General features: G+C 68.8%; 49 protein-coding genes, 1 tRNA gene and 3 pseudogenes (1 of these 53 cut by a window edge). 19 read left to right on the top strand and 34 right to left on the bottom strand.

All coding sequences use genetic code 11. The features are described from left to right. Positions 1-12 precede the first annotated feature (12 nt). From ACGFIO_RS36015 to ACGFIO_RS36025, 3 genes are read left to right on the top strand one after another with little or no spacing between them, the layout of a single operon-like run. Positions 13-510, top strand: coding sequence for a SigE family RNA polymerase sigma factor (locus ACGFIO_RS36015; RefSeq protein ID WP_392833678.1), 498 nt, complete (start codon positions 13-15; stop codon positions 508-510). A 6-nt stretch (positions 511-516) separates the two neighbouring features. Further along, the gene (locus tag ACGFIO_RS36020) at positions 517-1,716 is read left to right on the top strand and encodes a hypothetical protein (RefSeq protein ID WP_392833680.1); all 1,200 of its coding nucleotides are present in this window, start codon (positions 517-519) and stop codon (positions 1,714-1,716) included. 37 nt (positions 1,717-1,753) lie between these two features. Continuing rightward, the gene (locus tag ACGFIO_RS36025) at positions 1,754-3,319 is read left to right on the top strand and encodes a phospholipid carrier-dependent glycosyltransferase (RefSeq protein WP_392833683.1); all 1,566 of its coding nucleotides are present in this window, start codon (positions 1,754-1,756) and stop codon (positions 3,317-3,319) included. Positions 3,320-3,410: 91 nt separating this feature from the next. Here the strand turns inward: ACGFIO_RS36025 and ACGFIO_RS36030 are convergent, their stop codons facing one another. Then, positions 3,411-4,022, bottom strand: coding sequence for a response regulator transcription factor (locus ACGFIO_RS36030; protein WP_392833685.1), 612 nt, complete (start codon positions 4,020-4,022; stop codon positions 3,411-3,413). A gap of 507 nt (positions 4,023-4,529) precedes the next feature. Here ACGFIO_RS36030 and ACGFIO_RS36035 point away from each other — a divergent pair. From ACGFIO_RS36035 to ACGFIO_RS36050, 4 genes are read left to right on the top strand one after another with little or no spacing between them, the layout of a single operon-like run. After that, a complete protein-coding gene (locus ACGFIO_RS36035; protein ID WP_392833688.1) occupies positions 4,530-6,590 on the top strand; it encodes a carbamoyltransferase C-terminal domain-containing protein in 2,061 nt (686 codons plus the stop codon). A 58-nt stretch (positions 6,591-6,648) separates the two neighbouring features. Next, positions 6,649-7,962 carry a GNAT family N-acetyltransferase gene (locus tag ACGFIO_RS36040; protein WP_392833690.1) on the top strand — a complete coding sequence of 438 codons (1,314 nt, stop codon included), beginning with the start codon at positions 6,649-6,651 and terminating at the stop codon, positions 7,960-7,962. Positions 7,963-7,994: 32 nt separating this feature from the next. After that, the gene (locus tag ACGFIO_RS36045; RefSeq protein WP_392833692.1) at positions 7,995-9,644 is read left to right on the top strand and encodes a class I adenylate-forming enzyme family protein; all 1,650 of its coding nucleotides are present in this window, start codon (positions 7,995-7,997) and stop codon (positions 9,642-9,644) included. After that, positions 9,641-10,867 (top strand): hypothetical protein, encoded by a 1,227-nt coding sequence (locus ACGFIO_RS36050; RefSeq protein WP_392833694.1) that lies wholly within the window; start codon positions 9,641-9,643, stop codon positions 10,865-10,867. The genes ACGFIO_RS36045 and ACGFIO_RS36050 overlap by 4 nt, the downstream gene beginning before the upstream one ends. A gap of 57 nt (positions 10,868-10,924) precedes the next feature. Here the strand turns inward: ACGFIO_RS36050 and ACGFIO_RS36055 are convergent, their stop codons facing one another. Continuing rightward, the gene (locus tag ACGFIO_RS36055) at positions 10,925-12,883 is read right to left on the bottom strand and encodes a protease pro-enzyme activation domain-containing protein (protein ID WP_392833697.1); all 1,959 of its coding nucleotides are present in this window, start codon (positions 12,881-12,883) and stop codon (positions 10,925-10,927) included. A gap of 100 nt (positions 12,884-12,983) precedes the next feature. Next, the gene (locus ACGFIO_RS36060; RefSeq protein WP_392833700.1) at positions 12,984-14,615 is read right to left on the bottom strand and encodes a peptidase inhibitor family I36 protein; all 1,632 of its coding nucleotides are present in this window, start codon (positions 14,613-14,615) and stop codon (positions 12,984-12,986) included. A 404-nt stretch (positions 14,616-15,019) separates the two neighbouring features. Here ACGFIO_RS36060 and ACGFIO_RS36065 point away from each other — a divergent pair, with 404 nt between their 5' ends. After that, positions 15,020-16,066, top strand: a complete 1,047-nt coding sequence (locus tag ACGFIO_RS36065) for an FG-GAP repeat domain-containing protein (protein WP_392833703.1) — start codon at positions 15,020-15,022, stop codon at positions 16,064-16,066. A 144-nt stretch (positions 16,067-16,210) separates the two neighbouring features. Here the strand turns inward: ACGFIO_RS36065 and ACGFIO_RS36070 are convergent, their stop codons facing one another. Next, positions 16,211-16,471, bottom strand: coding sequence for a hypothetical protein (locus tag ACGFIO_RS36070; RefSeq protein ID WP_392833706.1), 261 nt, complete (start codon positions 16,469-16,471; stop codon positions 16,211-16,213). Positions 16,472-16,634: 163 nt separating this feature from the next. Then, positions 16,635-16,958 carry a hypothetical protein gene (locus ACGFIO_RS36075; RefSeq protein ID WP_392833709.1) on the bottom strand — a complete coding sequence of 108 codons (324 nt, stop codon included), beginning with the start codon at positions 16,956-16,958 and terminating at the stop codon, positions 16,635-16,637. A gap of 1,135 nt (positions 16,959-18,093) precedes the next feature. On the opposite strand from ACGFIO_RS36075, the gene cmk reads away from it, so the two are divergent. The 3 genes from cmk (at position 18,094) to ACGFIO_RS36090 (ending at position 20,277) form a co-directional block, all read left to right on the top strand. Further along, a complete protein-coding gene (gene cmk / locus ACGFIO_RS36080) occupies positions 18,094-18,774 on the top strand; it encodes a (d)CMP kinase (protein WP_392833711.1) in 681 nt (226 codons plus the stop codon). Then, positions 18,771-20,156, top strand: a complete 1,386-nt coding sequence (gene der / locus ACGFIO_RS36085) for a ribosome biogenesis GTPase Der (RefSeq protein ID WP_392833714.1) — start codon at positions 18,771-18,773, stop codon at positions 20,154-20,156. Before cmk ends, der begins: the two co-directional genes overlap by 4 nt. Before the next feature lie 47 nt (positions 20,157-20,203). Further along, positions 20,204-20,277: transfer RNA gene (locus tag ACGFIO_RS36090), tRNA-Pro, on the top strand. Between the two features lie 80 nt (positions 20,278-20,357). On the opposite strand, the gene ACGFIO_RS36095 is transcribed toward ACGFIO_RS36090, so the two are convergent. The 19 genes from ACGFIO_RS36095 to ACGFIO_RS36185 form a co-directional block, all read right to left on the bottom strand. Continuing rightward, the gene (locus ACGFIO_RS36095) at positions 20,358-21,527 is read right to left on the bottom strand and encodes a tyrosine-type recombinase/integrase (RefSeq protein ID WP_392833825.1); all 1,170 of its coding nucleotides are present in this window, start codon (positions 21,525-21,527) and stop codon (positions 20,358-20,360) included. A 47-nt stretch (positions 21,528-21,574) separates the two neighbouring features. Then, entirely contained in the window at positions 21,575-21,811 is a 237-nt protein-coding gene (locus ACGFIO_RS36100) for an AlpA family transcriptional regulator (protein WP_229716264.1), read from the bottom strand. Positions 21,812-21,992: 181 nt separating this feature from the next. Further along, entirely contained in the window at positions 21,993-23,102 is a 1,110-nt protein-coding gene (locus ACGFIO_RS36105) for an AAA family ATPase (protein ID WP_392833716.1), read from the bottom strand. Further along, positions 23,102-24,202, bottom strand: coding sequence for a bifunctional DNA primase/polymerase (locus ACGFIO_RS36110; RefSeq protein ID WP_392833719.1), 1,101 nt, complete (start codon positions 24,200-24,202; stop codon positions 23,102-23,104). The genes ACGFIO_RS36105 and ACGFIO_RS36110 overlap by 1 nt, the downstream gene beginning before the upstream one ends. Then, entirely contained in the window at positions 24,199-24,564 is a 366-nt protein-coding gene (locus ACGFIO_RS36115; RefSeq protein WP_392833721.1) for an RRQRL motif-containing zinc-binding protein, read from the bottom strand. Before ACGFIO_RS36115 ends, ACGFIO_RS36110 begins: the two co-directional genes overlap by 4 nt. Beyond that, complete coding sequence (locus ACGFIO_RS36120) at positions 24,564-25,271, bottom strand: DNA methylase (protein WP_392833723.1); 708 nt, start codon at positions 25,269-25,271, stop codon at positions 24,564-24,566. Before ACGFIO_RS36120 ends, ACGFIO_RS36115 begins: the two co-directional genes overlap by 1 nt. Continuing rightward, complete coding sequence (locus tag ACGFIO_RS36125) at positions 25,268-25,576, bottom strand: hypothetical protein (protein ID WP_392833724.1); 309 nt, start codon at positions 25,574-25,576, stop codon at positions 25,268-25,270. The genes ACGFIO_RS36120 and ACGFIO_RS36125 overlap by 4 nt, the downstream gene beginning before the upstream one ends. Beyond that, a complete protein-coding gene (locus tag ACGFIO_RS36130; RefSeq protein WP_392833726.1) occupies positions 25,573-25,971 on the bottom strand; it encodes a MazG-like family protein in 399 nt (132 codons plus the stop codon). Before ACGFIO_RS36130 ends, ACGFIO_RS36125 begins: the two co-directional genes overlap by 4 nt. Next, entirely contained in the window at positions 25,968-26,315 is a 348-nt protein-coding gene (locus ACGFIO_RS36135) for a hypothetical protein (protein WP_392833727.1), read from the bottom strand. The genes ACGFIO_RS36130 and ACGFIO_RS36135 overlap by 4 nt, the downstream gene beginning before the upstream one ends. After that, positions 26,312-26,560 (bottom strand): hypothetical protein, encoded by a 249-nt coding sequence (locus ACGFIO_RS36140; RefSeq protein WP_392833730.1) that lies wholly within the window; start codon positions 26,558-26,560, stop codon positions 26,312-26,314. Before ACGFIO_RS36140 ends, ACGFIO_RS36135 begins: the two co-directional genes overlap by 4 nt. Positions 26,561-26,702: 142 nt before the next feature. Beyond that, on the bottom strand, positions 26,703-28,937 hold the full coding sequence (locus ACGFIO_RS36145; RefSeq protein ID WP_392833732.1) for a cell division protein FtsK: 2,235 nt from the start codon (positions 28,935-28,937) through the stop codon (positions 26,703-26,705). 96 nt (positions 28,938-29,033) lie between these two features. After that, positions 29,034-29,333 (bottom strand): hypothetical protein, encoded by a 300-nt coding sequence (locus ACGFIO_RS36150; RefSeq protein ID WP_392833733.1) that lies wholly within the window; start codon positions 29,331-29,333, stop codon positions 29,034-29,036. Beyond that, a complete protein-coding gene (locus ACGFIO_RS36155; RefSeq protein WP_392833735.1) occupies positions 29,330-29,902 on the bottom strand; it encodes a hypothetical protein in 573 nt (190 codons plus the stop codon). Before ACGFIO_RS36155 ends, ACGFIO_RS36150 begins: the two co-directional genes overlap by 4 nt. 11 nt (positions 29,903-29,913) lie before the next feature. Then, a complete protein-coding gene (locus ACGFIO_RS36160) occupies positions 29,914-30,132 on the bottom strand; it encodes a hypothetical protein (RefSeq protein ID WP_392833736.1) in 219 nt (72 codons plus the stop codon). Positions 30,133-30,151: 19 nt separating this feature from the next. Next, positions 30,152-31,864 (bottom strand): type IV secretory system conjugative DNA transfer family protein, encoded by a 1,713-nt coding sequence (locus ACGFIO_RS36165; protein ID WP_392833737.1) that lies wholly within the window; start codon positions 31,862-31,864, stop codon positions 30,152-30,154. Between the two features lie 14 nt (positions 31,865-31,878). After that, positions 31,879-32,094: a hypothetical protein gene (locus tag ACGFIO_RS36170; protein WP_392833738.1), complete on the bottom strand. Its 216-nt coding sequence runs from the start codon at positions 32,092-32,094 to the stop codon at positions 31,879-31,881. 103 nt (positions 32,095-32,197) lie between these two features. Beyond that, on the bottom strand, positions 32,198-32,359 hold the full coding sequence (locus ACGFIO_RS36175; RefSeq protein WP_392833739.1) for a hypothetical protein: 162 nt from the start codon (positions 32,357-32,359) through the stop codon (positions 32,198-32,200). A gap of 12 nt (positions 32,360-32,371) precedes the next feature. Further along, positions 32,372-33,052: a DUF2637 domain-containing protein gene (locus ACGFIO_RS36180; RefSeq protein ID WP_392833740.1), complete on the bottom strand. Its 681-nt coding sequence runs from the start codon at positions 33,050-33,052 to the stop codon at positions 32,372-32,374. Next, positions 33,052-33,297 (bottom strand): DUF6284 family protein, encoded by a 246-nt coding sequence (locus ACGFIO_RS36185; protein ID WP_392833743.1) that lies wholly within the window; start codon positions 33,295-33,297, stop codon positions 33,052-33,054. The genes ACGFIO_RS36180 and ACGFIO_RS36185 overlap by 1 nt, the downstream gene beginning before the upstream one ends. A gap of 444 nt (positions 33,298-33,741) precedes the next feature. On the opposite strand from ACGFIO_RS36185, the gene ACGFIO_RS36190 reads away from it, so the two are divergent. Next, positions 33,742-34,911, top strand: coding sequence for a hypothetical protein (locus tag ACGFIO_RS36190; protein ID WP_392833745.1), 1,170 nt, complete (start codon positions 33,742-33,744; stop codon positions 34,909-34,911). A gap of 3 nt (positions 34,912-34,914) precedes the next feature. Beyond that, positions 34,915-35,463, top strand: a complete 549-nt coding sequence (locus ACGFIO_RS36195) for an isochorismatase family cysteine hydrolase (RefSeq protein ID WP_392833748.1) — start codon at positions 34,915-34,917, stop codon at positions 35,461-35,463. Positions 35,464-35,752: 289 nt separating this feature from the next. On the opposite strand, the gene ACGFIO_RS36200 is transcribed toward ACGFIO_RS36195, so the two are convergent. Further along, the gene (locus ACGFIO_RS36200; RefSeq protein WP_392833749.1) at positions 35,753-36,787 is read right to left on the bottom strand and encodes a DUF6082 family protein; all 1,035 of its coding nucleotides are present in this window, start codon (positions 36,785-36,787) and stop codon (positions 35,753-35,755) included. Between the two features lie 584 nt (positions 36,788-37,371). Continuing rightward, on the bottom strand, positions 37,372-41,484 hold the full coding sequence (locus ACGFIO_RS36205) for a carboxypeptidase regulatory-like domain-containing protein (RefSeq protein WP_392833750.1): 4,113 nt from the start codon (positions 41,482-41,484) through the stop codon (positions 37,372-37,374). Between the two features lie 476 nt (positions 41,485-41,960). Between ACGFIO_RS36205 and ACGFIO_RS36210 the strand changes: the two genes are divergently transcribed. After that, positions 41,961-44,933 carry an ATP-binding protein gene (locus tag ACGFIO_RS36210; protein ID WP_392833752.1) on the top strand — a complete coding sequence of 991 codons (2,973 nt, stop codon included), beginning with the start codon at positions 41,961-41,963 and terminating at the stop codon, positions 44,931-44,933. Positions 44,934-45,249: 316 nt separating this feature from the next. Here ACGFIO_RS36210 and ACGFIO_RS36215 read toward each other — a convergent pair. Further along, positions 45,250-45,582 (bottom strand): annotated as a pseudogene (locus ACGFIO_RS36215) (transposase); the annotation flags it as partial. Between the two features lie 842 nt (positions 45,583-46,424). Here ACGFIO_RS36215 and ACGFIO_RS36220 point away from each other — a divergent pair. After that, on the top strand, positions 46,425-46,769 hold the full coding sequence (locus ACGFIO_RS36220) for a pentapeptide repeat-containing protein (protein WP_392833828.1): 345 nt from the start codon (positions 46,425-46,427) through the stop codon (positions 46,767-46,769). A 239-nt stretch (positions 46,770-47,008) separates the two neighbouring features. On the opposite strand, the gene ACGFIO_RS36225 is transcribed toward ACGFIO_RS36220, so the two are convergent. Next, positions 47,009-47,314: a DUF6283 family protein gene (locus ACGFIO_RS36225; protein ID WP_392833830.1), complete on the bottom strand. Its 306-nt coding sequence runs from the start codon at positions 47,312-47,314 to the stop codon at positions 47,009-47,011. Positions 47,315-47,594: 280 nt separating this feature from the next. Between ACGFIO_RS36225 and ACGFIO_RS36230 the strand changes: the two genes are divergently transcribed. Beyond that, complete coding sequence (locus tag ACGFIO_RS36230) at positions 47,595-48,071, top strand: GNAT family N-acetyltransferase (RefSeq protein WP_392833755.1); 477 nt, start codon at positions 47,595-47,597, stop codon at positions 48,069-48,071. Here ACGFIO_RS36230 and ACGFIO_RS36235 read toward each other — a convergent pair. From ACGFIO_RS36235 to ACGFIO_RS36245, 3 genes and pseudogenes are all read right to left on the bottom strand, one after another. Further along, the gene (locus tag ACGFIO_RS36235) at positions 48,057-48,362 is read right to left on the bottom strand and encodes a transposase (protein WP_392833757.1); all 306 of its coding nucleotides are present in this window, start codon (positions 48,360-48,362) and stop codon (positions 48,057-48,059) included. The two genes, ACGFIO_RS36230 and ACGFIO_RS36235, sit on opposite strands and share 15 nt — an antisense overlap. 294 nt (positions 48,363-48,656) lie before the next feature. Then, positions 48,657-48,854 carry a hypothetical protein gene (locus tag ACGFIO_RS36240; RefSeq protein WP_392833837.1) on the bottom strand — a complete coding sequence of 66 codons (198 nt, stop codon included), beginning with the start codon at positions 48,852-48,854 and terminating at the stop codon, positions 48,657-48,659. A gap of 76 nt (positions 48,855-48,930) precedes the next feature. Further along, positions 48,931-49,086, bottom strand: a pseudogene (locus ACGFIO_RS36245) (transposase family protein); the annotation flags it as partial. A 65-nt stretch (positions 49,087-49,151) separates the two neighbouring features. Between ACGFIO_RS36245 and ACGFIO_RS36250 the strand changes: the two are divergent. The 3 genes and pseudogenes from ACGFIO_RS36250 to ACGFIO_RS36260 form a co-directional block, all read left to right on the top strand. Continuing rightward, a pseudogene (locus tag ACGFIO_RS36250) lies at positions 49,152-50,066 on the top strand (helix-turn-helix domain-containing protein); the annotation flags it as partial. A 286-nt stretch (positions 50,067-50,352) separates the two neighbouring features. Next, positions 50,353-53,427: a hypothetical protein gene (locus ACGFIO_RS36255; protein WP_392833759.1), complete on the top strand. Its 3,075-nt coding sequence runs from the start codon at positions 50,353-50,355 to the stop codon at positions 53,425-53,427. 1,093 nt (positions 53,428-54,520) lie between these two features. Beyond that, complete coding sequence (locus ACGFIO_RS36260) at positions 54,521-55,006, top strand: DUF6924 domain-containing protein (protein WP_392833761.1); 486 nt, start codon at positions 54,521-54,523, stop codon at positions 55,004-55,006. Between the two features lie 4 nt (positions 55,007-55,010). Here ACGFIO_RS36260 and ACGFIO_RS36265 read toward each other — a convergent pair whose 3' ends face one another. The 3 genes from ACGFIO_RS36265 to ACGFIO_RS36275 form a co-directional block, all read right to left on the bottom strand. Next, positions 55,011-55,145 (bottom strand): hypothetical protein, encoded by a 135-nt coding sequence (locus tag ACGFIO_RS36265; protein ID WP_392833763.1) that lies wholly within the window; start codon positions 55,143-55,145, stop codon positions 55,011-55,013. Next, positions 55,126-56,037 carry a hypothetical protein gene (locus tag ACGFIO_RS36270; protein WP_392833766.1) on the bottom strand — a complete coding sequence of 304 codons (912 nt, stop codon included), beginning with the start codon at positions 56,035-56,037 and terminating at the stop codon, positions 55,126-55,128. The genes ACGFIO_RS36265 and ACGFIO_RS36270 overlap by 20 nt, the downstream gene beginning before the upstream one ends. A gap of 673 nt (positions 56,038-56,710) precedes the next feature. Continuing rightward, positions 56,711-57,272: the 3' portion of an alpha/beta hydrolase family protein gene (locus ACGFIO_RS36275; protein ID WP_392833768.1), read on the bottom strand. The gene runs 542 nt beyond the window's last position; the window shows 562 of its 1,104 coding nt (coding positions 543-1,104); the start codon falls outside the window, past its right edge — the gene reads right to left on this strand; it ends in the stop codon at positions 56,711-56,713.

A 57,272-nucleotide genomic window follows, 5' to 3' on the forward strand; every position in this document is an offset into this window, starting at 1 on the left:
GGGAGGTGAGCAGTGGCCGACGACTTCGAGTCGTTCGTCCGTGTCCGCCTGTCCGCGCTGGTCCGCTACGGGTTCGTGCTGTCCGGGAACCCGCACGACGCCGCCGATCTGGCCCAGGAGGCGCTGGCCCGGCTGAGCGAACGCTGGAGCCGGGTGCAGGCCAAGGGCAACCCCGAGGCGTACGTGCGCACGACCATGGCACGGCTGCACATCAGCTGGTGGCGCCGCCGCCGGCGCGAGCATCCGGTGCGCACGCTGCCGGACCGCGGCTACGACGACGCCGGCATCGAGGCCGCGGCCGGGGACACCGCCCTGTGGCGGGCGGTCGGTGAACTGCCCCCACGGCAGCGGGTGGTGCTGGTGCTGCGGTACTTCGAGGACATGTCCGACGACGAGATCGCCGATCGGCTGGGCGTCACCCGGGTCACCGTCCGCAGCCAGGCGGCCCGGGCGCTGGGCAAGCTGCGGCAGGTGGCCGATGTGCGCTTATCCGAACTGAGCAGGAGGTGAGGCGGGATGCGATCCGAGGTTGAGCACGAGCTCGCGCGTACCCTGCAGGCGGTTTTCGACGCCGCGCCCCCGCCGGCGCCGTCCGTCGCCGACGGTATTCAGCGGGTCCGTCGCCGCCGCCGTCGCCGGCGCGTGTCCGGTGCCGCCGGGCTGCTCGCCGTCGTGGTCGCGGCCTTCGGCGCCACGGCCATGATCCGGCCGGTCGGTACGGGCGTGGCTGACCTGGCCGAGGCGCCGGACGCCCGGCAGGTGTGGCCGGAAGCGGTCGTGACGCTGCCGGCGGTGCTGTCCGGCGACGTCGAGTACACGGTCCAGGCGGCGCTGGGCGACGACGTCTTCCTGGTCACGCCGTACGGCCGGGCGCCGGTGCTGCTCACCGGATCGACCGGCGCGACGCGGCCGCTGGACGGCGTCTTCCCGGGCAACGAGCTGACCCAGTTCGACATCACACCCCGCTACCTGTTGTGGTCGAACGTGGTCAAGGACGGCCGGGACGTCTACGCCCAGCCGCGCGACGGCGCCGGGAAGGCCGTACACCTCGGTCTGATCCCGGCCGTGGACGTGGCGGTGGCCGAGGTCGGCGGCGCCTTCTACGCCACCGGCACCACCTACCACGCCACCAATCAGACCCACACGCTCTATCGGCTGAGCGCGGGCCGGGCGCCGGTCGCGGTTCCATCCGGCGCCGGGTACGCACTGACCACCGGGCCGTGGGCGGTGGCCGGCACACCGCAGCCCGGGACGGCCGACCGGCTGCCGTCGGTGGTGCGGACCCGATACCTCTACCGGCCGCTGACCGTGACCCGGGCGGCCCCGTCGTACTGGAACGTGGCCACCGGCGCCCGGGTGACACCGGTCAACCGGGCTCCGATCATCAGCTGCACCCCGACCGTCTGCGTCGGTACGGCCGCCGGCGCGTTGATCTCCTGGGACGCCGACGGGTCGCACGAGCTGCGGGCGACCGGCTTCACGACCGGCCGCGGGGACGACGTGGACGCGTTCTTCAGCAGCTCCGGACGCTTCGTGCAGGTGGTGGCCATGACGGCGCGGGAACCGGCCGAGCCGACCAGCATCCGCCTGTGGGACCGGGCCACCGGGCAGGCCGCCACCGAGCCGTCGCAGGCCTCCCGTCTGGCCTACGACGTGGCCGAACTCGGCACCACCGTGGATCACAAGACGGTCCTCGACCTGACCCGGATCTCTTAACCAGTTCTCTTTTCTCTTCTCTCTCAGGGGTGTGCCTTTGAGTGTCGATGTCGCGCGCCCTCGTACGGTTCGCAGCGGCCTGGTCGTGCTCGTGCTGCTCGGGCAGATGGCGGTGGCCATGCTGGTCACGGCGGTGGGGCAGACCCCGACGATCGACGAGCCGGTGTACGCCGGAACCGCCGTCACCTACCTCGAGTGGCACAGCCTGCGCTACAACCCGGAGCACCCGCCGCTCGGCAAGCTCATCATCGCGGCCGGCCTGAGCATCGCCCGCCCGCAGCTCGACCCCGGCTTCCGCGGCGACCAGACCGAGCTCGGCCGGCACGTCCTCTACGAGTCGGGCAACGACCCCGGGCTGCTGATGCTGCTGGCCCGGCTGCCCGTCATGCTGCTGACCCTGCTGTTCGGCGTGGTGGTGTTCGTGTTCGCCCGCGACCTGACCAACCCGGTCGGCGCCGTGCTCGCCCTCACCGTGTACGCGTTCGATCCCGACGTCATCACCCACGGTTCGCTCGCCACCCTGGACGTCCCGGCGGCCGGGTTCCTGCTGACCGCGGTCTGGCTGACCTGGCGCGCCCACCGCTCCCGCCCGTGGACGTATCTGGCCCTGGCCGGCGCGGCCCTGGGCGCGGCTCTCGCCGTCCGGGCCAGCGTCCTGCCGGCCGTGGCCGTGGTGCTGATCCTGGCCCGGCGCCGGTTCTGGGTTGTGGGCGCGGTGGCCACCGCAGTCGTCTGGCTCAGCTATCTCGCCGTCGACCCCGGGCTCAGCTGGACCCCGCCGCCCGACCTGCCCGACGTCCACGGGCTGCGCGGCGTACTCGTCGACCTGCTGCCGTTCCCGCAGCCCTACCGCGACGGCATGCGCATCCAGTTCGGCTTCGAGGACAACACGTTCAGCGGCTTCCTCTTCGGACATCGGTACGTGGGCTCGCGCTGGTACTACCTGCCGGTCGCGCTGCTGGTCAAGACGCCGCTGGCCCTGCTCGTGGTGTGGGCCGCGTCGGCCGTGGCCATGCTCGTGGTGCCCCGCCTGCGCTCCGCGGCCGGATACGTGCTGGCGGCGCCGGCACTGCTGCTGGTGGTGTCCATGACCGGCGCCCGCAACTACGGCACCCGCTACGTCGTCTGCCTGCCGATCTTCCTGGCCGTCGCCGTGGCCGCCCTGACCGTCGTGGGTCGCCGCTGGGTGGCACCGGCGGCCGGGACGCTGGCCGCCCTGGTGGCCGCCAGCTCGCTGGCCGCGTTCCCGTACTACCTGCCGTACGCCAACGAGGCCTTCGGCGGCCCGGCCCGGACCCACCTCTATCTGCACGACTCGAACGTCGACTGGGGGCAGGACCTGGGTCGCCTGGCCCGCCACCTGCGAACGCGGTACCCCGGCGAGCCGGTGTGGCTGGTCTACAAGGGGGCCGGGGTCCCGTCGGCGTACGGCATCAGCGCCGGTGACCCGCTGCGCGTGCCCTCGTCCGAGGTTCACGGCCTGCTCGTGGTCTCGGACAGCGCGGTGGCCAAGGCGACCGGCCGGCTCTCCGGTCTCCTGGCCACCAGCGGCGAACCCATCGACGAGGTCGGCCATTCGATGAGCATCTACCGCCGGCGTTGACTCACTCCGCGATCGCGGCCGCCTCGAGTTCCACCAGCACGTCCGGTTCGAAGAGGTGGTCGACGCCTCAACCTGACGCGTTACCGGCCGGTCAGCCTGGCGAGTTGCTGGAAGCCCAGAGCGCCACCTCGACGCGATTACGAAGGAGCAGTTTGGCGCGGATGCTGGCCAGGTGGCTGCCCACCGTCCGTTCACTGACCGACAGCGCGCGGGCGATCTGGGCATTGGTTTTCCCGCGGCTCACCTCCACGGCGACCTGGTATTCCCGGCCGGTCAGCAATGCCGCCTGATTCGCGGCGACGTGCGACCGTCCACCGAGGAGGGCCGGCTCAGGCTCCGTGCCGGTCAGCGGGTGGGCCGTCGTCCCCGGGCCGGCGGTCGCGGCCGGCTGTTCCCGCCGTGCGGCCGGTGCCGGTGCCGGGTCGCGCGGCGTCCGGGCCGGGGCGTCGTCGCCGTAGTTCCGGTGCAGTGTGGACACGGGGATGTCCAGCAGTCGCGCCAGATATCGCCAGCTCAGCCCGCTCTTGCGGCCCAGCGCGACGGCGGAGCGCAAGCCTTCGGTGGTCACTCGGTGCGCCTCCGCGAACGCGCCGGCCACCCCGGCCGGCTCGGCCGCCCCGGCGGCGTGCGCCAGCACCACTGCCAGCCTGCGCAGAGACAGCTCGACGGCGGCGGCGGGGTCCGCCTTCCCGGTTTGGGACAACGCGTCTCCAAGGGCTCGGCCGGTCCGGTCGGTGGTTTCTCGGGTTGGAATTCACGGCCCCTTTCTTGCGCTTTGACGTGGCCTCCCGGAGAGGCGAATGCCGGAACGGTAGAACCGTTATCGACTGCCCTGCAATTGTTCGCTCGCCCATAAAGCAGTAAAGGCGAATGTTCCTGCCCTTCGGCACCTTGCGCGGCCGACCGGGGGTCGTTCATCGGGCGCGGCCGGCCCGGGGTGGCAGACGTACGAGTTCGTATCGGGCCGGCGCAGGCGATCAAAGATCGCGCTCTGTCCCGGTTCGGGACGCGAATCCGAGCCGGCGGCGCGACGAGACATCCGTCGCATCAGCGAATATCGCGCAGAGCTATGGACGCATAACGCTCAGTAGCCTCATTTTATGACAATTGTGGGTCGAACCACCGGTCAATACGCTCAAAAATCATGGAAAGCGTGTGATCGAGCGCGGCCGCAGCCCACCTTCTCCGTCTCCTCCATGGGAGCCCCCGCATGAGCCTGATCATTGGCTACAACCTGAGCCACGACAGCAGCATCTGCCTCGTCGACGACGGACGAGTGCGCGCGGCGTCAGCGCTCGAGCGAAGCAGCCGCATCAAGCGTGGCATCGTTCCCCTGCACGCCTACGCCGCCGCGATGGCGGCGCTCACCCACGAGGTTCTCGGCGGCGAGGGTCTGGCACCGGAAGACATCGACTACTGGATCGCCACCTCGACCGAATCCCGCGACGAGCAGGACGAGGCGCATCTGGCCGACGCGCTCGGTCTGCTCGTTCCAAATGGACGCCGGCTCACGTTGCCGCACCCGGGACATCACCTGGCGCATGCCTCCGCCGCCTTCTACACGTCCGGCTTCGACGAGGCGGCCGCACTGGTCATCGACGCGTACGGCTCGCGCGTCGGGGCCGGCCGCGAGCGTGAGTCGGGCTTCCTGTTCCGGCACGGGCAGGTGCCCGAGCAGGTGCTGCGCACGGAGCGAACCTCCGACCGCGTCGCCGGCTGGCCGCGGGCGGCCGGTGGCATCGGTCTGCCCCGCGACCTCAGCGGTGTCGGGGAGCTCTACCGGGTGGTCACGCTCGCGCTCGGGTTCTCCGACGACGGGACCTATGACGACGCCGGCAAGACGATGGGCCTGGCACCGTACGGCCGCCGGATGTCCGAGGACAACCTGTTCATCGACGTGACGCCGGACGGACTCTCGTTCGACCAGGCGGCGGACTCGTTGATCGATCTTGGGCTCGCGGTTCCGGACGGCGACGGCCTGCGCCTGACACCCCGCCGCCGGGGAGCTCCGCTGGAGGACATCCACCGCGACCTGGCCGCACAGATCCAGGCCGAGTTCGAGGAGGCGTGCCTGAGCCTGGTCGACCAACTGGTCTCCACTACGCGGGTACGAACGCTCGTGCTCGGCGGCGGGTGTTTCCTCAACTCGGTGTTCAACGCGCGGTTGCTCGCTGAAGGCCTGGTGGAGCGGGTGTACGTCTTCCCGGCGGCGACGGACGACGGGAACGCGGTCGGAGCGGCGTTGTACGCCCACCACGTGCTCACCGGTCCTCCTCCGGCGCGGCCGTCCCCGCGGTTGACCCACGTCTATCTCGGTCCGCCACGCCTCACCGGACGGGATCCGGAGTCCATCGCGCACGACTGGGGACTGACCACGGTCCGGCATGACTCGTTGCGATCGGCGGCCGCCGCCGCTGCCCGAAGCATCGCGGACGGCCAGATAGTCGCCTGGTTCGGCGATCGGGGCGAGCTCGGCCCGCGGGCCCTCGGAGCGCGGTCCATCCTCTGCCATCCGGGTATCCCGGGCATGAAGGACACCCTGAACCGGCGGGTCAAGTTCCGGGAGACCTTCCGCCCGTTCGCGGGAGCCGTGCTGGCCGAGCAGGCGGCGAAATGGTTCGACATGATCGAGACCGACAGCCCGTTCATGCTCATGGTCTGGCCGGTCGGCGAGCACGTACGCGAGCAGATCGGGGAGATCGTCCACGTGGACGGCACCTGCCGGGTGCAGACGGTGCCCCCCGAACTGCCCGGCGCGTTCCGCCCGGTGATCGAGGAATTCGAGGCCCTCACCGGCATTCCGGTGGTGCTGAACACCTCGTTCAATCTGCGTGGCATGCCGATCGTCGAGCGGATCGAGGAGGCTCTCGACTGCCTCTACGGCTCGAGGCTCGATCGGCTCTTCCTCGACGACCTCGAGATCGACGGTGTCGACCACGCACAGCTGCGCCCGATCGTCACCTCGGAGGGGGCCGGCGGCGTGAGTCCGCACGGCGACGACGAACGTGCGTTGCGGACGCTGGGTGACGGCTCCCGCTCCGTCGAGGAGATCGCCGCCGAGGCCGGACGCGACCCGCGACAACTGGTGGACGTGGCCCTGGATCTCCGGCGGCTCGGGCAGCTCACCTGGGCGGGAGTGCCGTCCGCGCGCCCACCGCGGTACCCGCTGCCCCAGTACGACGCCGGCAACAACGCCCGGGCGGCGCAGGACGTCCTCCGGGCTGTCCAGCGGCGGTGGGCCGGCGCGCGTGGAGCGACCGGCGGTGCCTAGCCCGGGCCCGCACACCGGGACGGACCGCGAGCCGGCAACGGAATCAGGAGGAAGCGGCATGGGCGTCGACGACCGCGAGCCGGGCCGGTGGGCCTGCGTACCAGTAACGGACCAGCAGGACTGGGACTCCCTGCTCGGCCGGACCTCTCGATGTGACCTGATGCAGACCTGGGCCTACGGCGAGGCGGTCAGAGATTGCGTCGGCTGGGAACCGGTCCGCCAGCTCATCTCGTACGACGACACGCCGGTCGCCCTGGCGCAACTGCTCGTCCGGGAGGTCCCTCTGGTGGGGACGGTGGCCCGCGTGCTGCACGGACCGGTCTTCCTGGAAGCCGGGGGAGGCGTGCCGTCGCCGACGACCGCGGGTGTCCTCACGACGCTGCGTGAGCACTGGGTCGAGGGGCGATCCGCGGCATTGCACCTGAGCCCTTACCTGCCACCGGCCGACCAGGCCCCGGCGTGGGAACAGCTGGGCTTCCGCCCGTCCGGCGAGACCGCCTGGGGATCGATTCGGGTGGACGTCACACCGGCCGCGGAGACGCTGAGGCAGAACTTCGGCAGCCGGCAACGACGGGCCCTCGCCCAGGCCGAGTCGTACGGGCTCGAATCCTCGGTCTCCCGTGACCCGGCCGATCTCGCCCGCTTCCTGCGCCTCCAGGAGACTTTCCGGCAGGATCGGGGATTCACGTGGCCGTCCCCCGCGCTGGTGCGGGCCCTCTGGCGGCAGACCGGCGAACGCAGTGAACTGTTGCTGGTCCGGCAGGGCGACACCGAGATCCTGGGCGGCGTGATGGTCACCTCCCACGACACGGCGCTCCTCTTCGCCTACTACGCACGCCCTACGGCCGGTGCGCTCCGCGCCTCCCAGTTCGCCTACTGGAAGGCGATCTTGAGAGCCAAGGAGCGGGGCCTGCGATGGCTGGACGTGGGGGGCGTGGACGACCGGAACCTGCCCGGCCTGAGCTCCTTCAAGCGCGGTCTGCTTCCGTCCGGCGAGGAATACCGGCTGCCCGGCGCGTTCGAGGCGCGCCCACGACGAGCGCCCGCCGGCCAGCTCGCGCACGACGAATCGCTCGACGGCGTTCTGCCCGGCGCCGGTTTTGAGGCCACCGCTCAGGCGCATGAGACGGTCAAGGACCAGGTGCTGACGATGGTCCAGACGTTCCTGGCCGAGTCACTCGACTGGGACGGGCCGGTCGACGAGGAGATCGAGCTCATCACCAGCGGCCTGGTCGACTCGCTCAGCCTGCTCGAGCTCATGGCCCAGATCGAGCGGCGATTCTCGCTCGCCATCGAGCCCGGCGACATCGTTCTCGACCACTTCAATACGCCGAGCGCGATCGCGGACTTCGTCTCGGGCCAGTCGAACTGACCGGCCCATGCGAAGCTGAGGAGCCGTCGCCGATGCGAACGAGCGGCCATCGGGCCATCCTGGAGGCGTTGGCGCGGCATGCCTCCGACCCGGCCCCGGGTGCGGTGCGGAAGGCCGCGGTCATCCACTCCCGCGGTGGGGACAAGGTGGAAACCCTGACCTACGGCGGGCTCGCCACGATGGCGGCCGGCATCAGCCGGACACTGGCGGAGGACGGCGTCGGACCGGGCTCGCTCGTCGGCATCGGCCTGGAACGCTCCACCACCATGGTGGCCGCCCTGGTCGGGGTCCTGCTGCGCTCGGCCAGCTTCTTCACCGTCTCGCCGAAGCTCAAGCCGAGCCGGCTCACCGCGATCCAGGCCGTCACCGACGCCACCGCGATGGTTCTCGACAGCGTCTCGGTGGTCCGGCTCGGGCACAGCGGGATCGAGACGTTGGCCGGCAAGATGATTTACCTGGTCGACGACGGTTCCCCGCTCGCGCGGCACGCGTACACGCTGGTGGAATCCCACACGAAGGTGCGACGCCTCACGATGTCCGTCGTCCCGGCCGGACCGTTCGCCCTGGACGACGTGCCGGCGCCGACGGACAGTTGCATGGTCCTGCTCACCTCCGGATCGACCGGCTCCATCAAGAGCGTGCGCGTCCCCGTCGACGACCTCTACGCGCGAGCGACGGCCGAGACCGAGGCGTACGGCATCACGGCCGCCGACCGCGTTCTCAATCTGCTCCCATTCTCCTTCGACGTCGGGTGCAACCAGTTGTTCAGCACGCTGACGGCAGGCGCGTCCCTGGTCATCTCGCATGCGTGGTCGGCCGCGGACGTCTGCGGGGCGGTCCGGAAGTTCCGGGTCAGCGGCCTTTCGGCCGTCCCGACGATCTGGAGCGCGATTCTGGCGTACGACCCTGACGACGCCGGATCCGCCCTGCGCGGCCTGCGCTACGGCGCCGTGTCCGGAGGCGCGATGGCCCGTCCTCAGATCGAGGGTCTGCAGCGTCTCGCGCCCCGGCTGTCGATCTACAAGACCTACGGGCAGACCGAGACGTTCCGCAGCTCGATGCTCCGGCCCGACCAGGTCTCGGCCAAGGCGGACTCGGTCGGCCGACCGGTGCCGGGAGTCGAGGTCCACGTGCAGAAGGAGGACGGGACGCGGGCCCGGGCGGGCGAGGTCGGCGAGATCCTCCACGCCGGTGCCGGCATCATGCTCGGGTACGCCGGAGACGCCGCCGCGACCCGCGCCCGGCGAGTGCCGAACCCGTTCGGTGCGGGCCTGGTCGTCCGTACCGGCGATCTCGGTTTTCTGGACGACGACGGCTTCCTGCACATCCGCGGACGCATCGACCGCATGATCAAAACACGCGGCAGCCGGATGTACCCGCAGGAGGTGGAGGCGGTCGCGACGCGATATCCAGGGGTCGTCGACGCCGTCGCGTTCGGTGTCACCGGAGCCGGCGCCGAGGTGTCCGTCGGCCTGGCCGTAACCACGAACCAGGGCGTCGAACCGGTCGGCCTGAATCAATTTCTGCGGAAGCATCTGGCGACATTCATGATTCCGCAACGGATCTGGCTGCTCAGTGATCTCCCGCGCACCCTCTCCGGAAAGATCGATGTGCCGGCCACCGAAGAATGGTGTGCGCGGCGGATTCCCTCCTGGCCGGCCGCCCCCGGGACCACCGCATGATGCGAGACGACTTCTACCAGGCCATTCCCGGCGACCAGGTGCGCGCGATCGTCCGCGAGGCCCCAACGCCGAGCTACCTCTATTTCGACACGCTCATCGCGCGGCAGATCGACCAGGTCAGGGAGACCGTGGGCGAGTCGTTCGACGTCCACTACGCCGCGAAAGCCAACTCCCATCCCGACGTTCTCCGCGCGATGGCGTCCCGTGGCCTCGGTGTCGACGTCGCCTCCGCGGGCGAGCTGCGGATCGCCCTGGAGTGCGGGTTCGCCCCCGAGCGCATCTCCTTCGCCGGACCGGGCAAGACCGCCGCGGAGCTCGAACGGGCCATCGACTGCGGAATCGCGAGCATCAGCGTCGAAAGTCTCGACGAACTCACGCTGGTGGGCGAGATCGGTGGCCGGCTGGACCGCACGGCGAACGTGAGCATCCGGGTGGCTCTCGAGGCGGCGCGTTCACGGGCCGGCCTGCGAATGGGCCGCAACAGCCAGTTCGGCATGGCGGTCGAGGAGCTGGATCAGGCCTTCGCCACGGCACGCCGGTACGCCGGGCCGATCGACCTCGTCGGCCTGCACGTCCACTCCGGGTCACAGATCCTCGACAGCTCCGCGGTGCTGGGCAACATCGAGTCGCTCCTCCGGCTCGCGGTCCGCTGCGAGCGGCAGTACCGGGTTCGCTTCCGGCGGCTGAACTTCGGCGGCGGGTGGGGGATCCCCTACTTCGCCGAGCAGCCCGAGCTCGACCTGCCCGGGATCAGGACCGGGATCAGCGACCTGCTGGGCACCCCCGGGATGCGGGAGCTGGCCGCCCGTACCTCTCTGGTGGTCGAACCCGGCCGCTTTCTCGTTGCCGAGAGCGGCATTTACGTCACCGAGGTCCTGTATCGCAAGACGGTGAGGGATCGTGACTTCGTCATCGTGGACGGGGGGATGCACCACAACTACGTGCTGGCGGGAGGAATGGGCCAGGTCGTGCGACGCAACTTCGAGCTCGACGTCCTGCGGATGGCAGAGCCGCATGTCCCCGAGCCGGAACCAGCGCAGCCGTTCGACGTCGCGGGATGCCTCTGCACGCCGCAGGACGTGCTCGCGACGAACGTGCCGAAGGAGCTCTATCCCCGGCGCGGCGACAGACTGGTCTTCTTCAACAGCGGGGCGTACGGCCTCGGCGCGAGCCCGATCATGTTCCTCTCGCACGACCTCCCACACGTGCGATACATCTCGTGAGACCGGCCGGGCGCCGAGGTCGACTCGGGCCCGGCCGGCGGCGCTGTGACCCCTCTCCTATCGCCGGGGCGGAAGGTGCCGGAAGGTGCCTACGAAGGAGGCTGCCGGTGATCCGATGCCGGTTACGTCGTCGTAGCCGGGGGTCACGACCAGCGAACTGTCCAGGCCGAGGGTGACCAGGTACGGGTCCTCGGCGGCTCCGGTGCCGTTCGTGGCGCCGGCCATGATCGGCGGATCGGCGGGGTCCACCGGCAGCACGTCGTGCACAGCCGTGGTGCCGGCCAGCCGGTACAGCGCCGGATTGAGGAAGCCGAGCGCGTGGCCGGTGGCCTGCTTGGCGTCCGCGCTGAGGGCGGCGACCAGCGGCGACGCGGCGCTGGTGCCGGCGCCCCAGGCGACGACGTCGTACCCGCCGGCCGGGTCCTTGGCCCCGGTGAAGCCGATCTGCCACGCGAGTCCGGCATCGGCCGCCAGGTCGGGCACCGTCCGGCGAGCCGGGTGGGCGCCGCCGGCGGTGGCCAGCGCGGCCGGCACCACCTCGCGTTGGTAGCCGGGCTGGTCGATGACGGCGCTGACGCCACCGCCGGAGCCACTGGTGAACCAGCCCGGCGGTGTGGCCGCCTCACCACTGCGGTCGCGGTAGCCGTCCGGGCCGATCAGGACATCGTTGTCGCCCCAGCCGGATTCGCCGAGCACCCGGCCGTCGGGGCCGAGACGCAGGCTGGTCCCGCCGACGCCGGTCGCCCACGGGTCGGAGGCCGGGAAGGTGACCTCGGTCGGCGCGCCCGCACCGATGTCGCCGTCGTCGCCGGAGTCGAAGGTGAAGCCGATCCCCTCGATGGTCCCCTGCAGGAACATCAGGTCCCACGCCGCGATGTCGGCCGGCGTGAAAGCGTTCTGCGAGATCGAGAAGGACTCGCTGGCCACGTCGGCCAGGTGCTTGTCGACGACTCGGAAATGCGCGTCGAGCAGGTTCTGCTGGGTGTCGCCGCCGCAGTCGGCGCCGACGTACACGACGGTGGCGTCGGGCGCGAAGATGTGCGCGCTCTCCACGTCGATGGCCTGCTCGAGCCGGCCGACGTCGGGGAAGGACCCGGGCTCGGGGTGGGCGAAGCGGTCGCAGGTCGACGCGAAGGTGGGCGAGAAGTCCTCGCGGTATTGTCCGGGCCGGAAGCCGGGTACGCCCTGGTCGGCGAAGAACCGGTTGGCGTCGGCTTCCATCGTCGGCGATCCGTTGTCGAGGATGAGTGCGATGGTCGCGCCCTTTCCGGTGTACGGGCTGCCGGTGACGCCGTACGCGGCGCGCATCTGCTTGACCGAGTAGCCGCAGGGCACCGTCGGAGCGCTGGAGTGCCCGTACGCGGGCGGGATGTTGACGCTGTGTTCGCCCCACCAGTGTGAACAGGGGTAGTCGGCGGCTCTTCTGGCCCGCGCCGTTGCCGGCGTGGGGGAGTGGCGGCGCGACGGCTTCCTCCGGGCCGCCGTGGCCCAGGCGTTGAGGCCGGTGACGGTGGCGACGTCGGCGCCCATGGCCTCCGGTACCGAGATGTCGCCGGCCGGGGCCAGGATGCCGTCGTACGCGCGCAGGTCGGTGGCGAACGCGGCATCGAGCTGGGCGACGCTGGCCGAGGCCGCGACGTAGTGCGCATCGGTCGCCGTCACGGTGATGCCCTGCGCGGTCAGCCAGTCGCTGACCCGTCGCGCCTGCGCCGGGGTGGATCCGAAGCGTTCGGCGAACTGGGCCGGGCTCAAATAGTGGGCGTACGCGGCCCCGCCCGGCGTGGAGACCGCGTGTGCGGCGCTACGCCGGTCCCCGGAGTTCCGCCCGGCCAGGTACACCCGCACCGCCAGGACCTGGCCGGGATCCGCCGCCGTTCCGGTGTCCCCGGCAGTCAGGTAGATCGGCCGGGCCGACGGCAGCACGGTACGCCCACCCGCGCGCGCCGAGCCGGGCGTCACCGTCGCGGCGGCGATCCCGGCGACCGGCCCGAGCAGCAGGACGCCCGCGACCAGCACGGCGGAACGGACAGCCCGTTTTGTTGGCTTTCCAGTCATGCCTCTGTAGATGATTCCCGCCGCCCGATTGTTGCGCGGCCGCATGGATTCGCCCCGGGCGTCAGGTCGCTCGTACCCGTACGGATGTGGTCAGGTCGTTGAAGTTGTTTTGGACCAGGCACGGGTTGTCCGCGGTCAGGGTGATGGACGTTCCGGTGAGGTTGTCGCCGTCGTACGCCGTCACCTGGTAGCCGGGGGCCACCCGCATCGAGGAGATGTCGTTGTCGTTGATCCCGCGGGCCTTCAGCTGTGCCAGCGTGTAGTCGCCGACCGGCAGATCCACCGCGCGCGGCCCGGCGAAGTCGCAGTGCTTGTACACGGTCACCGTCGGCGTCACCGCTTCGACGACGATCGAGCCCGCCCTGTCGTTCCAGCCGTCGTCGGCCAGGCAGGAGTCGTCGGCGGTCTTGACCAGGGTGGATCCGGTGAAGTTGTCACCGTCGTAGAACGTCACCCGGTAGCCCGGCTGGACCTTCACCGATGAGACGTCGTTGTCGTTGCCGCCGCGGAATACCAGGTCGGCGGTGGTGTACCGGCCGACGGTCAGGCCCGGGTGCGAGCCACCGTGATCGCAGTCCCTGAACACCCCGACGGGTTCGGGCAGCTTCGCGGTTCCGCCGGGCGTGGTCCCCATCGTGAAGAACGCGCGGGCGACCGACGACTGATACAGAAGCGCGGCGTCACCGGTCGTGCCCCGTGGTGCGCCCCAGTCCTGCGGGTAACGGCCGTTGCCGTCCTTCAGGTTGTCGTGCAGATAGCCGAGATACCCGGCGACCACGTTGAGCCAGTAGACATCGCCGTCAAGCTGGTACAACTCGGTGAAAGCGGCGGTCATGTCGTGCCCGCCCCACTGCCCGGTCTCGTGCAACGCGTGCGTCGTCCAGTCGATGTAGGACGCTTCCATGGCCAGCCCGAGGTGCTCGGCGTCGTTCAGGAACGTGGCGTCGCCGGTGATGCGGTACAGCCGCATGGCGCCCTGCGTGATCACCGCGACCTCGTACCCGCGATGCCCCGGGCCGTACCCGAAGCCCTTGCTCTTCAACGCGTTGTAGAGTCGCCGGCCGTCGGTCAGGTACTGCGCGGTCCCGGTGGCCTGATAGAGCATGAGGTTCGCGACGATGGCCGGCGCGGTTGCGCACACGCACGTTCCGCTGGTGTCGGGTTCGTGCCACCGGATGGTGCCCGGATCGGAGACGGTGTTCTCGCCGCTCATGACGAACTTCATGATCTCCACCGCGCGATTGCGGTTGGCCACGTTGTTGTTGAGGGCGTACAGCTCCATCATGCCCTTGGCGATCCACGCGTTGTCGTCGTAGTACCGGTCTCCGCAGGCGCCCAGGGTGGAGTTGTAGCCCCAGCGGTTGTTGTAGAAGCACCAGTACCGGCTGTGGATCTCGTCGGCCATCGCCTGGGCCTGAGCGAGGTTGCCGGACGCGACCATGGCGTGGAACTCGATGCCCTGCGGCCAGTTGAAGGCGTACGCGTTACGACTCGAGTTCTCGTAGTACAGGTTGCTGCCCGGCACCCTGAAGTCCTGCTCGATCTTCGCCTGCGTCTCGGCGCCCCACTGAGTGAACGTCGAACCCGGCTGCGCGAGTTCGCCGGAAGCCGCGTAACCGCTTGTCGGGGGTACGGTGAGCAGCGCGCCAACGATGGCCGCGACCGCTGCGACGACGATGTGCCGGCCGACCATGATCGTCCTTCCCGATCGCACCTGGCATTCAAGCATTTCGATGTCTGGTAACAATGTCAACAGTTGAGCGACCGCCGGCATCGGACCGTAGTCACCGTCGAGACCCGGCCGATGAATGTCGCCGGCTTGGCTTCCCGGCCCGCCTCCGCCACGCGGGTATCAGCTCGGCCCCTGCCCCCTGCCGTCCACGTGTACGCACGCCGCCTGCGGTGCGCCGGGCGGGAGGCTACCCCAAGGCCGACCGGGATGTGGCTTTTATTGGTTCTGGACAGCAATTTGACTGAAAGGTAACTAATGCCCGAGGCGACGCTAGCTTTGGTTGCCGGACTCGCAGTCGACTGTCCGGCAATTGATCAGACAAAACGGGGGATCATGTCATGTTTTCGAAAAGGCTTCTTGTCAGTTTGGCGGCGATCTCCGCCGTCACGATAATCGCGCAGATTCCGGCCACCTCGGCATCGGCCGCGCCGCCCGCCGGGGGCGGGTTCGCCGGCGTTGCCGGTGATTTCAACGGTGACGGGCGTGACGACATCGTCACCTTCACCCGCGGCGCGGCCGCCGACGTGTATGTGGCCCTCTCCACCGGCTCCTCGTTCTCCGGCACCGGCGTGAAATGGCATGACTATTTCGCCGTCGGCACGGAGACCCCATTGGTCGGTGATTTCAACGGTGATGGGCGCGACGACATCGCCACGTTCACCCGCGGCGCCGCGGCGGACGTGTACGTGGCCCTTTCCACCGGCTCTTCGTTCGTCGGCACCGGCTGGAAGTGGCACAACCACTTCGCCGTAGGTAACGAGATTCCCGCGGTCGGCGACTTCAACGGTGATGGGCGCGACGACATCGCCACCTTCACCCGCGGCACCGCCGCCGACGTGTACGTGGCTCTTTCCACCGGTTCCTCGTTCTCCGGTACCGGTTGGAAGTGGCACAACTACTTCGCCGTAGGTAACGAGATTCCGGCCGTCGGCGACTTCAACGGTGATGGGCGCGACGACATCGCCACCTTCACCCGCGGCGCCAGCGCCGACGTGTACGTGGCTCTTTCCACCGGTTCCTCGTTCTCCGGTACCGGTTGGAAGTGGCACAACTACTTCGCCGCCGGCACCGAACTGCCGACGGTAGGCGACTTCAACCGTGACGGCCGCGCCGACATCGTGACGTTCACCCGCGGTGCCGCCGCCGACGTGTACGTGGCTCTTTCCACCGGTTCCTCGTTCTCCGGTACCGGTTGGAAGTGGCACAACTACTTCGCCGTCGGGTCCGAGATCCCCGGCACAGGCGACTTCGACGGCGACCGTCGCGCCGACATCGTGACGTTCACCCGCGGCGCGGCCGCCGACGTCTACGTGGCCCGCTCCACCGGCAGCTCGTTCTCCGGCACCGGTTGGAAGTGGCACAACTACTTCGCCGTCGGCTCGGAGATCCCGCAGCCCGGCGTCCTCTGGTAGCCCGCAGAACCGCGATCACTTCCGGCGCCGCCCCCGTCGAGGGGCGGCGCCGGCCGCTCACACCCGGGCCGGTTCGGCCGTGCGGGCGTCGAGTGTCAAGCGGCGTCGTGGGGATATCAGGGGCGGCTCGTAACTCGGCCGGGGTCAGGTGGGAAGTAGCTGTAACGATCGGTTGTCGACGAGGGCTCGGGCGCCGCGGTCGAGCATCGTCAGCAAGACAGCTCGGCCACGGTCGTTCATCAGCTCATAGCGGGTGAATGCCGTCATCGGCCACACCAGCCCAGCCGCGACGGCCAGTCGGTACTGCTCCTGAGCGCGTGAGAACGGATAGTCATCGATCCCGAGCGCACCCCAATAGCGGTCCAGGATCTCGGCTTCGTTCGCGCGGCGGATCGGTGTCGGCATGCTCTGCGAGATTACGTAGGCCAGGTCGCGTACCCCCGCCTCGATGCTTGTGACGCCAGACCCTGACGTCGGTCGTAACCCAGCGGTCCGGTCTGGCGTACCTCTCCGGTGCCGATCGACAGCACCACGCCCGGGCTGTGCTCGTTCACCGCTTCCGAGAGCGTCAGCAGCGCCCGATACAGTTCGGCGGGCCGGGCGCGAACGGGCGTCCGGTAGTGATCCGGGCGCCCGCGGCCGGATTGGCGCCGAGAGCGAACGCCGCTTCGACCAGGGCGTCATGCGTCGAGTTGTTGTCCAGGACGGCGGCGGCCGGGGCGTTCTCCGGCTTCCACAGTGAGCGGTGGAACCACCCCGTCATCTCGTCCCAGAACCACAGGTAGTCGACGTCCGGACTGGCGCCGACCGTACGGGCGAACGTCGCCACCGCGGCCGGCGACGTGACGCGGTGATTGTCCACCGGCAGCCCAGTGGTGAATGGCAGACTCATCTCAACCGTCCTAGATGGAACATTCCGCGCTCTGCGCCGCGACCGTCATCTTCAAAGACGGCGGCATGACAGAAGGATGCCCCGGACCGCGCTCGCCGGACCCTTTCGCGAAACCGATGCTGCCCGATGGATCATCGTTCGTGCCTACGGGCACCCGAGATAATTCGTGTCTCCCGACGCGTGAACGTCGGACAGCGATCATCCGTTCGAGAACCGGACAGCCGTCAGGGCATCGTTGTTGGTCGATCGATCGTCGCGCCCTCGTTCACGACGCTGCCGGGCCGCGTTGTCCGGGGGCGCCGGCGGTGTGATCGTGCCGTCCGCGCTCGCCGCCGTCCCGCGCCAGATCGCCCCGGGCCTGCGCGCCCGCCTACGTCGCCACCAGGGGCGGGGCGGGCAGTGGGGATGGGCTGCTACTCGCGGGCGGGCTCAGGACGTGGCTGGGATACCACAGAAGGACCAGTGACGAAGCGCGGCCTCGTGAGACTCGTTGCGTCAGCGAGAACATCGACGATCGCGTCGCTGGCGTCGGTCGTATCTGGCCACAGCCCGGTGACTCCTGCCTCGCTCACCGCGTGAGTCGTCAATCGGTACCTGACTCCCGGCCGGAGTTCATCGGTGCCCAGACCGCAGTGGAAATGACCCCCGCCGCGCGGTTCGCAGACGATCGCACCGGAATCGGCAGACGTACGGTCGACACTCTCGAAGACAAGAATCACCTGAACGCCGGAGCCAGCCGCAACAAGATGCACGGGTATGTCGATCGTCGCGCGGTCGCCGGCCGCACCACGTCGCGACGATGTCGCTTGAAAGCCGGGTAGAACCGCACTCCTTGTCCGTCAGGCGCCGTTGCCGACGATGCCCGGGGCGGTAGACCGATTTGACCAGGCCGACCGGCGGCTCTGGTCCTCGCTGCTCCCTAAAACCCGTACCGTGTGACCCGGTCCGACCCCGCGATCCCGATCGCGACCATCCGGCTACAACCCGGAAGCGGCGCGCGGAGCGGGACCACCCACCTGGGCCGGCGAGAGGGCGAGCACGTGCTGTGCCCGTACCCACATGGGCTTGATTTTGGTGTGTTTCGCGCGTGCGGGCACAATGGGTGGGTTGGGCTTCGGAGCGTGGGGAGATCGCGTTGGGTGAGGTAGTGCGGCCGGAACGCTGCGTCGTGGCCGTGGACGGGCCCTCGGGGTCCGGCAAATCCACCGTTTCCCGGCGTCTGGCGACCGCCCTGGATGGCGTATATCTGGACACCGGTGCCATGTACCGGGCCGTGACCTGGGCTGTTCTGGAGGCCGGCGGGGATCTCGCCGACCCCGACGGCATCGCCAAGATCGCGCTGGAGACCGAGCTCACTGTCGGTACCGACCCGGCGGCGCCACACTTCCTGGCCAACGGGGTGAACGTCGACGCCGCCATCCGCGGGCCCGAGGTCACCGGGGCCGTGTCGGCCGTCGCCGCCGTGCCCGCCGTGCGCCGTCACCTGGTCGGGCAGCAGCAGGCGATCATCGCGCGGCACCCGCGGATCGTGGTCGAGGGCCGCGACATCGCGTCCGTGGTCGCGCCGGACGCCGACCTCAAGGTCTATCTGACCGCGTCGGCCGAGGCCCGCGCCCGGCGGCGCAGTGCCGAGGACGCCACCGACGTGACGGCCACCCAGGCTGACCTGGAGCGGCGCGACAAGCTTGATTCTTCGCGTACGACCGACCCGCTGCGCCAGGCCGGCGATGCCGTCGAGGTGGACACCACCGGTATGGGCATCGACGAGGTCGTGACGCGGCTCCGGGAACTACTCAGCAGCAAGGTGCATCAGTGACCGACGTCTTCGAGATCGACGAGCCGCCCACCGAGGTCTCGATCGCCGCTCCCGTGGTGGCCGTGGTGGGCCGCCCCAACGTGGGCAAGTCCACGCTGGTCAACCGCATCATCGGCCGCCGCCAGGCCGTCGTCGAGGATACGCCCGGCGTGACCCGCGACCGCGTGCCCTACGACGCCAACTGGAACGGCCGCCGATTTACGGTCGTCGACACCGGCGGCTGGGAACCGGACGCCCGCGACCGCGCGCTGGCCATCGCCAACCAGGCCGAGATCGCGATCCAGACCGCTGACGTGGTGCTGTTCGTGGTCGACACCACGGTCGGCGCCACCGACGACGACGAGGCCGCGGTCAAGATGCTCCGCCGCAGCCACAAGCCAGTGATCCTGGTCGCCAACAAGGCCGACAACCAGAACCTGGAGCTCGAGGCCACCTCGCTGTGGTCGCTGGGCCTGGGCGAGCCGTACCCCCTCTCGGCCCTGCACGGCCGCGGTTCCGGCGACCTCCTCGACGCGATCATGGACGCGCTGCCCGACGCCCCGCCGATCATCGAGTCCGGCCCGCGCGGCCCGCGTCGCGTCGCCCTGGTCGGCCGCCCCAACGTGGGCAAGTCCTCGCTGCTCAACCGCGTCGCCCGCGAGGAACGTGCGGTCGTCGACTCGGTCGCCGGCACCACGGTCGACCCGGTCGACAGCCTGGTCGAGATGGACGGCGAGGTGTGGCAGTTCGTCGACACGGCCGGCCTGCGCAAAAGAGTCAACCAGGCTTCCGGTACGGAGTACTACGCTTCCCTGCGCACCGCCGGCGCCGTCGAGGCGGCCGAGGTGGCAGTCGTGCTCCTGGACGCCGCCGAGCCCATCTCCGAGCAGGACCAGCGCGTCCTGACCTCGGTCGTCGAGGCCGGCCGGGCCCTGGTCATCGCCTTCAACAAGTGGGACCTGGTCGACGAGGACCGCCGTTTCTACCTCGACAAGGAAATCGACCGCGAACTCAAGCGCATCCCTTGGGCAGTCCGCGTAAACATCTCAGCCCGCACCGGCCGCGCCGTCGACAAGCTGGCCCCCGCCATCCGCCGCGCCCTGGCGTCGTGGGAGCAGCGCATCACCACAAACGCCCTGAACACCTGGCTAACGGCCGTAGCCCAGCAAACCCCTCACCCGGTACGCGGCGGCCGCGCGCCCCGCATCCTGTTCGCAACCCAGGCCGGCGTATCACCCCCCAAGTTCATCCTGTTCACGACCGGGCTCCTCGACGCGGGCTATATCCGCTTCGTGGAACGGAAGCTGCGCGAGGAGTTCGGATTCGAGGGCTCGCCGATCGAGATCGCGGTCAAGCCCCGGAAGAAGCTGGGACCGGGGGGTCGCGGTAAGGCGCATGGGTAGGGCTTTGGTAGTCTGTCTGGGTTGCCGCGTCCGGTAGGGCGGGGTAGCGGGCTGTAGCGCAGCTTGGTAGCGCACTTGACTGGGGGTCAAGGGGTCGCAGGTTCAAATCCTGTCAGCCCGACAATCTTGAAGGGCCGCTAGCTAGGGTATAAACCCTGGTCAGCGGCCCTTCTGTCATTCAGCTAGATCCGGATATTCCTACTAGACGGCTCGGAGTTGGGGACCGTTTGGGGACGCGGGGGAGATTCTGGGAGCGCGCAGGTGGGCACTAAGCGCCGATCCGGCCTCCTCGATCGAGCGCTGATCCGGGTGCAAGTACCGCTGCGTGGTGCTCAGCGAACCGTGCCCGGCGATCTTCCGCAGTACGTGCACCTTGACGCCGGCATCGGCTAGCCAGGTGAGGCCGGTGTGCCGCAGGTCGTGCCGCCTCAAGTGCTCGTATCCCAGCGCCGTGACCACCTCGTCCCAGTGCGTGGCGTCCCGTAGCACCGCGGTACTGATCCGGCCGTCCCGCGGCCCGGTGAACAGCCGGGCGTCCGGCCCGGCCGCCGAGTCGAGTCGCTCGGTCACCATCGGGCGGACCTCTTCGATGATCGGCACCTTGCGGGCGCGCTTGCCCTTGGTGCCCTTGTCGATCAGCCCGCCCGGTCCCGGTGTGGTCTGCCTCCGCACCGTCCACGTCCACGTTGCCCGGTCGATGTCCCCGGCTCGGACGCCGGACACCTCGCCGATGCGAGCCGCGGTGCATGCGGCGAACGTGACGATGTGCCCCCATCCGGTGAACTGGCCGTGCGACCGGGTGACGAGCATGTCTGCGAGCGTGGTCAGCGCTTCCCAGCTCGGCAGGGCGAGCGAGCGCGGGTCGTCCAGTTCGTCCTCGGCGCGCTGGTACTCGCGCTGCCAGCCCGTGACCCGCGCGACGTTGCGGTCCACCACGCCGTCACGTACGGCCTGTTCCAGCACCCTGACCAGAATGGCAAGCGTGTTCTTGACCGTCGAGCGGCTGCACTCGTCCTCGATCCACGAGTAGACCGCCCGGTCCACCACGCCGTTGGTGATCATCCGCATGGGAATGTGGCCGAGGGTCGGCACGACGCGCAGCCGCCAGCCGGCCATGTACGGATCGAGTGTCTTGCGCTCCAGCCCGCGGGTAGCCAGCGGCATCACGTCGGTGCCGTACTCGGCGAGTCGCTGTGTGGCCGCGGCCGGGTTGAGCCCGCCGTTGGCCGCGCGGATCATGCCGTCGATCCAATCCTGAGCGTCCTCGGGTGTCGCCGTTGAGTGCGACTTGGACCGCCGGTCGCCGGTCGCAGGGTCGGTCCAGCGGACGCGAGCCTTGTAGGGCTTGGGCCGCCCGGCGCGGTACTCCACGTCGGACTTGACTGAAACACTGAGGGGCGGGTGCTGCGCTGTGCTGGTCACGCTGCCTCCGGGGTGACTCGACGGCTGGCCAGCCATGCGCGCACGTCCTCGATCGAGTACATGATCACGCGCTCGGACAGGGCGATGAACGGTGGACCTTGCAGCGGCCGGGCGGTCCGCCAGCGGCGCACGCTGGACGGATCCACGCGCAGCATCCGGGCCAGCTCTTCAGTGGTGATCAGTTCGGTCTCGGCGGTGGTCGTGTCGATGCTGTCTACGGCCCTGAGTCGCACGGTGACGGCCTCCCGGTGCTGCGGTGTTGTTTGGCGGGGGTACGGGGGTCAATGTGGCTGCGGCCCTCTGCGCGGCCCGCTGAAAGCCACGCTGAGCCAAGATCTCGGGCACCCTGGGGTGTTCCTATACGTGCTGCCGGGATCATCCCGGATCCTCCATGTTTCAGCCGATCTCCCATGATCAGCCGTCCTCTCGGCTGTCACTCTCGCTGTCACTGCCGTTTCCGCAGGTCAGCTCGGGTTGAGTGACGGCAGTGACGGCAGTGACAGTGGTGACACCGGGCACCCGGTACCGGCCGCCCGGCTCAGCGGCCAACTGCCCGTCAGCGAGCATCCGCGTGCAGTTCTGCCGTACGGTGTCCGCCTTGAGCCCAACCCCCTCGGCGATGACCTTGGGCGTCGTGCCGGGCGCATCACGCAGGTAGCGCAGGATCGCGGCGCGGGTGTCGCTGAGCTGGTAGTCCCCGGCCGGGCCATCGAGCATCCGCCACGCGCCCGCGGCAGGGTCGAAGCACAGCGGGTACTCGGCTTCGTCGACGTCGCGGCCGGTCACGTGCAGCACGCCGTCACCCTGGTTACGTGCCCGCTTGAGCACGAGCGTGGCGTCCGCGGCCCCGGCGAGCCCGTTGGTGCCGGACACCTCGGACAGGAAGTCGTCCGAGCCCAGCTTGCGCACGTGGTGCACCGCGACGACCGCTACGCCGTAGTCGTCGGCGATCTTCTTCGCTCGTCCGACCGCGGCGTAGTCGGCGTCGTAGGCGGACGCGCCGGGTGCGGAGTTGCCGCGCAGCTTGGCGAAGACGTCGATGATGACCAGCCGCGCCCGGGGGTGCCGGTCGAGCCACGCGGCGATGGCCTGGTCCCCGCCCTGCGGTAGCGGCGGGCACTGGGTGGCGAGGGTGAGGCCGGCCGGGGCGGGCCGGTCGCCGAGCACCTTGCGCAGCCGGTTTTGCAGCCGCCGGGCGGTGTCTTCCAGGGCGAGGTAGAGCACCGGCCCGGCCTCGACTTGGATTGAGCCGAGCGCGTGGTCGCCGCGGGCGACGTCCACGCCGAGCCCGAGCGACATCCACGACTTGCCGACCTTGGGCGGCCCGCACAGCAGGCTGAACCCTTCGGCGATCACGCCGGGCACGGCCCACTTAGGCGGGGCGAAGGTCATCGACATGATGTCCGCGGCGGTCCACGAGGTGCGCAGCCGGGCGGGCTTGTCGACAGCGGACAGCACCGCCGCGGCGTCGTCCGGTCCGGCGAGGCGCAGCGCGGGCCGCTCGCCTGGTGTCGGGGCGGTCATCACGCCACCTGCCGCGGGCGGCGGGCACCGGCACGCAGACCGGAGGCGATCGTGCGCTCGATCTCCCGCGGGCGCAGCCCGAGCCGGGCTGCGGCGTCGGCAAGTGCGGCGGTCACGGTGTCCTCGGCGACCGCGCCGCCCGCGGTGAGCTGGCCGAGGGTCTGCGCGGCCATGAACAGCGCGTGGTTGCGTCCGCCCTCGCCGGCCACGGCGAGCTTGGCCAGGGTGCCGTCGATCGCGGCCCGCACGTACGCGCCGCGCCGGTCCGCGGGCAGCTCGACGACGACCGGGGGTCCTTCCGGGCGTAGTGGCGCGGGCCGCAGCCGTTCGGCCAGCCAGTCGGGCAGGGCATCGACGTCGGAGTTGCGGACCACGTCGTACGGGTGCCCGCCGACGGTCGAGCCCGCGGCGACGACGTAGCCGCCGTGCCCGCGGGTGTCGATCAGCCACCCGAGTGCACCCGCCGTGTTGCGCAGCTCGATGCCGTCCGGCTGGCGGAAGTACAGGTGCAGCCCGCTGCGTCCGGTCTTGACGATGTACGTGTCGTCGGGCCACGACCGCTCGGCGGCGTCGCACAGTGCCGAGAGCACGTCGATGCCGTGGGTGGCGTCCGGCCGCTGACAGCCAGCCGGCGGGACCTGGTTGGGCTTGCGGGGGTCCAGGTCGAGCACGATCAGCCCGGACGGACCGCACGCGATACCGACGTTGTACGGCCCGGCCGTCCAGCACCGGCGGATCCGGTCAGGGTCGGTCGTGGCGCGCTGCTCCCACCGGTCGATCGCCGGGCGCTTGTCGTCCGGCCGCAGCGGGAAGACGTGCCACCCTCGGCCCGCCGCGCCGAGTGCCGCGGCCAGCAATTCGTTGCTGTGCATAGGAATCCGCTCCCTCATATCGGTTGTGGATGGATGTGCGCGGAGGTACTTGTCGTGGGCGCAGGCCGCGCAGTAGCGCTCCCGCTCCCACCGGGCGAGCTGCAACGGCTGACCGGAAACGGTGTCCTCAGCCGCGACGGTCGCGGCGCAGATGTGCGGGTACGGGCCGTCGACCGACACGAACCGACCAAGGGCCTTGCTCGCGGCGATCCAGTGCCCGCGGGTCATCGCGAGTCGTGGCAGGTCAGGCACTCGCCGAGCGAGCGCGGGATGTAGTAGGGCCGCACCTGGCCGCAGGTCGGGCACGTCCGGCGGGCGCGCAGCGCGGCCCGCACGGCGTCGAGCTGGGCCGGGCTCGCGGTGCGCTTGGGCCGGGCCAGGTCGAGCCGGTACAGGTACGCCGCGCGGGTGCCGCCGACACCGCGCCACAGGATCTGCGCGGCGATCGGCTGACCACCCGGCCGCAGCCCGCGGGCGCACAACTGCCGGCGGGTGGCGTAGCCCGCGGGCGCGCCGCGCCACCAGTAGGTGGGCAGCCCGGCGTGCCGGTCGCCCTCGGGATCCCAGTAGGCGGCCCGGATCCTGGACATCAGGCGGCCCTGCGCAGGTCGGTCGCGCGGCAGGCCGCGGCGCGGAACGCGCGGCCGAGCCATGCCGCGTACGCGGGCGGGATGGCCTCGGTCAGCTCCTCCCGGACGTCGGTCCAGTCGATGCCCATGGCCGTCTGCATCTCGGCCACCGACGCCTTGCCGCCGCCGTCGCCGTACGCGGCCACGTACGGGCCGTCGTGGTAGACGCCGTGCCGCCAGCCGCGCACCCGACCGCGGTGCCGCACATGTGCGGGCCGGGCCGTGGTCCAGCCACCCAGCTCGAAGTTGCGGTGCCGGATCACGCCGAGGCCGAACATCTCGCCGCACAGGGTCACGTCCTTACGGACCGGGGCCTTGCCGTTCGGCTGCTCGATGACGTACGGCAGCCCGGACCGGTCGAGCAGGTCGCGCAGGTCCGGGATGAGCTGCACGTGATCGCGGCCCCACCCCATCGCCCGGTTGGTGCCCTGGGTCAGTGCGCACCCCTCTTGGCACGGGGGCGAGGTGTGGATCAGCGAGAACGCCCGGATCCCGCCCCCGCGGACCAGGCGGTCCAGGTAGGACAGCGCCTCGGCCTGGACGAACCGGAACGGGTACCGCGGCCGGGCGACCAGGTCCACGCCGAGCACGTCGAATCCGGCGGCGTGGTAGCCGGCCGCGGCCCCGCCGGCGCAGCAGAACAGGTCGAGCACCAGGGGCCGGTTCATGCCGCGTCCTCCTGCTCGGCGAGCTGGTCGGCGATGCGGTCGACGGCGCGGCGTAGTCCGGTGTGGCGGATCTCGGAGGCGTCGCGGTAGGCGGCCGAGTAGAGCGGTTCGCCGTCGTCGTCGTAGCTGGTCGGTCCGGCCCCTTCGACGACGATGTCCCACTCGTTCGGGCCGCACTGCCCGGCGATCCAGCCGGCTACCCAAGGCCACTCGCCCCGCTCGGCCCGGTCGCCGGTCAGCGGGTAGCGGATCTCCACGTCGCTGTCGTCGGGGAACCGGCCGTCGTTGCTTGCGTACAGGTTCATGCCGTTCGCCCCCGTCCGGCGAGGGTCGCGGCATGGAGTGTGACGTCCGGGGCGCCGGACGTTGCAGCTCGGCGTTGGATGCGGTTGAGGTGGAAGGTGAGCCGGTCCTCTAGGGCGGTCTGGTCGTCGCCGATCACGGTCTGAGCGAATACCAGCGCGGTCACCGCGACGTCGATCGCTTCGGCGATCACGTCATCCCAGGTGTGGGTGACGCCCTTGCGGGGGTTCTGGCCGAGCACGCCGATCACGGCTTGCGCCATCTCGCCGGCTTCCTCCTGCACCTTGAGGGCCTGGCACAGGGTTTGTGGCAGCCCGGCGAGGTCGGGGTTGCTGCGGACGGCGAGCTGGGCGGCGATGCGCCGCGCAGCCGTGGTGAGGGTGGGTGTGGTAGTCATGCGGCCCTCCGGGTGTCGATCGCCCGGCGCTGCCCGCGGCCGGTCAGGGCGCCGGGGCGCAGCGCGGCGACCGCGGCGAACAAGGCACGGAGTTGGTGCAGCACGGTGTTGAACTGCGCACCGGCGAGGGTCTCGCCGGACGAGAGCGGCACGCGCATGGTGATCTCGGCGTAGTCGCGGTCGCCGGCGCGTACGCGGGTGACGACGGCCCGGCCGCCGGTGTCAGGGCCGATGGTGATTTGCCGGCCGCGGTGCTCGGCGAGCCCGCACGTGTGGTCGCGGTTGCACCAGGTCGTGTGGTCGATCGGCTGTCGCTGGATGCGGGCCATGGTCCGGGTGCTCATCGGGTGCCCGCCTTCCGCTCGGAGCGCAGGTATTCGTAGACGCGGCGGCCGATGCGGATCCGGCGGCCGGTGCCGTTGCAGCGCGGGCACTCGCGGAAGGTCTTGGGGAACAGTCGGGAGTAGATGCGTCCGTTGGCGCAGTGCGGGCGTCGGCAGACGCTCCACGGGGAGATCGCGCACGCGCCGATGTAGAACGCTGCGTAACCGAGGGCGGTGAGGCTAGCTAGCGCTACCAGGGTGGTCATCGAAGTGCCTCCAGGGCCGTTTTCAGGGTGTGAAGGGCCGGCGCCGCTAGAAGCTAGGGCGCTGATCAGGGGATTGATGTGTCGCTAGCGGTGCCGCTAGGTCTAGCGGGGCCGGCCGCTAGACCTAGCGGCGAATCGTGGGCTACTTGGTCTTGCCGTTCCCCGCATCGCGGTCACGCTTGGTGATGGCCGCGAGGATGTCGGCGCGGTGGAAGCCCTTGCGGTTGCCGGACTCGCCGGTGTCGGTGTCCTCGCCCCAGCACTGCTTCGTGCTCAGGCCGTGGACCTTGAGGGCTTCGCGGAGTTGGTCGGCGGTGAACCCGGCGTAGACGTCCGCGCGCAGCGCGGCGAGCCGCTTGACGATCACCGTGGACCACAGCTTCGGCTCGGCCTCGGCCATCACCGCGGCGACGTCTTCGAGGATCGTGCCCCGCCGGACGGCGGTGGTGTCGAGCACCACCCCGGCGGCGTGGCCGGTGATGTTGCCGTAGCGCTCCCTCGCCGTCCGGGCGCGCGCCACGATCACCTCGGCGGTCGGGCCGTCGATGTTGAACGTCTTGACGATGACCGGCTCGTCGCCCTCGCCGGCCAGGTAGCCGATGCCCTTGTCGCGGCGGGAGAACATGGTCGCCCGGATGCCGTTCTTGTAGGCCGAGGTGCCCAGCACCATGTCGTTCTCGGTCTGGCCCATCACCTTGAGGCAGAACCGCAGCACCGCGTTGGCGGAGATGCCGGTCGGCAGGCTCTTGGCGTCCGGCCGCTGAGTGGCCAGCAGCAGGAAGATCGCGACGGCCGGCCCGCGGCGGATCAGGTCCTCGCAGATCTCCTCGATCTCCGCACCGTACTTCGGGTGCTCGAAACCGCGCTGGCACTCGTCGATGCCGATGCCGATCGGGAACAGACCCAGCTTGCGGTTGGACGCCAGCTCGTCGGTGACCTTGTTCTCCGGGCACAGGTCCCGCGGCAGGTCACGAATCACCTTGGTCCGGCGGCGCATCTCGGTGTGGACTTCCCGCAGCGCGGTGACCAGGTACTCGATGTCCTCTTCGTCGTCGCCGGCGCGGTACCGGTGGCTGACCGGTTCCAACGGCGACAGGTCACCGGTGCCTTTGAGGTCGAACGGCAGCACCCACGACCGCGGATCGAGCGCGACCAGCAGCAGCGCCAGCCGCAGCGCGAACGTCTTGCCGAACCGCGGGAGCGCGCCAATGATCATCGACGCGTACATCAAGGTGATGGTGACCAGCGCGCCGCGGGGGTCGGTGCCGAACGGTGCCTCCTTGAACAGGTTCACCGTTCCGGACTTGAGCAGCGGGAACGGCTTCTGCTTCGCACGGCTCATGTCGTGATCGGCGACGAACAGCATGAGTCGGCCCGGGTGCACATCGGCGTTGGCTTCCGGCCACACGCAGCCCAGCGGGCGGGTCAGCGCACCGGCCAGCTCTTCACGCTTTTCCACCACGGCCGAGGCGACCACACCGCGGGGCAGTTCCACCTCGCAGTGCCAGCCGGCGCCGTTCTCCCGCGCGATCGGCGCGGGGAACCACCGCTTGCCGTTGTCACCGCGGCGGATCGCCGCGTCGATACCCGGGATCCGCAGCGAGCCGAGCGCAGCGAACACCTCGGCGGAGGTCAGCGGCGCCACGTCACGCCGCACGACAGCGGTGTCCAGCAACGGCTTGTCCGCCGGGGTGCCGAGGTAGCCCAGGATCGCGGCCAGCACACCCAGCGCGGTCCACCGCTGCCACGCCGGGGCAAAGATCAGCCAAGCGACCGCGAACACCAGCAGGGCCGCCGTGCCGGCCGCGGTGATCCCGCGCCACCGCACCCGGCGGTCGCGCTGGCGGGCCAGCTTGAGGTAGGTCTCGGCGTCCTCGGTGCGTACGGTGGCCTGCCGGACCGGCTCGCCTTCCAGGTCGAACAGCCACCGCGTGTAGGTGCCGACCACCCGGACCGCCCCGCGCGGGGTCCGGAATGCGATCCGGCCGGCGTACTTGGGCAGCCGCACCGAGTGGTAGGCCAGGGCGTGCGCGCCGAACCCGGCCGCCCACGCCAGGTTCCCGGCGAACTCGGCCCGGGATTTGAGCGACGACGGGACGATCGGCACCCGCTGCGCGTCGCGGAACGAGGCGAGGGAGAACCGCGGGCGCCGCTGCACGCCGATGCTGTCGACCAGGGCCGGCCGGTCGCTGTCGGTCTCGGTGTCGTGCTCGGTGTCGACCTCGGCGCCCGCCGGGTTGTCGCCGATCGTGTCGGGTTCGGTGTCGGGTGCGGTGTCGTCCCGGTTGTCGCGGCGCTGGCGTGCCGCGCTCAGATCGACGACGTCGGCCTCGGCGGCCTGCCAGTCGAAGCCGTCGTCAGGATGGGGGCTTGTCATGATGGTGGTTCCTCCACGGGTTCGTGAGGGCTCGGGATCGGAGGACCGGGGCGCGGCTGGGTGGTTGGCAGCCGGAAGGCCGCGCCCCGGGCGGAGCTAGAACTCGTCGCTGTCGACGCGGCGGCGGGTGTTCGCCTGCTGCGCGAGCAGGTCGTTGTGCTCGGCGCGGGCCGCGGTGTCGGCGAGCTGCGCGTACAAACCGAGGTTCGCGCCCAGCTCGGCCACCCTGGTGCGCTCGCGCTCCCGGTCGGCCGGCCGGTAGTCGCGGGGGCTGTTGGGGTAGGTGGAATTGATCCGGTGGTTGAGCCGGTCGATCTCAGTGAGGCGGGACAGGACCAGCTCGCCGAGCGCGCGGGCGGTGAACTGCGGCGGCGTCGGGGTGTCGTTGTTGGTCATGCTCCGTCTCCGTCTTCGTCGGTGCCGCTGGTCTGTTGGCCGGTGGTGGACTCGTCGGCCGGGCTGCCGAGGCGCCAGAACGGCACCTGCTCGATGCCGTCGATGGTCTCGGCGACGTGATCGAACTTGCCGGTGGCCTCGATCTCGCGGGCCTTCTCCTGGGTCGGGTGGGTGCCGGCTTCCCACGCCTGCCGCTCGTCGCGGTCGAACACCGAGTCGGACTGTGCCTTGTGCTCGGCCAGCGGCCGGCCGTCGATCAGGGTGCCGCCGCTGTCGGTCGACACAGCGACCAACTCGGCCTGACGCAGACGATCCCAGCCCTGCTCGGCGGTCGTCTCGGTGTCGGCGTCGGCCCGCAGTTCGGCGGCGTACCCGCGGGCGGCCTCGGCCGCCCGACGCCGCTCGGCGGCCCACTGCTGCGGGTCGACCCGGTCACCGGCCGCGCGATAGGCCAGGATCTCAGCAGCGTTGTCGGCCTCGTAGTCCAGGCGGTCGGCGCCGCGGTCGATGCGCTGCGCCATCTGTTCGTAGGTGCCGGCCGTCGGCCGGTCATCGTCGAAGTCGGTCATGACGTCCTCTCCTAGAACTCGTCGCTGTCGCCGGTGCGGTACTCGGCGCCGGCGTCGGGGCCGCCCCATGCCTGGGCGAGCGCGGCTTTGTCGGTGGTCGGGAGGTCGGAGTTGTCGAGCAGGTCTTTGAGGTCGGCGCCGTCGATGCCGGCCTTCAGTTCGAAGTCCTCGGCGAGGTTTTCCTGGTAGGAGGTGAGGTGGGCGTACGGGTTGGGGTGGTTGCCCATCACTGGGGGTCTCCCTTGCTTCTCAGGCGGCGGTACGGGCCGTCCGGGCGTCGGTGCTCGGACGGGGCTTGAAGGTGTGCCAGCGGCGAGCCGTCGTGTTCGCCGGCGCGGACGACGCGTCCCGGCGAGCTCGGCGCGACGGCTTCACGGCCTGTCGCAGGTCGCGGCGTTTCCAGACGATCGGGGTGCGGACCAGAGCGACGCGCATCCCGCGGCGGATCAGCAGCGCACGGAAGTTGGGCAGCCCGGCCAGCATCGCCGGGGCGATGACCGGTACCCGGCGGGTACTGCTACCGGTGACCCGACCGTCGGCGCCGCGGGTGTGGGTGGTCTCCTCCCGCTCGCCGGCCAGCTCGGCGAACGCGTGCAGGTCCTTGGCGTCCTTGCACCCGCCGTAGACCAGCACCGCCGCAGCGGAGTTGAGGATCATCGACGCGCCGTTCTCGCCCCACCGCTCGCGCAACTGGCCGAGACCCTGGCACGCCGCGTGGATCGTGATCGAGCGCTTGCGCAGCTCGGCCATCCACCGGTCCAGCGGAGTCGGGCAGACCAGTGCGACCTCGTCGAGCACGAACGCAAGCCCGGGATCGAGCCGGCCACCCGGCCGGGCCGCGGCGGTCCGGCGGGCCTGGTGGGCGATCTCGGCAACCAGCGCGGCCACCAGCGGGCCGACCGTGCCGTCGTCGTCGCCGAGCAGATACAGCGCGCCCCGGTTGTCGGTCAGTTCGTCCACCATGAACTGCTGGCCGTCGGGATCCGGGTCGCCGACCTCCGCGGCCGAGGGCAGGGTGATCCAGGCCAGGGCCGGGGCCATGGCGAGCATGACGCCGTCGCGGGTCCGGGCACTCATGTCGATCGACTGCGCGGCGGCCTGGCGCATCTCCGCCGCCCGCGGGGAGGTCTTGAGCGCGGTCAGGATCGCCTCACGGGCGGTGTCCGGATCGGCGACCCAGCCCGCCACATCGGCCATCCGGTAGTCGCCGAGCGCGGCGGCGTGCAGCCACACCGCGAGCACGCGGCGGGCCTGTGCCGCCCACCGGGCACCCTCCGCACCTTGGGCATCGACCGGTCCGATCAGGTCGGCCGCCCGCCGCGCAGCGGTCGACGCGTCGGCGCACCCGGACAGCGGCGACCAGCGCAGCGACGACGCCAACCCGCCGAGACCACCGGGGTTGAACACCTGCACCGGGCCGCGGCCGAGGCGCAGCGGGACGGTCAGGTCATACAGGTCGGTGGCCGTGCTGGTCGTAACGACTCCGCCGGGGGCGTCGATGACCCGGTTGGCCAGCTCCGCGGTCTTGCCGGTGCCGGGGATCCCGATGCGCAGCGTGGACTCCTCACCCGAGGTCCACACCGTCTGCGCGCCCGCCTTCGCGAGGGGCACGGCGAAGCTTTTCAGCGGCTCGCGCCACGCCCGCCACCAGGGCAGCATGGCGAGGGATGGGCGGATGACCGCGGCCTTGCGCCGCATCGCCCACCGTGAGGAAGTACGCCAGATGTCGAAGCGGGAGGCGGTGCCGGCGTTGCGTCGCGAGTGCCGGTCCCAACGGCCGATCAGCCCGGCCGAACCGGTCGTCCGGAACTGCCACCACACCGGCACCGCGCCGATCGCCAGCCCGGCCAGGATCATCCCGGCGCCGGCGAGACGGTGGCCCGGGTGCTCGGCCAGCAGCCAGCCGGTCGCGGCGAGCACGAGACCGGCGCCGGCGGCGCGTACGAGGGTCTTGGAAGTCATGGGTTCCAGGCCTTTCAGAACTCGTCGGTGTCGTCGTACGGCCGCGCCGGCATCCGGCCGCCCGAGGCGAGCACCCCACACGCGGTGGACAGGTGCTCGGCGATGTACTGCCGATCCGTGTTCTTGTTGTCGAGCACTCGATCGGCCCAGTTGTGCAGGTCAGCCAGCTCGGCGCGCAGGTTGGCCAGCTCGGCGTACGCCTCGTTGATCTCGATCTCTTCTTCACTCATTGCGGTCTGTGCTCCTACGGGATCGAAGGGGTTTGGGCTTGGGATCGGAGGACCGGGGCGCGGCCGGGTGGTTGGCAGCCGGAAGGCCACGCCCCGGGCGGAGCTAGAACTCGTCGCCGTCGCTGCGTTCCGCGGCTCTGCGCTCGGCGAGCTGCGCGTTGAACTGCTGCGCGCCGAGCTCGACCTGCGCGTTGACGGCGAGTCGCTGCGCCCGATTACGCTCGATGACTTCCTCACGCTGGGTACGAAGCTGCTGCTCAGACATCAGACCCGCCCCTCACGCCGCGACCGGCAGAACCGGGACCTCAACGTCGGGCCGCGGCCAGTACCGCTGCACCGTGCGCTCACTGACCTTTAGCCGAGCCGCGACCTGCTCCTGCGTCGCATTCGGGTACTTCGCCAGGTGACGGGCCACCCGCTCAGCGGTCGTCAGCCTCGGCTTCGCCGGACGCTTCACCGGCGCCGCCGGGACCTCCGCGGCGGGCTTGGCGTCGACCTCGGCAGCCGCGGCCGGCGCAGCTGCGACAACCACGGGGGGTGCGGCAGGCGCGGGGCTGGCAAAAGCGCGGATCCGACCGCCGATCTCGACCAGGCTGATCGAGGCAACCACGATCAGACCGTCCACACTGAACGGCAGCAGATAGGCGCTCGCGCCCGTCTCGCCGTACCGGGCCGCGACGCCGGCCATGTGCCAGTACGACACCCACGCCGCGATGCCCGCGATGACCGCGGTCGCGGCGAGCCGAGCGACCGACATCGGGCCGCGGCGGGCCGGAATACGCGAGATCAGCTCGACCGCCAGCAGCAGCGCCAACGGCGACCACGCCGAGATCGCCTTACTTACTGGGTTGTCCGCCGCGTGCAGCACATTGCCGGCCAGCGACGCGACAATGCCGAGCGCGAACACACCTCGGACGCCCCACCCGATCCGGCGGAGACGCTTCATGTCCTGGGTCATCACGCCACCTCACGAAGGGCGGCGGGGTGCGCGGCCAGCTCAGCGGCCACGCGGGTGACACGGGCCTCAGCCCGGCGCAGACGCCGCCACTCCAGCGGCGACGGACCGCCGTGCTCGGCGGCGTAGATGTTGGCGATCTCGGCGTCCAACACGGAAAGCTCCGCCTCGATCAGCGGCCATTCGGCCTCGATGCCCTCCAGGTCAACGGGGCGGGGGCCGACCATGTCGACCGGTCGCTTACCCATCAGGTTCCCTCCAGAACGGTCGTAGAGAGCGCCTATGAAGCGCATCTCTAATGCGCTTCACGGTAGCGATACGCCGACCGGTTGCGCAAGAGAGTGGCGGTAAGATGTTTGTTATGGCAGACGAACGAAGCGCTCTAGCTGCGGCAACGCGGCGCTACGAACGAACAGAGAACGCTCACGAGGAGGCTCGACGCGCCGCGATCGAGGCAGTGTTGGCGGCTTTGCGGGCGGGGATCGGGCCGTCTGAAGTGGAGCGGCTGTCGCCGTTCACCGCGGCCTACGTTCGGAAGCTGGCGCGTGAGAACGGCATTCCGCCCGCCGCGCCAGGGCCAAAGCGAGTGGTTACCACCTGAGACTTTCGCGTCGTCTTGGTCATGCCTCAACCATGACGACGAAGCGACCGTGGCGGCAGATGACAGACAGGGACACAGGGGGACAGGGGACATGTCCACGGACAGGGCAACGGCTGGCCGACAGCTTCAGCCCAACCTTGTACTGACCACGAAGCGCGAAGCGCGCGGCTGGACATCTCGCCGTCGGGCAGCGCGGGAGTTACACCGGATTTGGCAGGCCAATCTACCGGGCTGCCCAGACATTGAGTCGCTTGAAAAAGCGCTGTATAGACACGAGACCGGGCGGGTTCATGTCCGCGATGACGCCTATCGGAAGTTGTATTGTCTCGCCTACGATGCCACACCGCAGGAGCTTTTCGGTTCTGTCGAGACGGACACAGGAAATGCTAGTCGACTTGTTGTGACGTCTCACAAATTCATTCCGGTATTCGTCGGCGTCGAACGGGCCGCCCGTCTTAGGGGGCGTCCGGACGCCGCGCCCGGCATCGAGCATTGGTTGGATTGTCGAGTCGCGCCGGTCGATGTCATCAACGGGAAGTGCGATCTCCACGTGTGGCCATTTGGCGTGGCGATTTTTCATCTCGTTGAGGAATTGGTAATACCCAATATTGCGGCGCTTAGCGTCTGGCGAGTCCAGTCGTACAAGGACAACATGGCGTGGGCGACGCGGAGGATTCATGATCTCGGGGCCAGCGAAAGCGCTGAGGCCGCTTACGTCCTGAGCGCGTACTGGGTAAACGAGGCCCCATGGGAAGGTGACACGCTCGACACGGCCTTGCGTATCCTGGCTATTCCGAAAGTGCTCCTTGAACGGGATATTGAGCCTGCGCATTCGCTCCACCGGGCAGAATTGGTAGAAAGGTCTTTACTTGCCGAGGGCTTCGAGCATCCCGACATGACTCCGTTTGGCATCAAGGGAATCTCAAAGGGCTACGCCTCCTGGTCAGGGGTGGTGTACTACCCCATTGCGGAACAACGCTCGTTGGCAGAGGATGATCTGGTGCACTGTGAGCTAGCGGTACAGTCGCTGTGGGCGTACTCAGACCACCTCAACAGAATGATCGAGCGCGGATCCGATCCGGATGTCCCAGACGAGTATGGTTGGCGCTTCGTCCGGGGAGCGCGGTCAAGAATAACCAACGCTAGGCCGCGAGAAACCGAACAACATCGCTCAATGAGGAATGCGATCCTTGCTACCTGCGACCTTGAGAGCAACCTTGCGCAAGCCATCGAAACACTTCGCGACAGCGTCGGAGGTTAGGCCGTGATTCCCAGCACCTCGGTTCTAGTAGTGGTCGACGTCCAGAACGGATTCATACGACCGCCATCCGCGCCGGTGGTTCCCGTAATTGCTGGCTTAGTACAGCGGTGGCAACAAGAGAGCGGTGCTGTTGTATTTACCCGCTACCTCAATTACCCGGGCAGCCCCTTCGAGCGCTTGATTCATTGGCAGAAGCTTCAAGAATCTCCCGAGACCGATATCGTTCCTGACCTCGTACCGTTGGCCGAGAAGTCCATTACACTGGACAAGCGGATATACAGCCTATTTTCGCCAGAAGGGATCAGGTTGGTACGGGAGAAAGGATGGAGCGACCTTTACATCTGCGGAATTGCCACAGAAAGCTGCGTATTGAAGACGGCAGTAGATGCGTTCGAGTTGAACCTGACTCCATGGGTGCTGTCGGACGCATCAGCCAGCCATGCCGGCCAGGAAGCGCACGACGCGGGAATGCTGGTAATCCGTCGCTTCATCGGAGAGGGACAGATCATCCGAGTGTCGGACGTGCCGCTCTCAGGCAGCGTCGTCGTCTAGCTAGCTCTCCGTCACCCGTGTCACTGGTGTCACTGGCGTCACTGAACGGCCATCTAGCTGCGAAAACGTAAGTGACAGCCTCTTCGCGGGCTGTCACTCGGTTGCCCCAGAAGCTGACGGATGCGCTCAACGGGGCGGGGGACCGCGGGGACCATCCGGGGACCCACACGGCATGCACGCCAGTGCCCGGACTTGCACACTTGACCCCCTGCGTGAACGATGCGCATCGTGCCTGACGTGCGGAAACGTCAGCTCCAACGGTCCGGGGGTCGTGCGGTCTAGACGCGATCTATATCCGTCGAGAGCGAGGACCCCTGATGGCGCGGCCGTCGATGCGTGGCAGTCGCCGACGCTCGTGCAGGCGACCGAGAAAATAGCCTAGTCCTACGCCGAGGCCCAACGCGACGACGCCCGGCGTCGTCGTCATCTTGTAGATAGGCGGAGGTGCTGCGGTCTTATCGTCCCAAGCGTTCTTGTGAGGTGAGTCGACGCCATTGCCCCGATCATCAACGGTAGCCCGCGCGTCGCGCAACGCCCGGTCGTACTCCTCGTCGGCGATTCGCAGAAAGTTGCGGCCAGAGCGATTTTGACTCCTGTAGATTTGCCACGCTGGCCTGGCCCGTTGCCAGTTTGTTCTCGCGATTTCGCTCTGGAATAGCTCGCGAAATCCGTCGAGTCGCAAACCTCTTTCGTTCCATCCGCCAGTTTCGAACATTGCAAAGAAGTAGTTAAGCCAAAGGGTGCTAAGTAGCTTTCGCCGTATATCTTCATCGCTCGCGGAACCGAAGTCGCCAAGGACTGGAGCGTAGGTCTTTGGGTCGATAATCGCGTAGTCTAGGAGTTCGCCGTGAACTTGTCGTAGGAGCTGGAGTTGGTCTATTTTCGTCTGGCGGGTCTGCGCCGACAGAGAAGCTGCGACGCCCACCACGGCCACAGCGGAAAGAATGGCAGAAATAAATCCGTAAGTTTGTCCAATATTGCTAAGGCGCGTCCAATCCACTGCTGAAGTGCGTTGGAAGAGTCGCTGCATCCAAAGCGGTGACAGAACTATGGCCGCTATACCAAGTACACCCGCACATGCTGCGCCGATCCGGGGCCAGGGCCATCCGCCGATCTTGCGTAGTACTTCCAAGGCTGAGCACCTGCGCTTCCTGCTGGTCGTCGTGGCCGCTCTGTTATGAGCTTCATTGGATGACAACATCTGTTGAGATGTCCACTCACGGCGCAGCGATCGTGGGGACCGGCGGGGACCGCCTGGGGACCACACGGTATGCGCGCGGGTGCGTCGACCTGCACACTTGACATTGGCGTGAACGCTGCGCATCGCGCTTGACGTGCGGAAACGTCTACTCCAACGGCCTGGGGGTCAAGGGGTCGCAGGTTCAAATCCTGTCAGCCCGACATAGTGTTTATGCAGTTCAGAGGGCTGGTTCGGATCGTCGACCGGCCTTCTCTGCATTTCCGGGGACCGTAAGAACCAAGTCGTACCGAGGTAGCGCACATTGACCGATGGTCAAGCCATGTGTGTATGTCGGCTGCCGAGATGATCTCGTCTGTATCACGAGCGCCGCGCGAGCGCGGCGCTGGTCTGGCCGTGCTCGGCCTGCTGATGTCTCTTGAGCCAGCATCGGTGGCGCGTCGGCCCACGCTCTGCTGGACGCCGTTGACTGGTGTTTGCTCCGGGCGTTAGCCCTTCGGGCGTGTGGGGTAGCGGGCGGCCATCCCGACTATCAACGATCCAGGTTCAGCTGACCTGCCGCAGGCTGACAAGATCGCTGTGGCGCCGACCGCGGGGACGAGGTCGTTGTGGATGTAGGCGGTTTGGGACCTGCCAGACCCACTTCCGCAACGACGAAGGGCCCGACCTCTTCGTGAGGCCGGGCCCTTCACCTAGGGCTGTCGATCAGGTCATGGCAGTCGTGTCAGGTTGAAGTCGTACACCGTCGTCTGACCGTTTACGATCTGCGCCTTTCTGGTTTGGGGCACGTAGCCGTTGGCGGCCACCGTCAGTTGGACCGGAGCGTTCGAAGCCGGCATCCAGTACCCGTAGGTGCCGTCGGCGCCCGTGACCAGCGTGGCGTCGGAGGCGAGCCCGTCGATGTGGACGGCTCCCGGGAGCGGTGCACCCGCGCCCGTGACCGTACCCGCGATCTTGCCCCACCCGGCGGGACGCTTGACGTTCAGCGTGGCCGAGACCGACGGTTCGCTGTACGGCGTGTCGGCGCGGAGCCCGATCGAGGCCCCGTAGGTGCCGGGCTGGTCGACGTTCGCCGTGATGACGGACGTCACCTGGACGCGAGCGCCCGGCTTGAGGGTCACCGTTTTCGGCTGGATGTCGAGCCACCCGACACCGCCGCCGCCGGCCGTCGCACCGGAGACGTTGATCACCATGTGCATGCCGGGAAAGTCGATGTCGGCCGTGTCGGTCGGCTCGGGCAGGTTGCACGTGTCCGACGCGATGTAGCTGGGCGCCGTCTGGCCCTGATCGTTCGAACCGATGAAGAACCAGCCGCCGGCCGGCACGTCGATCTCGACCACCAGCGTGCCACCGGCCGGAACGGATCCCTCGACCGGGACCGTGACGACCGTGCCGCCCGCGTCCGCGCCGACCGTGACGTCCTTGCTGCCGATCGGCGTCATGTTCGCGTACCGGAGATCACCCACGAGCGAGTACAGGTTGACCGACAGCGGCTGGGCCGAGGTCGTCAGCTCGACACCGAACTGCACCTGGGAAACGTCGAACGACCCGTTGATGCCGAAGTCGCTCAGCTTGAACGTCCGCAGGTACTTGTTGTCCCGCGCCTCGGAACCGTTGTTGCACGAGACCGAGTTCCCGGTCGTGATCTCCTGCGACGCCGAGTGGGTGATGGTCTGCTCCGCGAGCGGGACAGCTGCCGCCCGTGGAGTGATCGACGCACCCTGCTTGGCGCCCGACTTCGACAGCCGCGCCTTGGACGTGCTGAGCGACTTGCCCGACGGCTTCACCGACTTGGCGACGGTCGCCGGTCCCTCCACACCCTTGATCACCGCGGCACCGGCCGCCGACGAGCCGAGCGGTACGAACGATCCGCTGCCGGCGCCGATGTCGACCCGGACCGGGGCCGAGCCCGTGTTCGACACCTGGAACGTCCGGGTGGCCGACTCACCCATCCCGAGCGTCGCCGAGATCGACTCCTTGTTGACCGCGATCCGGCCGGCCTTGAGCTCGGCGCTGAACGTCGCCGCCTGACCCTCACTGGTCAGGTTCGCCGACCCGGTCGCGCTCTCGTAGTTGTCGGCCTCGGCCACGAGGTCGTAGCTACCGAGAAGCAGGCTCATCGCGTACGCGCCGTCGGCGCCCGTGGTCGCGACGCGCCTGGCCCCGTCCGCCCGGTTGGTGGCGGTGACCTTGGCGCCCTGGATCGGCGCCTTGGTGTTGAAGTCGCGGATCACTCCGCTGACGGTTCCCTGGGCGGGAGCGTCGTAGGTGATCGTCAGACCCTCGTGGGTCGCGACGGCGTTGGACGAGTACTGAAGGGCGTCGGAGCCGGCCGCGTTCTCGATGCCGATCGTGGCCGAGTTGCCCTGGGTTCGCCCGTCCACGGCGCCCGGACCGTAGCCCATGACGATCGTGCCGTCGGACACGAGGGTCGTCGAGAACGAGACGCGGGTGTTGCTCGACTCGTACGGGAAGACGTCACGCCACTCGAGTGTGAACGCCTGTTTGCCGCCCACCGTGGTCGTACCGGTGTACAGGCCCGACTGCGCATCGATCAACAGGTCGTCCCAGAAGGGGTAGACAGCCGCGTTGGGCGCGGGCGCACTGGGGATGGCCACGTTGGCGAGGACAGAGTTGTCGGCGAGGAAGTTCAGGTACCCGTTGCTCGACACGAACGCGTTGGTGTACGTCCCGTCGTAGAAGGGGAAGCTGAACGGCAGGGCCACCGTCGCGCTCACGTCGTCACCGGTGAGTGGCGTCCGGGTGGTTCCCCGCAGGTATCCGCCTTCGGAGACCGCGCACGTATAGCCGAAGGCGTCCTTCTTGGGTGCGAGGGTGACGGGAACCGTCTCGTCACCGTCGACCACGACCTCGCGGGAGAACGGAGCGTTGCACCCTCCGGCCGTCACCACCAGCTCGTAGGTGCCTTCCGGGACCGACGGGAACGTGAACGTGCCGTCGGCACCAGTCGTGACGGGCTCGATCTGCGGCGCGATCGTGACTTTCGCACCCCTGACGGGCGCGCCTGCGGCCGTGATGGTCCCCGACACCTTGTGCGACGGCGCCGCCTCGAGCGTCAGGTTGACCGTGGTGGTCGTGTCCTCGGTGATGGTCGCGGTCGCCGCCTTGGTCAGGTAGCCGAACGCGCCGGCCGAGACGGCGTAGTCACCCACGGGCAGCTTGGCCGAGTAGGTGCCGTCCGCGCCGGTGAGGACAGTGCGGTCCGCATCTTCGCCGTCGGCCACGACACGGGCACCCGCGATCGGGGCACCCTCGGCGTCGGTCACCTTGCCCGTGAGCGTGCCGACGCCGTTGGTGGGCGCGGCCTCGACCAGCGCCGCGGCGTCGAGCTTGCCCTCGCCCCACACGTTGTTGTCTCCCGCGGTTCCGCCGCAGCTGGTGTCGGAGGTGTCCACCGCGGTCCGGTCGAGAAGCGCCGCGGTGCCGGCGATGTCGCGGTACATGGCTGGTGAGGCACTCCACAGCAGCGCGACGGCGCCCGCCAGGTGTGGCGTGGCCATCGAGGTGCCCGAGAAGTCGGCGTAGCCGCCGGGGACCGACGATCGCACGTCCACGCCCGGAGCCGCGATGTTCGGCTTGAGCTCGTTGTCCCGCCCCGGACCACGGGCGGAGAAGCTCGCGATGTTGCCGTTGACGTCGTACGCGCCGGCGGCGTACGTGTGAGTGAACTCTCCCGGGAAGCGAGCGGTCGAGCAGCCCGGGCCCTCGTTGCCGGCCGCCCACGCGCCGAAGATGCCCGCGGCGTTCCAGGCCTGGGTCTCGGCGCTCATCCAGTCCTGGGGGAGGTCGACACCCGGCGGGATGCCCCAGGAGTTGTTGATGATGTCGGGGCGCATCGACGGGTCCGCGTCGCTACCGTCCATGCGGGTCGGAGCGAGGAACCACTGTGCGTCGGCCAGGTAGTCGTCGAAGGAGCACCCGTCCGCGTCGATGCAGTTCGCGGCGATCCACTTCGCGCCGGGCGCGACGCCGATCTGGTTGGCCCCGTCCGCGCCCACCATTGTCCCCGTGGTGTGCGTGCCGTGCTCACCGCCGGTCGGGCACGGGTTTCCGCCGCAGGCGTCGGGGATGTCGAACCAGTTGTAGTCGTTGCTGAGCGAGCCGTCCGGGTTCGTGCCGCGGTACTTCGACCGCAGCGCCGGGTGCGTCACGTCGACGCCGGTGTCGAAGCTGGCGACGGTGATCCCCTGACCCGTGACCCCGCTATCCCAGACCTCCGGTGCGTGGATCGCCCCGATGCCCCACTCCACGCCGGCCGACGTCTTGGGACCAGCCGCCTTGGCCTTCACCGGCTTGGTCTCCGCCATCGCGAACTGCTGATGGACGCCGGCGACCGAGCTGGACGCCGCAACGCCCTGCGCCATATCCAGGGTGCCGTCCTCGACGTAGATCGAGTTGTTGATCCAGAAGCTCTTGTAGGTGGCGCCTGCGGCCTTGAGCTTGGCGATCACGTCGGTCTGCGACTTCTTCGCGGTGGCGCGCAGCGTGTCGTACACGAATTGCCCGCGCTTGTTGCTGTCAGCGATCTTGTAGGCCGGCGCGAGGTCCGCCTTCGTGGCGAACTTGATCCAGAAGTCCGCGCTCTTGTTCGCCTTGAGCTGCTTCGTCGCTTCGGCAGTGATCTTCGCCGCCGCCTGCGTCCCCGTCGCGGCACCGCTCGGATCCACCGCCGCGCTGGGCCTCACCTGTGCGGCGGCCGGTCCCGCTCCGGCGACCACCATGGCGAGTGCGGTCGCCGTGATGGTGAGCGCCGACCACGGTCTCCGTTGATCCACTCTAGATGGTCTCCCGTACTCGAACATGCAGGGTCCTTCCTTGAAATCGGCAACACAGGGGAGCTGCGAGCTATGCGTCCAGCTCGCCCCGGCTAAATAGTTGTCATCGATTAACTGCTGGTCGCTACCGCCCGTCCGGTGCTCCGCGGCCCCGGACCGTACCGGTGGGGAGCCCCGACCTCATGCGGTGTTGGCGGCTCCGCTGCGGGGTCGTGGGTGGACGTTCGCTCTGGTGCTGACGGTCGGTCATCCGTGATGCCCCCCTTGCGACACATGCAGCGACCGAAGTATCCAGGCTGATGGATGCCGCTTCATATCCGGGGAAATACCTAACGGTTTCGCCGATCGCTCGCCCCCTTAGTCGGACATCGATTAACCGCGAAGTGTCAGCGGGTGATTTGCCCGAATAAACAGATATGCGCGTGTATTTGAGGCGGTGATATCTAGGGCACAGGTCATTCAAGAGTCTTGACCTGGACACCATCCATATCCAGATTGATCATGTGGACACAAGATCCAACGGTGGTCCCGGCGGCCTCCCGGCGGGCGCCCCGGTGGTTCGTGCGCCGCGTTTCACGGGCCGGGATCGCGAGGTCTTCGCCATCACACAGACACTCGCCGGGGCGCCGGCGGCAGTACTGGTCGAGGGCGAAGCGGGGATGGGCAAGAGCCGGTTGGTGCGGGAATTGCTCGCCGCCACGTCGCCTCCCGGCTCGGGTCGGGTGCTGGTAGGGACGTGCCCTCCGTTCCGGCAGCCGTTCACCCTCGGGCCGGTGGTGGAGGCGCTGACCAGCACGGTCGACAGGGTCGACGAGTTGGGGCTGAGCCCATTGGGCGGTGCGTTGCGGCCGTTGTTCCCGGAGTGGACGGACGGCTTGCCGGCGGCTCCGGAGCCGTTGACCGAACCGGCGGCGGCGCGACACCGGTTGTTCCGGGCCGTGGCCGAGGTGCTGGAACGGTTGGACCTGCGGGTTCTGGTGCTGGAGGACGTGCACTGGGCGGATGAGGCGACCCTGGAGTTCCTCTTGTTCCTGACGGCGCGCCGTGCACCGAAGCCGAGTCTGGTGCTGACCTACCGGCCGGAGGATGCGCCGACCGACTCGTCACTGCGGTGGCTGGCCAGCCGGTTGCCCGAGGGAATGGCCCGTTTACGGGTGCAATTGGCCCCGTTGGACGTGCTGGAAACCGGACGACTGGCGTCATCCATGTTGGACGACAAACCGGTTTCCGCGGCGTTCGCCGCGTTCTTGCACGAGCATACCGACGGGTTGCCCCTCGCGATCGAGGAGTCGGTGCGGCTGCTGTGTGACCGAGCGGACCTGGTGACTCAGGACGGCGAGTGGCTGCGGCCGGCGCTGGAGGACATCGCGGTGCCGCCAAGTGTGCGGGATGCGGTGTTGGAACGCGTGGGCCGATTGAGCGCGCCGGCGCAGGAAGTGTTGCGAGCAGCCGCTGTGCTGGGCGATCCGGTCGAGCAGGCCGTCGTGCTGGCGGTGTGTGACCTGCCGGAGAGCCAGTACCCGCAAGCAGTTGTCGAGGCGCTGGGCAGCCGGCTGCTGCACGAGGATGCGCTTGGACGACTGTCCTTCCGGCATTCACTGGCGTGCCGGGCGGTGTACGAGTCGATCCCGATCTCCCAGCGGCGCGGCCAGCACCTGCGCGCCGGCCGGGTGCTGGAGGGTCTGTTGCGGCCGCCGTTCGTCCAGCTGCAGCGGCATTTCCGGGAAGCCGGTGCCGTCGGGGAATGGTGCCGCTACGCCGAGCAGGCCGCCGATCTGGCCATGTCCTCCGGCGACCTGCAGACAGTTGCGGGCATGCTCAATGAGGTGATCACCCGCGTCGACCTGCCGGGCGCCACAGTGGTTCGGCTGATGGGCAAGATGCCCCTCCTGATGGTATGGGTCGACCAAGGCCTCCTGCACGACCTGGTCGAGGTGCTGCGTCGGGTACGCGACGATCCCGCCCTCACCTCCACCGAGCGCGGCCTGGCCGGCTGGCAGCTGGGACGGATGCTGCTGCACACCGGCGAGTTCGCCGCGGCTTGCCTGGCGCTGGAGCGAGCCATCCCGGACCTCGCCGAGCGGCCGTTGGACGATCTGCACGCGACGATCACGCTCAGTTGGCTGAGCACCACCCACGGTTCGGCCGGCGACTACCGGCGCTGGCTGGACCGGGCGGCCACGATCGTGGCCGACCCCTCGACGCCAACGCCCAACCGCCTGGCGGTGCACGCCGACCGGGCGACAATCCTGCTGGTACTGGGCGACGACGCCGGCTGGGCTTCCGCCGCGACCTTCCCGACCGACGGCGGTACGCCGGACGAGGCATCCCAGATCGTCCGCGGCAATGCCAACCTGGGCGAGGCGGCGATGCAGTGGGGCCGTTACGACGAGGCCCGCCATCGCGTCATGCTGGCCGCCCGGCTGGCGCGCACGCACGGATACCAGCGGCTGCAAGACGCATGCCGGTCGGTCAACCTGCGGCTGGACTGGTACACCGGCGCCTGGGACGGCTTGGCCGATCGTGCCGCTGCACTGGCCGCACTCGACGACGATCCCACAGTTCAGGTGAACGCATTGCTGATCACCAGTCTTCTGCGAACCGCTGCCGGCGACTGGACAGACGCGGAGCAGACGTTCCGATCAGCGGTCGAGTTGGGCCGTGGCGGTGGCGTCCTCATCGACCCGGCGCTGACGCCGGCTGCCGGGTTGGCCCGCCTGCATCTGTTGGCCGGCCGGATCGAGGATGCTCTCGCGTGGACCGAACAACCCCTGCGGCTGGTCACCGAGAAGAACATCTGGCTGTACGCAACGGACCTCGCGCCGGTTCGCGTACAGGCGCTCTTGATGGCCGACCGGATGAACGAGGCGAACGCGCTGGTGACCGCGTACGCCCAGAATCTCGGCGATCGGCAGGCACCCGCCGGGCAGGCCGCCCTCCTGCTGTGCCGGGCCATCCTCGCCGAAGGCCGCGGTGACACGACACGGGCAGCCGAACTTTACGGTCAGGCCGCAGACACCTGGCAGACGCTGCCCAGGCCGTACGACGCGCTGCTGGCCCGCAAACGCCAGGCCGCCTGTCTGCTCGCCACGGCGGACCCGGACGGCGGTGCGCATCTGATGGCCCAGGTCAGACTGGAGCTGGCCGCCATGGGCGCGCATGGCGACGCCGAGCGGACCCAACATGTGTTGTCGGAGCATGGCCGCCAGCGGCAGAGGCCACGACGGGGTCCGCAGGGCTACGGCGACGCCCTCTCGCCACGAGAGTTGGAGGTGGTCCGCCTGCTCGCCACCGGCCGGACCAACCGAGAGATCGCCAAGGCGCTGGCACTCTCCATCAGAACGGTGGACGCACACGTCAACTCGGCCATGCGTAAAAGAAAGGTCAAGTCCAGGACCGCGCTGGCGGTTGCCTTTACGCAAGTCAAGAGCCCCTTGTCATTCGGTGTGTTCGAGGCAAGATCAGGGCCCCTTTGATATTTGTTCCAGGGTTTGAATCCCTGGGCCGCCGAGGCGGGGTTACTCGCCAGGCCGCGGGGCGACGCGGTCGCGGACGCCGTCGCGCAGCGCCTCCGCCGCCCACGCGGCAGCGTCCGCTATGTCGCGCCGGTCCATGCCAGACTGAGGTCTTGCCGGCCGCGGGGACCATCTGGGGACCACGCGCTAGTAGTGCTTTGTCATGATCTTCGGCGGCGGCGGTGTTTCCGTTGTGGGAAGCGGGTTCTGCAGGTCGGGCAGGTTCCGATCAGGTAGACGAGCAGGTGCTGCAGGCGTCGGAGTACGCCGTAGAGGGTCATTCCGGCGCGTCGGTTTTTGGGTCGAGTCTGTGCAGGGTGCAGAAGGCGTGAGCTGCCGAGACCAGGGTGACGTGGTGATGCCAGCCGGTCCAGGTGCGGCCTTCGTAGTGATCCAGGCCGAGACCGGTCTTGACTTCCCGGTAGTCGTGTTCGATGCGCCAGCGCAGTTTCGCCCAGCGCACCAGCGTGCGTTTCGCGGTGGTCGCGGGCAGGTTGGACAGCTAGTACTTGACCGGCTCGGCCGCGCCGCGCGGCCACTCGGCGATCAGCCACGCCTCGGGCAGATCCCGGCCCCGGTGCAGGCGGCGCAGCACCCGCCCGGCCGGACGAGCACACCGCACAAGATCAGTGAGCAGACCCGCGACTGGATCTGTGTGATCGCCCGGTGTGACCCCCGATTCCTCGGCCGGCCGTTCTCCGGATGGTCGCTGTCCAAGCTGCGCGACTACCTGATCGAGACAGGCCAGGAAGCGGGGGTTCGACGCGTTGGACCCAAAATGGAGAGGGCCGTAGTCCTCGGTGGCCTTGAGCAGGTACGCGATGTCCGGCGCCGGCTGGCCCTGACCGGACATCAGCACCACGATCGCCCGGCTCGGTGCGTGTGAGCCGTGGCGCGAGGTGGTTCGGTCGGGTGGGTGACGTCGCGTGCCGCGTCCGCAACGATGTGAGGGGTGAGGAGTCGACGGCTGTCCTTGTCCGGGGGCGGATGGCGAAGAGCGGTCAGGGTGCTGCGGCATCCGGTGCGCTGGTGGCGATGGCTGCTGGCGCACCGCCTGCTGATCTGGGGCCCCGGCGGCGGTGGCCGTGCTGGTGGTTTACGTCGCGGCAGTGTGGGCCGCGCCGCGCCTGTTCGGGGTTCCGGAGGTGGTCGGGACGCCGGACGCAGCGGCGGTGCTGACGTCTCGGCACAACGCCCGGTTGCTGATGGTGTCGTTGGCCGGCGCCCTGGTGGTCGGCGTCGGTCTGCTCTACACCGCCCGCAACTACCGCCTGGCGCGCCGGGGACAAGTCACCGACCGGTTCACCAAGGCCCTGGAACGGCTCGGCTCACCCGAGCTGTACGTGCGGATCGGCGGCATCCACGCCCTCGCCCACGTCATGCGCGACTCCGGTGATCATTCCGGCGACATCGTCGAAGTCCTGGTGGCATTCGTGCGCCACCGCGCCCCCCGTGCCACCCCCGACGGCGACGCCGGATCACCGATCTACCCGCAACCCCCGCTGCCAGCCGAACCCGACCCCGACGTGCAGACCGCGCTCACCGCCCTCGCCCGACGCCCGCACCGACCGGGCACATACGTGCAGGGGCCTACACCTGCAGGACCCACACCTACAGGGCGCGTACCTGAGCGGGGCACGGCTACAGGGCGCGAACCTGCGTGGGGCGCAGCTGCGGGGCGCGATCCTGCGTGGGGCGCAGTTGCAGGGCGCGTACTTGCACGGGGCGCAGCTACAGGACGCGCACCGGCCACTGGCTCGGCCTCGCCGGAGCCGGCCGGGTCGTGGTCGAGGTTAACCAGCGCGAGCTGACCGCCGCGATGCTGATGCAACCGCCCCTGCAGCGGGTGCTGGCCGCCACGAACCAGGCGGCGATATCAACTGACGGAGCTGTGCGTAACAGCAGCCGCCGGCTTGGCCCGGGCCGCGGCGAAGGTCGGCCCGGCGTATGTGCAGGACAACCTGTGGAGCCCTGGCAAGGCAAGACCGCCCGCGACCAGGCCGACGCCGGCCTTGAGGCAGCACTAGCTGAGCTGCTCACCGTCGTGAACACCCGATTGCACCCCGCACCGCCGCCGCGGCCGGGGTGGCGGTCGACGCCAGGACCAGCCCGCTGCTCAGCTCCGACGATGTCTGCGCCTGAACGACGTCTGCCCAGTCCTCGTGCAACGGCGGCCAATTCAGGCCCGGCGCAAGCACGCCGTCGGGCAGCCGGCCCTGCGCTATCGCTAACCGGACCCCGACGTGATCACCGCCGAACTGAGCAAGCCAACCAGCGCAGGCCAGGTCAACGCCGGTGCCGGGCTCGCCCTTGTGGCATCCGAACCAAATATCGCCCGGCATGGGCTGGCGACCTGTCAACGGATCACGGACCGACACGCTGAGCGCATCTCAACGCTCGGCCGAAACTTGGACCTCGGGTTGTCACGGTTGTCAGCACGGATCGGTCACTCGTCGCACGGAAACTGACGACGAGGAACTCCCGAACGCTCAGCCCCGCATCCGCCGACGGTCAAGCGGTGTCAAAAGAGTTTGTTAGAACGGTGTCGAGAAACGGTTCTGTCCCTGAAGAGTGATGATCTTCGACGGCTGGTGTGAACGTTGGTCGCCGAGATGGTGCAGGATGCCTCTTGTGATCGTTCGTGCTTCGTCGGCCGCCGTGGAGGTTCTCGAGGAAGCGCTTCGGCGCTTCGTCGGAGTCGCCTCTGGTGCTGCCGCGTTTGTGCGGTCGCCGGAGACCATTGCGTTCATCGCTGTGGATGATCACGAGGTCCAGGGCTGGTGCTGGGGATACGTGTTGGCCAGGCCGGATGGCACCAGCATGCTTTACCTGCACAATCTTGAGGTAGCCGAGTCCTGTAGGCGCCGTGGTATCGGCCGTCGGCTGTTGCGCTCGTTCATGGAGGCTGGGGTGCAGCTGGGCACTGCCAAGATGTTCCTCATTACGGGCGAAGAAAATGCGGCCGCGCGCAGCCTCTACGAGTCGATGGGCGCAGGCTTGGCAACCCAGGGCCCGACCGTGAACTACTGGTTCGCTCTGCCGCCGACCTCCTCCGGCCGTGGTGATGCTTCCCCGGAGAGAGGATTATCGAGCGAGTAACACGCGTTTGCGGAGCAGGTCGAAGCTGGCTCGACCATACATTTGTCGTTTGAGCATTTTGATTCGGTTGACGTTGCCCTCGACCGGTCCGGAGCTGGGGGGCAGAATCAGTCCGGCGGTCACGGCGTCGAGGTCCGTGGTTGTGCCGTTGACGAAGCGATTGATGCCAGGCAGGTCGGCCCGCTCGGCGCGGATGAGCCATTCGCCGCGGCGGTAACCTTGTCGCTGGGTAATGATCGCAGCAAATGACCAATGAAGGCGCTCAGACTGCCGAGCTCTCGTTTTCCGCATACCTCCGAGCCGACGCCGCCCGGATCGCAGCTGAACTGAGCGCCGTCCTCGATGAGGCGGCGAACGTGAGTTGGTCCCGCACAACCCGGCGAGCGTCGAGTTGACTGACGGAACCGGCGGCGCGGCCCCGAAGCGCAAACCGGCCGGCGTCGACGGTGCCCAAGAGACAGCAGGCGCCCCGATCCATCGAACGTCGCGGCGCTACAAGCCCACCAATCCAGCGTCCAGCCGAAGCCGGGCCGAACCGCCACGAACTCCACCGATCTTGATCGCTTCGAACGCCTGTGCGACTACTCAGGTTTCCGTGGGCAACTCTAGGGTGATGCCGCCGAGGCAAAGGTAGATCGCTGCGGTGAGAGCGCCGAGGTTGCCGAAGCCGAAGCCGAAGCCGAAGCCGCGGCGCTCGTCGTCGAGTTTCTCGCGGCCAGCGCGGACGGTGAAGCGGGCACGGCGCCACTGACGACGCTCGGGTATGCCGGGCCCGGAAGGCATGGTCGGCGCTTAGGCTGGTCGAGGCGCGCGTCGTCGACGTGGTCAGCCACGAGACGTGGTCAGCTACGACCCGGGTGACGATCGCGTCGACCGCTTCCCACGAGCAGCGCAACAGCCGGGCGATGCCGGCCTTGTCCATGCGCTGGGCCAGCCACGCGGCGACGTTCTCGAAGTCGCTGGTGTGCCGTGCGTTGGGCTGGGCCCAAGGCACCTGCTCGGTGCGCACCCGCATGCAGGTACGGCAGTCGATGCGGTGGATGTCAGACTCAAGCCAGACCCGGAAGGCGCCGAAGTCCACTTCGCGCTTTGGACCCTCAGTGGGCGGGAGGCCGTCCCCGCCGGATCAGTGATGACGATGAGGCGTTCATCGTCGCGACGGCCACCGCCCGTCCGAACACGCTCGGGCGGGCTTTCACGTGCTGGAGCTTGCGTAAACTCGCCGATTACCTGGCCACCGATGCCGCCCGGACAGTGATCCTCGGCCGGGAACGGCTGCGGCAGATCCTGCGGGCCAACGAGGTCAACTGGCAACGGACCTGGACCTGGACCTGGACCAGGAAGGAATCTAAGGACCCGGACTTCGACACCAAACTCGATCGGACCGAGGAAGCGACCACCAAGTTCCCGACCCGGTGTTTTGCCTTCGACCAGTTCGGGCCGCTGTCAATTCGCCCGCACCATGGCCGTGGCTGGGCACCGCGATCGCATCCGGACCGGCTGCCGGCGACCTTTCACCGCACGCTCGGCATCCGCTACTTCCACGGCTGTTACAGCCTCGGCTACGACCAGATCTGGGGTGTCAACCGCAGACGCAAAGGCGCCGATCACAGCCTGTCGGCGCTGAAATCGATCCGCCAGGCGCGGCCGGACGGCGCGCCGATCTACGTCATCCTGGATAGCCTCTCGGCGAACAAGACCCCGGCCATCCGGGCCGGGGCCGCCCGCAACAAGGTCGAGCTGTGCCTGACGCCGACCAGCGCGTCCTGGGCTAACCCGACCGAGACGCAGTTCGGGCCGCTACGCATGTGCACCATGGCGAACTCGAACCACCCGAACCATACCGTCCTGGCCCGCACGCTGCAGAAAATACCTGCGCTGGCGTAACGCCAACGCCCGCCACCCCGACGTCTGGCCGCGCAACGCCGCGAACGAGCCCGTATCCGCAGCGAACGCCAGCAACGCTGGGGCAGGCCCCGGACCAAGGCCGCTTGACCACTCAGACCCGGTGAACGTTCGTGGTCAACGCGCTATGCACCCTGCTCGACCGGCGGCTACACCGCGGACAAGCAGCCCGACGAGTGCGTGCTCGCACACATGGCCGGAGCCCAGACGCCACGCTCTCAACCTTCTCAACAACCACAGCCGCCAGGTGAGGCAGAACCGCCGCAAGATCAGAAACTCGCACGGCGGCCGAACATACACAGTGGACCCACGGACGTCCGGGCCAGTCGCGGATCACAAAAAGTGGGTCAGATCCAGGTCCAGTTCTAGTCCGCCGTTGACATCGATCGGCGACGAGCGCACTACTAGATGTCAACGACCGTCGCCCCAGGCTCCGGACCGTCCGGTCTGGCCCTGTGGCCGCCTGCAGGGAGACCGGCAGATGCATGTCCATGGGCAGACGTCCGCACCTACGCCGGGGCCGGGTAGGGGAGGGCCCGCGCCCCAGCCCGCGCAGATGCTGCTTCGGTTGCAGCGCGAGGCCGGAAACCGGGCGGTGGCCGCTCTGGTGCCGCGGGACGGCCCGTCCACCGGGATCCACGGGCTGAGGCCGGTGGTCGTCCAGCGGGTGCTCGAGCCGGTGTACACGACCGCTCCGGAGGGGTACGCGCCGATCGGCGAACTCGTGCGGGAATACAACAAGCTCCGGAGCGCGATCTGGGTGCTCTTTCCGACCGCGAAGTCGCGCGCCTCGGCACTGGCCAAGCTGGGTGAGCTGGAGCGTGCACTGTACCAGTGGTTCGACAGCCATGCCCTGCCGACGATGGCCACCACCCCGGACGGCCAGGCGATGGGCAACCTGTTGAACCAGGTCCGGGCCGAGCGCGTCTTTCTGGTCACCCAGGCCGTCGATGCCAAAGGTGATCCGCCGCTGGCCAACTTCGGCCATCTCGACCCGGCAGAGCAGGAACAGGTCCGGAAGATCTGGCACGACCTGCTCGCGAACAGGGGGATCCAGATCGGGGGCGAGAAGCCGTTCCGCCGTCAACTGCTGGCGGACTTCGCCCGGCTTCTGGAGACCGCCACCGGGCGGATTGTCGTCGGTGCGCTGACCGGTGACGCACCGACGCTGACCATCACCCCCACCAGACAGGACACCGGCAAGTTCGCCGCGAGCCCCGAGGATCCCGATCAGGAGGGGATCCAGGCGGTGGAGGCGCCGGCTCCGGCCGAGGCCGACCGCTATTTTCCCTTCGACTTCACCGGCGAGTCCTCACCGGTGGACCGTAAGACGATGCTGACCTATGTCCGGGTCAATCATCCGGGCGCCCTCGGTTTCTCGGTGAAGGCCGGCGGGAGCACCCGGTACTTCCGGTTCAATCGGGGGACGAAGTCGACCATGACGGTGCCCGCCGACGCCTCGGACGCGTCGTTGCACCCGTCGAGCCGGTTGCTCGGCCGGGGCGGCAACGAGATCATCGCCCCCGTCTTCGTCAACCTGGGGCACGAACTGGGACATGTCCTGCGGTCGTTGCACGGCCTCGGCGGAAGCTCGGCGGACGCGGACGCGCTGGTGGAGCATGCCGTCCCTGAGGCGAAGGACCCGGATACCCGGACCGAGGAGATCTTCAACATCGACGCGGTCGAGAACCGGATCCGGGCCGAGGCCGGGATGTCGGAGCGGGGCGGTCACAGCAACCTGGTTGTCCGGGAGGCGCTGCTGCTGCACGACAGGTTGGGTCAGGCCCTCGCGGACGCCGAGCAGGCCATCAAGGAGGCGAACCGGGCCATCACGGAGCGTGGGGCCGACCCGCTGCTGATAAGCCTGCGCGACCAGGCGAGCGCCGCCGCGGAGGAACACGCCGAGATGCTGACGGCCGTGCAGGGGTTCATGAAGAGCGGCGGCGACCCGGCCGACCTCGACCAGCGGGCGGATGCCCTGGCCCGCCGCGCCGCCACCCTGGCCGAGTCCGTTCACGAGCGGCGCCTCGCCGTGTCCGCCGAGGTACGGACACCACCGGCGGCCGACGAGGTGCAGCGCCTGAGCGACGAGGTGCCGGCCTCCGTGCAGCGATTCGGAATGGAGGATCGCGACTGGAAGAAGGCCGGCACGGTACGGAACCTCAGCAAGGGCGCCTACCTCATCGCGACGGCGAGCGGCGAGAGCCTGGTGGTCAAGGCCGTCGGGGACGGCACCCTCGCCTACCGCATGGAATCGGAAGGAGCCGTCCAGGAGGCGATGGCGGCGAAGCTGGGCGAGATCAACGGCGTGGGCCGGACGGCCAGGACGACGATGGTCCAGACCGCGGGCGCCGAGGGGAAGAGCCTCCTTTCCCTGCTCGGCAAGCTGCCGCCGGACGGCGAGCAACTGGCCGGCCTGCTCCGGGGCGCGGAGGTGTTCCTGGTCATGGAATACGTTCCGGGAAAGCAGCTGGACGAGGCCGCCGGCGTCGTCGCCGGCAGTGATCGGATCGAACGGACCATGCTCTTTTCCGGGCTCGGCCGGCAATGGGCGTTCGACATGCTGATCAACAACACGGACAGCTTTCACAACGGAAACATGGGCAACGTCCTGCTCGGGCCCGGCGGAAGAGTGGTCGGTGTCGACCGGATGATCGGGCTGAACGCCTCGAACCTGGGCAAGACGCTCGGCAGCCGCGAATGGGCGGCACAGACCCTCGTCAATATCCTGAACCCAGAGAGAAGCCGAAGGCTCGCGGAGGAGATCTTCGATAGTCTGAGCAAACGTCCCGGTTCCGGGTTCCACGGTTTCGGAGAACTCTTCGTCCGGCACTTCACCCGCGGCGCGCTGGAATGCGTCCAGACGGTGGCCGGTCTGCCCGCCGATGCCCTGGCCCGGAAAGCCGCGGAGATGCCCGACTTCGCGTGGGAAGCGGTCGCCGACGCCGGCCTGGGCGGTGCCGAGGTGATCCAGGACGCCTTCGCCGGTGCTCGCGCCGAGATCGCGTCGCGCCTGTCCGACGTCCTTAAGGGCATAGCCGGCAGCGAACCGGACACCGCGAGGATCGACGCCGGCCTCAGGGGACTGGACCGTGATCGTCGCGGGCTTCTCGCCTCGGCGGCCGACGAGATCGGACACCTGGAAGTCGCCTGGGAGAAGGCGGACGGCGGATGGCTGGGACACGGTGCCAAGGCCCGGGCCGCCGCTGTCGAGCGCTGGTGGCCGCGGTGGGAGGTGATCCATCGAACGGCGGTGATCCTCCTGAACGGGGCCGAGACCGCCGCGGATCCGGCGGCCGAGGCGCTGGTACGGGCGTGGCGCGACGACTTCACCCGGATGGAAGACATCGTCAAGGCGTTGACGGACCGGCCCGATCACCGCCTCGGCAAGGCGTTGACCACTCAGCTGCGGGCGGCGGTGCGACAGGCACTCGACCGCCCGGAGATGTGAGATCGCCGCGTGGCGCGCGGCCGGTGCTCGTGCCGCCGGGGTCAGTCCCAGGTGCGCAGCCACCACTGCCAGTCCTGCGAGGTTAGGCCCGGCGCCTCGTTTGCGCAGAACGCGATTGCGCAAAGCACGAGACACGACCCCATGTAGATGATCAAGGTGGGTCCTTGTGAGGGGCGCGCTCCAGCATGGGAGCCGGGCACGTCAGGGCCCTTGTTAGCCTCCGTCTTTCGTGCGTCCAGCAGACCTGGAGGTGGACTGGTGTAGTCGATCTTGGTCGTGGCTCGTCGTCGCTTGCCGGTGTGAGTCCGGTCCGGGTAGTTGCCAGGTGGCCCGGTAGCAGGCTGGCGGTTCGGTCTGGAAACGGGTCGGGTCGAAGCCCAGTGTCGAAAGCCCTTTAAGGGGGAGCGACTGGGCGGTCCGTAGCATTAAGCGAAGCCTGCGGCGTCGTTAGAGGTCTCACCCGTTGGGGTGGGGCAAAGGGAGTGCCGAGCCCCCGAATTCAGGGTGAAGGCCATGGAAGCGGTGTAGCACCTGGATTGCAGCTGCGAAGAACTCCCCGGCGTATGGGGCACGGAACGTTCAGATAGTGATGGCGGGAACTGGAGAGACCCTCCCCGGCCCGGCGTGCTGCGGATGCGTGCCGGAACGTCGAGTCCTATAACCGGCCAATCCGGGAAGTGGACGTCGTGCCGGGAGGGAGTCGGAGGCGGCCGTAGTACCGGTCGCCAAGAACCACCACAACCGAACGCGTCGGCCCCGGCACAGGCAACCGGGTGACGGGAGACTGTCACGCCCGGATTTGAAGGGATCCGGGAGGTGAGACCCTGCCGGCCGCCCGACCAGCGAATCGACGGACCGTCTCACGAGAGCAGGGCCACGTCTCCGCGGCACGGAAGCCCATCGATTCGAACACTGGCCGGCTTCGGAGCCGGAGTACAGGTAAGCGCCTCGGTCTTGGCCGACCCGCACAACCCCGCTCTGCCATCGACCGGCTGCACCCGTGGCTTTCCGGTGTCGAGGACAGTCGTGCTCTCTTCGGTTGCTTCGGAGGGCACCGGCTGAACCGGGCTGAGCTGGGAGCGTAGAGATTGCCATGCGAACCCTGCCGCCGCACCTCGACTACCGCGACCCTTACGTTCCCGTGTTCGTCCGCACCGATCATTCCGACGATGCCGCCTGGCAGGACGTGATTGAGAAGCTCAACGCGCTGCCGACCGGCTGGGACTCGGACTTCTGGAATCCCGCCGACATGCCGAAGTTCCTGTTGCAGACTCTCGAATGGGAAGGCGCGTCGCCGGACGATGTGCTGAGCGTGCTGGCCGAGGAGGCCGCCTTGTCGGTCGTTTTTATCGCCGACCGGGTCACCATGACCGACCAGGAGCGCCCACTGCTTGCGGTGACCACGGCGGCTCCGTGGGCAGAATACTATCCGGAGACGACCGAGTACGGCCGGGAGTTCCGCATCGTGCCGCGGGAGTCGCACGGACTCCACCTCAATCTGGAACTAGCCACCATGGATTTCCCTGACTGGTCGAAATCCGCAGCCCACACCCCAGACGGCGTGTTCCGGCGATTCTGACGCGTCACGACAAGGCGATGCCCAGCTGGTCCTGGAGCATGGCCCACGCCTCCCCGAACATCTCGCCGGTCTCGCCGATGGCGCCGGTGTGCATGCCGCCGATCAGCACCATACCGCCGTTACGGAGGTAGATCGGCATGCCGGAGTCGCCGGCGACCGAGACTCCGCCACCGTGGTAGGCGAGCAGGCCGCTCCGGCACCGGCCGGCGCAGACGGTCGCGTCTACGGAGTCGATGTGGCGGCCCCCCGTCCTCGCCGCTGATCGGTCCTGAGGTGTGCACGTCCTGGGCCACGAAGAACCGGGTCACGCCGGCGACCGGGCCCCTGGTCAGCGCCGACTCCAGGTCCGCACCGCACGAGCAGTCGATCAGGGCGGCGTCCCGGTCGCCGAACGGGACCCGCTCGGCGATTCGGCCGCCGTACCGCTGGTCCAGCAAGACGAGATCGCCGAGCATGCCACAATGACCCGCGGTGAGGATGCGCCGTGCCCCGTCCCGGACCACCAGCACCCCGGCCGTGCAAGTCCGGTGCGTCGCAACGTTCGCGAAGCTGACCCCACCCGCGACGCCGTCGCCCCACTGCTCCTGGTAACGCCCGCGGCGAAACTCGACCGGGCTGGCGACCCCAGTCAGCAGCACATCGACGTACTGACCCGGCGCGTCCGACGTGAGCACAGTGACATCACGCTGGACGTCATAGTAGAACGCGAACGTCCACTCGCCGCGCAGCCCCACCCGCCGGCGCAGATAGGTCGCAGTGGCCTCGACCGCCGCCCGGGAGGCACGGGCCCCTTCGATCTCGACCCCGTTACCCCACCGCAGAGAAGCATTGGCATCGGTCGCCGCGGCCAATCGTTCATTCGAGACGCGTACGACGAAGCGGTTCCCGCCGGGCCGGCGATAAACCCCCAGCGCGCCGAAATTCGCTCCCCAAGCACGCAACGCCGATTCGGTGTCCTCCGCCCGCCGGACCTCCCCGAGAACCGCGTTCCGCGACGGCGGCACGACCGGCGCGACGAGCAACGCGGCCACCAGACCTGCCGGTAACAGAGCAGAAACGTACGCCAGCCATGAAAGCTTCCGGACCTCACTTCCCACGCCATCAGAACGTCCCGCGCGCAGCCCGGATCACCGAGCTCCCGGACGTTTCCCTGATACACCCCGCCCGCTGCCCGGAACCGAATCCAGGCGCCCCCAGCCCAACGCGTCTATAAACCTCTCGGCCCGCTCACCGACAAGGCCCGCCAGACGCGCCTGAGCAAACGACATTCACGTACCTAAAGCGGCTTCAGGTCAAGCCGGGCGGCCCGGGGAAGGGGGTGCTCTGGGGCAGATACCGGAAGAATGTCATCTCCTCGTGAACCAACACCATGGTGCGGAACGTCGAAGAAATGCCAGCCAAGGCCCCAGAACCTTGCGAGGAGACACGGCAGCATGTCCGACGGCCCATGCTTAGTTCACCGCCGAGGTCGCCGCAGAAGATCTCATCACCGGGCGGAGCAACATGCCGGCCACCGCGACCCTCGAGCGCCGGTCGAAAGATCGCTCTAGTGGATCTTGCGGTCACAGGCGTGGTCACAGACGGGCCTACCGTGGAGCCTGCTACAGGAACGCGGTACCGCGCACGCGAGTCCGCGTCCCTCGACCGCAGGGTTGGCCGGCCATGGCGATAACCTCGCCATGGCCGGCGAAGGATCTGGGTCAGTCAGACGGTGGCGCGGGGTGCGGGTCCCAGGCCCCGGACGCCCAGCCATTCGAACCAGATGTCGTGTTGCAGGTGCACGTTGTCCTTCTGGCAGTGCTCGACGCCGCCCAGCCGCCCGGACTTCTCGACGAAGACCATCTTTTTGTCGCCGGTGCCGGCCTCCTCGTAGATACGCAGGAACTGTGACAGCGGCTCGGGCTGGACGAGCAGTTCCTCATCGCCCTGGATCAGCAGCAGCGGGCACGACATGTGCGGCAACGCGCCCTCGAGCGAGAAGCCGAACCGCGGATCGCTGACGAGCTCCTCGACATCCTTGGCGCCGACGGTCTCGTGCGCGTACTGGCGGAACTCCGGCGACATCCACTTGACCAGATTGGCCCAGTCCAGCCGGTACGCTGGCGAGGACGCGATCGCCGCGGACGCCCGCCTCTCGAAGGACGCCGCCCGGAGTACGTCGAAGGAGCCGAAGCTGGTGCCCACGAGGATGAACGGCGTCTCGGTCCAGTCGCTTCGCCCCTCGAGATAGTCGATCGCCGGTCCGACGTAGTTCTCCGTGTCGGGC

It is taken from the genome of Actinoplanes sp. NPDC049265 (genome assembly GCF_043197135.1).
GTDB lineage: Bacteria > Actinomycetota > Actinomycetes > Mycobacteriales > Micromonosporaceae > Actinoplanes.

What these genes read in the sequence shown, in the direction of transcription:
- ACGFIO_RS36070 (WP_392833706.1), bottom strand. Translation starts at nt 16,471, where the DNA reads ATGCCGACACCGATCCGCCGCGCGAACGAAGCCGAGATCCTGGACCGC.
- ACGFIO_RS36120 (WP_392833723.1), bottom strand. Translation starts at nt 25,271, where the DNA reads ATGAACCGGCCCCTGGTGCTCGACCTGTTCTGCTGCGCCGGCGGGGCC.
- ACGFIO_RS36130 (WP_392833726.1), bottom strand. Translation starts at nt 25,971, where the DNA reads ATGACTACCACACCCACCCTCACCACGGCTGCGCGGCGCATCGCCGCC.
- ACGFIO_RS36265 (WP_392833763.1), bottom strand. Translation starts at nt 55,145, where the DNA reads ATGCCGATCTACCTCCGTAACGGCGGTATGGTGCTGATCGGCGGCATG.
- ACGFIO_RS36075 (WP_392833709.1), bottom strand. Translation starts at nt 16,958, where the DNA reads ATGAGTCTGCCATTCACCACTGGGCTGCCGGTGGACAATCACCGCGTC.
- ACGFIO_RS36200 (WP_392833749.1), bottom strand. Translation starts at nt 36,787, where the DNA reads ATGCGCAGCGTTCACGCCAATGTCAAGTGTGCAGGTCGACGCACCCGC.
- ACGFIO_RS36020 (WP_392833680.1), top strand. Translation starts at nt 517, where the DNA reads ATGCGATCCGAGGTTGAGCACGAGCTCGCGCGTACCCTGCAGGCGGTT.
- ACGFIO_RS36185 (WP_392833743.1), bottom strand. Translation starts at nt 33,297, where the DNA reads ATGGGTAAGCGACCGGTCGACATGGTCGGCCCCCGCCCCGTTGACCTG.
- ACGFIO_RS36040 (WP_392833690.1), top strand. Translation starts at nt 6,649, where the DNA reads ATGGGCGTCGACGACCGCGAGCCGGGCCGGTGGGCCTGCGTACCAGTA.
- ACGFIO_RS36115 (WP_392833721.1), bottom strand. Translation starts at nt 24,564, where the DNA reads ATGTCCAGGATCCGGGCCGCCTACTGGGATCCCGAGGGCGACCGGCAC.
- ACGFIO_RS36225 (WP_392833830.1), bottom strand. Translation starts at nt 47,314, where the DNA reads ATGCCGGGCGATATTTGGTTCGGATGCCACAAGGGCGAGCCCGGCACC.
- ACGFIO_RS36050 (WP_392833694.1), top strand. Translation starts at nt 9,641, where the DNA reads ATGATGCGAGACGACTTCTACCAGGCCATTCCCGGCGACCAGGTGCGC.
- ACGFIO_RS36190 (WP_392833745.1), top strand. Translation starts at nt 33,742, where the DNA reads ATGTCCACGGACAGGGCAACGGCTGGCCGACAGCTTCAGCCCAACCTT.
- ACGFIO_RS36135 (WP_392833727.1), bottom strand. Translation starts at nt 26,315, where the DNA reads ATGAGCACCCGGACCATGGCCCGCATCCAGCGACAGCCGATCGACCAC.
- ACGFIO_RS36235 (WP_392833757.1), bottom strand. Translation starts at nt 48,362, where the DNA reads ATGCGGAAAACGAGAGCTCGGCAGTCTGAGCGCCTTCATTGGTCATTT.
- ACGFIO_RS36205 (WP_392833750.1), bottom strand. Translation starts at nt 41,484, where the DNA reads ATGTTCGAGTACGGGAGACCATCTAGAGTGGATCAACGGAGACCGTGG.
- ACGFIO_RS36180 (WP_392833740.1), bottom strand. Translation starts at nt 33,052, where the DNA reads ATGACCCAGGACATGAAGCGTCTCCGCCGGATCGGGTGGGGCGTCCGA.
- ACGFIO_RS36105 (WP_392833716.1), bottom strand. Translation starts at nt 23,102, where the DNA reads ATGACCGCCCCGACACCAGGCGAGCGGCCCGCGCTGCGCCTCGCCGGA.
- ACGFIO_RS36110 (WP_392833719.1), bottom strand. Translation starts at nt 24,202, where the DNA reads ATGACCCGCGGGCACTGGATCGCCGCGAGCAAGGCCCTTGGTCGGTTC.
- ACGFIO_RS36230 (WP_392833755.1), top strand. Translation starts at nt 47,595, where the DNA reads ATGCCTCTTGTGATCGTTCGTGCTTCGTCGGCCGCCGTGGAGGTTCTC.
- ACGFIO_RS36150 (WP_392833733.1), bottom strand. Translation starts at nt 29,333, where the DNA reads ATGACCAACAACGACACCCCGACGCCGCCGCAGTTCACCGCCCGCGCG.
- ACGFIO_RS36045 (WP_392833692.1), top strand. Translation starts at nt 7,995, where the DNA reads ATGCGAACGAGCGGCCATCGGGCCATCCTGGAGGCGTTGGCGCGGCAT.
- ACGFIO_RS36145 (WP_392833732.1), bottom strand. Translation starts at nt 28,937, where the DNA reads ATGACAAGCCCCCATCCTGACGACGGCTTCGACTGGCAGGCCGCCGAG.
- ACGFIO_RS36165 (WP_392833737.1), bottom strand. Translation starts at nt 31,864, where the DNA reads ATGACTTCCAAGACCCTCGTACGCGCCGCCGGCGCCGGTCTCGTGCTC.
- ACGFIO_RS36240 (WP_392833837.1), bottom strand. Translation starts at nt 48,854, where the DNA reads ATGCCTTCCGGGCCCGGCATACCCGAGCGTCGTCAGTGGCGCCGTGCC.
- ACGFIO_RS36155 (WP_392833735.1), bottom strand. Translation starts at nt 29,902, where the DNA reads ATGACCGACTTCGACGATGACCGGCCGACGGCCGGCACCTACGAACAG.
- ACGFIO_RS36125 (WP_392833724.1), bottom strand. Translation starts at nt 25,576, where the DNA reads ATGAACCTGTACGCAAGCAACGACGGCCGGTTCCCCGACGACAGCGAC.
- ACGFIO_RS36035 (WP_392833688.1), top strand. Translation starts at nt 4,530, where the DNA reads ATGAGCCTGATCATTGGCTACAACCTGAGCCACGACAGCAGCATCTGC.
- ACGFIO_RS36260 (WP_392833761.1), top strand. Translation starts at nt 54,521, where the DNA reads ATGCGAACCCTGCCGCCGCACCTCGACTACCGCGACCCTTACGTTCCC.
- ACGFIO_RS36140 (WP_392833730.1), bottom strand. Translation starts at nt 26,560, where the DNA reads ATGACCACCCTGGTAGCGCTAGCTAGCCTCACCGCCCTCGGTTACGCA.
- ACGFIO_RS36175 (WP_392833739.1), bottom strand. Translation starts at nt 32,359, where the DNA reads ATGTCTGAGCAGCAGCTTCGTACCCAGCGTGAGGAAGTCATCGAGCGT.
- ACGFIO_RS36170 (WP_392833738.1), bottom strand. Translation starts at nt 32,094, where the DNA reads ATGAGTGAAGAAGAGATCGAGATCAACGAGGCGTACGCCGAGCTGGCC.
- ACGFIO_RS36060 (WP_392833700.1), bottom strand. Translation starts at nt 14,615, where the DNA reads ATGGTCGGCCGGCACATCGTCGTCGCAGCGGTCGCGGCCATCGTTGGC.